Genomic DNA, 57,671 nt, shown 5'->3' with positions numbered 1-57,671 from the left:
GACAGAACCGGTCATTACACAGATCACAACGGAAAGAAGCAGGAGAAAGGACAGGGCCAAAATCCATGTGATGCCTTTGGGGAAAGTTCTGGAATTCATCTCATGTTGTCCTCCTTAAATTCAAGTCAATAAGTCTCTCCCCATACTGAATAAAATATGCCGCTTAAAATAAAAGGCTGCGGGTTAGAAAAGATCCGGGTAAAGGGCTTTGGCGATTGTCTCCAGGCCGTCGATGATCCGGGGACCGGAGCGGGTAACCATATCACTGTCCAGATCGTAAATACGGTCATGGACAATAGCATCAATGCCTTGCCAAGCTGGACGGGCTAAGATAGTGGCCTTTACATTATCCATATAGTAAGAGTAGGTGCTCAGGATAACCTGAGGGTTCTTATCAATCACCTGCTCTTCGCTGTATTGTGCCCAGTTTTGGACATCACTGGCGATATTGATTCCCCCCGCTTTGGTGATGAGCTCATTAAGAAAAGTTCCTTCACCGGCGGTAAAAAGGCCCGGATCCACTTCAATCCATACCTTGACCCGGTCGGATTCCTTGATAGTCTCCACTTTATCCGCAATGGCCTGTTCCTTTTCTTTCATTCCCTGGATCACTGTCTGTGCCTGTTTCTGGGTATTGGTGATGTATCCCAGTTTCTCGATGGCTTGATACGTGCTTTCCAGACTTTGCGGGTTTAAATGAACCACAGGGATACCTAAATTGCGCAGGGAGTTGATAAAGTCTTGGTTATGCATCCCTGTAACAACCAAATCCGGTTTGAGCTGGATGAGCTGTTCCATATTAGGGTTTAAACTATCTGCAAAGACGTATTCCGCTTTCTCCTGGATACCCACCGGGTAATTATCATAGACGGTTAAGCCGATAAGCCTGTCATCCAGGCCCAGAGCACTTAAGATCTCCGTGGAGGGCGGGGCCAGGCAAATAATGCGCAGGGGTTCCTTTTCCAGGGTGGTTGCCACTCCTGTATCGTCTGTGTAAGTTAAAGGGTAACTTGTGGACTGGTTGGTATCTTGTCCAGCCGGTGTTTCGGGAGAAGCCGCACCTTGCTGTGAGGTTGGATTGCAGCCGCTGATCAAAAATAAGGTCACCCCTAGGGTTATGAGCAGGGTGAGCAGTGTCCGTTTTTTTCTATTCATTTGGGTTCTCCTTTCATGTTAGGGTGGCAAGACAAAATAAAAACCTTTTACCGCCAGGATAAAAGGTTTTTGCTGCACTATGTGGACTCTTGCAGCGCCTATTTCCTGTCCTCGAGGAGGGTCGCTGATGATTAGGCAGGTTCCTGACTTGGGAGTGATGACTCACTCGTTTCACAGTGGCGGGACCGTGCCGGAATTGAACCGGCTTCCCTTTTAACTCTATCCAAAAATGGATTGAGAACCTAATCGTACAGTATTGAATTAAGATCATTATAAGGCATTCACCTGACAATGCCAAGATGCACTTAGAGTATGCCTTCATGGCAAATAAAGAATCGTTTTCAGAAATCCCGTGAATACTAATGCCAGGACTCGCATAGAAATCATGACAGGGGGATGTATATTATGCAAGATATAGTAAAGAAAGGTTTATCCTTGGGATTAGGCTTGGCGGTCGTGAGCAAAGAGCAAATCGAGAAGGTCGTGGACGAATTGGTAAAGAAGGGGGAGCTGTCTGCCGGCGAATCCAAGGAATGGATGAATGAGCTGATCCAAAAGGGAGAGGATCAGCAGGATGAAATCTATACCAAGATTAAGGAACAAGTGCAAAAAATCCTGGCAGAACTTAATCTTCCCAGTAAAGCGGACATGGAAAGGCTGGAGAATCGAATCGCTCAATTGGAAAACCAGAAGCCTGGGGAATGAACTTGGGGATAGATTAGGGGTATTAGCATGATTGGCAGAAAAATTCGTCATGTTCATCGGTATAAGGAAGTTGCCACGGTATTGGCCCGTAATGGATTCAGCCTCATCCTGGAAGAGATGGGGCTTATTAATTTTATCTCTTATTCCAGGCGGATGTTGAGGAGAGAAGAAGAGGCGGACTCCCAAACTCTCGGTCAGCGTTTGCGTAAGGCCCTGGAGGAATTAGGGCCTACTTATGTTAAGATTGGGCAGATTGCCAGCACTCGGCCGGATATTATTCCGGATTACCTGATCACTGAACTGGAAAAACTGCAGGATCAGGTTCCCCCCTTTTCCTTTGCCGACGTTCGCCAAATTATTGAAACGGAACTGGGGGCCCTGCCGGAAGATATTTTTCAGCATTTTGAGGAAAAACCGGTGGCGGCTGCCTCTATCGGGCAAGTCCACTATGCTGTTCTCAAAACAGGGGAGAATGTAGCGGTGAAAATCCAGCGCCCTCATATTGCCCGGACCATTGAGACGGATCTGGAAATACTTCTGGACTTGGCTGCTTTGGCGGAAAAGCGCGTGGATTGGGCAGCTCTGTATCATGTAAAGGATATGGTGGAGGAATTCGCTAATTCCTTGCGCAATGAATTGGACTATGAGATTGAAGGAAGCAATGCCGAACGGATGGGGAAGCAATTTCAAGGAGATCCCACGATTCGCATTCCTAAAGTCTATAAAGAGTACTCTAATAAAAAGGTCTTGACTCTGGAATATATTCAAGGGGTAAAACTCAGCCAATTCGAGACTCTTGAAGCGCTGGGTTATGATCGTAAGGTACTAGCGGAAAACCTGATCAAAGCTATGTTTAAACAAATCTTAATCGAGGGTTTTTTTCATGGGGACCCTCATCCGGGAAATATTTTCGTTTTGCCCCAGCAGGTTATTTCCTTGATCGATTTCGGCATGATCGGCAGACTTTCCCCGGATATGAAGGATCATTTCGCTTCCCTGGTCATTGGGATGATGCGGCGGAAGACGGAGGACATGGTGGAGGCCGTGTTTGCTATGGGGATCGTTCCAGAGGATATGGACCCCAAGGCATTGTATCGGGATGTGGATTTATTAAGAGAGAAGTACTTGGATGTTCCTATGAGTGAAGTTGATCTGGGCAATGCCGTCAACGATCTGTTTAAGGTGACCTATAAACACCGGATTATTATTCCCGCCGATCTGGTACTGCTGGGCAAATCCCTTCTAAGCCTGGAAGGCATCGTGGAGCAGCTGGATCCCGAGATCAGTATTATCGATATTGCCGAGCCCTTCGGAGAGCAGCTCCTTAAAGAACGGCTCAATCCAGTCTTTTTCGCCGAGAAAACCTGGAAACATTTTCGGGAATACTCGGATCTTTTATTCAATCTCCCGAAACAAATGAAGGAGATTTTCAGCAGCATTCAGCGGGGCAAAGTACGGGTGGAGATTTATTTACCCGAATTAGCCACTTTCATACGGAAGCTGGATCGGATAAGCAATCAGCTTTCTTTTAGCATTTTATTACTGTCTTTCAGCATTATCATGTGCGGTTTAGTCATTGCTTCCGCCTTAGGCAAGGAACCCCTGGTCTTTTGGCGAATACCGGCTATTGAGGCCGGTTTTGTTATGGCAGCTATGATGTTCATTCTTCTCTTGGTATCGATCTTGCGCTCAGGCAGGTTCTAGCAGGAATGTGGGTTTGACTTTGTTTGATATAATTAGTTAGGATATAATTAGGATAAATCAAATACATAGGAGATTGAAACGTTATGATCAGAGCAATGGCAGAAGCGGACAGAGAAAGGTTCCTGGAGCTGGCATTTGAATTCTACCATTCGGAAGCTGTTCTCCAGCCTGTACCCAAGGAATTTCACACAAGAACTTTTGATGAGATGATGAGTTCGGATCGTTATCTGAATGGATATATACTGGAGTGGGAAAACCAGGTTGCCGGATATGCAATTACAGCGAAGACTTTTTCTCAGGAAGCTGGAGGAATCGTAGTCTGGATAGATGAGATTTATATTTTGCCTCCTTATCGTTCGCAGGGGCTTGCCCGGGAGTTTTTTCAATACTTAGAGGAGCACCGGCACGACCAGATCAAGCGGATCCGGCTTGAGGTGGAAGAAGAGAATGTTAAAGCTATATCTCTGTATAAACGATTGGGATTTAATGATCTTGAGTATATTCAGATGATCAAGGATTTTGACTAATGGTTACGAACTCATTGGTGAACCGATCGTGTCCACCAGGCTTAAGAGATACACTTAATATAATATTTGGAAGGCACGAGAGGAAGGAATATCACATGAACGTCGTTGAAGTAAAAGGTACGGAATTAGAAGATGCTTTTCAAATTCGCAGGGAAGTTTTTGTTGAAGAGCAGGGGGTTCCTCTGCAGGATGAATTCGATGGATATGATGAGTCAGGTGCAGCCGCCCGTCATATTCTGGTGTATTATGAAGACCAGCCGGCAGCCACGGGAAGGCTGCGTTGGCTGGGGGATACGGCCAAATTGGAGCGGATCTGTGTGCGTGCCGCCATGCGAAAATTCGGCTTAGGCAGCGTCGTCGTCAAAAGCCTGGAAAAGATTGCCCAAGAGGAGGGCTTTTGTAAAGCGAAGATTCATGCCCAAACCCAGGCTCAGAACTTTTACGAAAGACTAGGGTATAGACAAACTTCTGAGGAATTCATGGAAGATGGAATTTCCCATATTGTTATGGAGAGGACAATCTAAATGATTTTTCCATACGGGTCAAAAGAAATCGAGTATTTAAAAACCCGGGATGAAGTCCTGGGGCAAGCTATAGAGCGCATGGGGATGATCGAGAGAGAGGTTACCCCGAACCTTTTTAAAGCTCTGATCTCCAGTGTGGTCAGCCAGCAGATTTCCAAAAAAGCAGCTGAGACCGTATGGAACCGGCTGCAAACTCTCCTGGGAAATATCAGTGCCGAGGAAATCGTTTTAGCCGATCTGAAGGCTATTCAAGGCTGTGGAATGTCCACACGCAAGGCGGGGTATATCAAAGGGATTGCTGCGGCCGCCCAAAGAGGTGAGGTGGATTTCCATAAGCTTCATACCCTGAGTGATGAGGAAATCATCCACTCCTTGTCAGCCTTACCCGGTGTGGGAGTGTGGACGGCAGAGATGCTGCTCATCTTTTCTCTTTGCCGGCCCGACGTGGTCAGTTATCGGGATTTAGCTATCCGCAGGGGAATGATGAACTGTTATGGGCTGGAGGAGTTATCTAAGGGGACCTTTGAGCATTACCGTAAGAAGTATTCACCCTACGGGTCTGTGGCTTCTCTGTATCTTTGGGCCATGTCTTAGGGTGCTAAGCCTGTATCCCTGTCTTCTCTGGAAGGATGAGAATAGACTAAGTGAATAGATGGCCATACATTTAGAGGCTAAAGTCTGAAAGTCAAGATTTATGAATCGGTGTAAAAAGGTGGTTCCCCACAGCGGAACCACCTTTGCTAATGGCATATGATAAAAGTATGATCCTCTTATCCTCTGAAACGAGGTGAGGGTAGATTACCATTAGGAATTTTTTGGCTGGCTGTTTATCCTACGATTGGGAAATTGTATCTTGTTGGCCGGCAGGCGCTGTATTATAATGATGAATAGTGTTATTTAACAGAGATCTTGATGCTAATGAGGTGTTGTATGTTAACGGTAGAAAAAATCGGGGGCACTTCTATGTCCCAATTTGAAGATGTCTTGAAAAATATTATTGGGGAACAGGATTCACGGCGTTTTAGCTTCGGGAGAGTGTTTGTTGTTTCTGCCTACGCAGGGGTGACCAATAAGCTTTTGGAGGATAAAAAGACAAAAGCCCCGGGGATCTATCGTCATTTTATCAATGGTGAAGATTGTGAAGAAGCTTTGACTCTCTTATTGCAGGATCTGCTTAAGATTAACGAGGGGTTTGTGAAAATTGGCTTAGATGCTGAAGCGGCTAAGGAGTTCCTGGCTTCAAGGATCAATCAGACCAAATCCTATTTGCATAGTATGCATGAAATCATTGCCTCCGGTTATGTGGATCGTGAGAATATTTTCTCTGCTGCAAGAGAGCTTCTGGCTTCTTTAGGAGAAGCTCATTCAGCCTTCAATTCCGTGAACATCCTGCAAAATCGCGGCATACCCGCCCGCCTTGTGGATTTAACAGGCCTTCGGGACTCCCGTCAGCTGACTATTGATGAGCGGATAGCCAAAGCTTTTCGGGGCGTGGATCCCTTCAAGGAGATTGTCGTCGTGACCGGGTATACGAAAGGCAAAGAAGGGATAATGCGTCAATTTGAACGGGGCTATTCGGAGATCACTTTCTCCCGGATTGCCACTCATCTTCATGCGGATGAAGCCATTATTCACAAAGAGTTCCATCTCTCTTCTGCCGATCCAAAGATTGTGGGGGTAGAAAAGGCCATCCCCGTAGGACGGACCAATTATGATGTTGCTGATCAGCTTGCAGATATAGGCATGGAAGCCATCCATCCCAATGCATCCAAACCTCTGGAAATGGGCGGGATCAATCTGCGTCTGAAGAACACCTTCGAGCCGGATCATCCGGGAACACTCATCTCCAAGGATTATATTGGTCCCGAAGCCAAAATCGAGATTATTGCCGGTTCGGATAAGGTGGTCGTAGTGGAAATCCATGATTCTTTAATGGTCGGTGAGGCAGGATACGATAAGCAGATTATGGAGATGTTCATGAAATATTCCGTAAGTTATATCATGAAAGCCACCAATGCCAATAGTATCTCTCTCGTGATCTGGGAGCATGATTTGGACGAAGACCTGGTAGCGGAATTGAAAGGGGCTTATCAGACCGTGACTATTTTGCCGGCGGCCATAGTCTGTGTGATTGGGTCGAATATTGCTGTTCCGAATATTTTAGCCCGTGCTACCAGCAGTTTAGCGAAAAACCATATTAATGTGAACTGTGTGTCCCAATCCCTTCGTCAAGTCAATATGCAATTTGTGATTGACCGGGATAAGTACACTCGTGCCATTTACCATCTTAATGAAGATTTGTGTTTGGGATAATTTTGAGAGTAAAAAAGATAGGTCCCCTAAGGGGGAACCTATCTTTTTTAAATCTTTGCTTATGCCTGTGCTTGAGCCTTTGGGAAAATTAAGGTGTGCCCTCTGCCCCTTCCTGATCCCGTGGGCGTCTTGGGGGCTTGGGGCCGAAGAATTGATAATAATGGCATTCTAAGCGGCCATTGTAAAGCTTTCTGCTCTTATCCCAGCGGCGTCCAATCAGAAGCTCAGGGTGTTTATCCGTCGTGATCACATGCAGGGACCAGGTTTCCAGATTCTTGAATGTCTCTCCCAGATCTTTATAAAGCTGTTTGACTTCCTCTTCCTCACCCAAACGCTCTCCATAAGGAGGGTTGGTGATTAGATGGCCGTATTGGAACCGGGAGCGCACTTCGGCTGCAGGCAAACGTTGGAAAAATATCTTATCCGTCAGTCCTGCATCTTCACAGTGAGCCCGGGCAAGCTGCAGGGCCTTGGGGTCGATATCCGAACCATAAATATGCAGTTCCTGATCCCGAACATAAAGATCCTGGGCTTCTTCACGAGCTTGCTGCCAGTATTTCTCCTTAATGTTGGGCCAGGTTTCAGCGACGAAATCCCTCTTCAAGCCCGGCGCTCGGTTAAGAGCGATCATGGCTGCCTCAATAGGTATGGTTCCCGTGCCACAGAAAGGATCAATAAGGGCGCGGTCCGCTTTCCAGTAACTCAGATTGATCATGGCGGCGGCTAAGGTTTCTTTTAAAGGAGCTTGCCCCGCCAGTCTGCGATAGCCTCGTTTGTGCAGTCCGGCACCGGAAGTGTCAATCGTAAGAGTGACGATGTCCTTTAAAAGAGCGACTTCGATTTTGTACTTAGGGCCGGTTTCCTTAAACCAACTGATACCGTAAGCCTCTTTGAGCCGTTCTACGATAGCTTTTTTGACAATAGCCTGGCAATCGGAGACACTAAAAAGCTTGGATTTTATGGATTTGCCTTCCACAGGGAATTCCGCATCGATGGGGAGCCATTCTTCCCAGGGCAGGGCTTTGGTTTGCTGAAAAAGCTCTTCAAAGGTCGTGGCTTTGAATTCACCCATTTTCAGAAGGACGCGTTCAGCTGAACGCAGCCACAGATTAGCCCGGCAAACCCCCAGCTCATTGGCGGTAAAAGAAATTTTACCGTTTTCCACCCGGGTTTCTGTATAGCCTAGATTATGGAGTTCACGGTTTACTATGGATTCAATGCCAAAAGCACTGGTGGCGATCAGTTCTATTTTAGCCAATACGGTATCCCCCTTCATCATAAAGGAAACTTGTTTCCTATGTCCACGAAGTGGACAAATTCTTCTTCTATAATAATGATTGGTCCGGGGAAAGGCAAGTGAGGAAAGAGGATATTCTTTGATTTCTATGACTTGCAAACTCGTCCTGTTCACTATAGGATAAGATGAGGCCGGTTGTGGAGGAGGATAGTTTGGTGGAAACTATGGATAATCATGAAGAACAACTCCGTGCAGCGCTTATCCCATCATTTTGGCTGACCCAGCTTCTCTTATTGATTCCGGGAGCATTCCTCCTTTGGCTTTTCTATCTGCGCAAAGGGTATCCTTGGCAAACCTTTTTTGCCTGGGATAATACCGGAGGGATATGGCTCTTAGGTTCGGCAGCAGCCCTTTTGGGGATGGGTTTACAATTTCTGGCCTGGAAGATCTTCTCTATAGAAGCTTTTGATGATGGCGGCGTTAACCGTCTCTTATTAGAGTTGCCGGCTAAGTTCCTTTTTCCCATGTTTTTAATCGGGGCATTTTCTGAGGAACTCCTGGTAAGAGGGGTCGTCCAGACGGGCCTAGGTAAATTTTTTGGTCCTCTTTATGGTATCTTATTCACGAGCATTCTCTTTACCGGGATGCATCTTCGTTATCTCAAGAAACCTGTCTTGATGTGCGGAGTCTTTGTCGTCAGCTTGCTTCTCTGCTCCCTCTATGGATTTACAGGAACTCTTTGGGCCACGGTATACGCTCATTTTCTCTATAATTTCGGAGCCGCTCTTTTAGCCAAGAAGTACTATCTTCCCTTGATTCCCAATGCCCCAAAAGACGAATAGTTAAGGAAGCAGAAAGAGTAAGGAACATGTATCCTTACTCTTTTCTGCTCAAGAAGGTTTTTGAACCTCAGGATGGAATATTAATTCTTACCTACCTAGCTCATGCTTCCATTGGGAACGAAGGTAGCACAGTCCGTCATTTCAGTCGTTTTAGCATTAGGGGCTTGAATTTCGATGGTTTGGGCATGACAGTGATCATTTCCCCAATAGTGACAGGTATTGACCACACATTTAACTCCTTGAAGATGGGAATCGATTTTGTCTACACGTCCAGGCATTATTATGTCCTCCTTTATAATTGAGATGGGTTCAGAGATGGTTACCCTGTATCAGTATATAATTTCCCGCGATAAGTTTTTTTTATACTGTCAGAAAGTATAACGTCGTTGTATACTTTTCTCCAGCATAAGTGCAACCAACGACTTCGCCTTTCTGGATGCATGTTAAAAAAGCACGGCGAAGCCGGGTTTTCTTTATACTTTTTTACTCAATTTTAGCAAAAACAAAAGAGCCCTTACTTTGTCATATTATGCTATTTGCGTTTACGGGACAGGTTCAGGATACTCAAACCATAAAACAGCCCTGCGGTAACAAGCAGCACTAAAATACTTCCCTGGGGAGTTAAGAGAGTATCTCCGAAACGGAAAGTCACGCCCATCATTGAATTAAATTCCTCCAGGCTCTCTGCCGGGGCATGGGCAAAAGCCTTTTGAAGGGGTGCTTCCATAAGGATCTGACGAAATAGAACGGCAGCATGGGAAATTGGGAAAATCTTTATCGCATATTGTATTGCTTCAGGCAAAACCCCAATGGGCAAATAGATACCGGTTAAAAAACCGATAAGGGTTCCGATAATGGTGCTGGCTGTTGAAAAAGCATGGAGACTCTTGAAGAGAGAAGCCAGAAAAAATAGGATCGCTGTGCTTGCCAGAGAAGAGAGCAGAATAAGCGCCAGTACCTGCAGTGTCTTTGTCCCTGTCAGCAGCTCCCCGCCATTGGCGAGAATGTAAATTTCGGCTAAGATCAGGGCCACAATGCTCATGATGACCCCAATGACAAAAGCACTTAAACTATAGCCTCCGGCAAGGGCGCTTCTCGAAACAGGGGATGATTGAAAATCCTTGATAATATTCCTGGCTTTATCCGCCACCATAATTCCCAGGGCCCCCATGGTCGTCGTCACGGAAGTAACAGCCAGCAATCCTGCCATGATCCAACTATCCATAAGATAACGGGCATTCTCTATATCCGAATAATCCTCAGCCCAAACATCTCCTAAAAAAAGGGCATAGAGGCCGATAATGATAAAAACCGCCAGCAGAGAAAAGAAAACCGCACTTTTATCTCTAAAGAAGATTTTCAGATTGCGCAGCATAAAGTTGATCATTCTCTTATCTCCTTTCCGGTGATCTTAATAAAGGCATCGTCCATAGTACCATGGCTGACTTCTAAGCCTGTGAGATAAGCTTGACATCCGGCAAGAATCGGCAAAGCCTCCAGGGTTGATGAGAGTTCGATAATGATTTGATCGGCAACTTGATGGTAAGGGATGCGCATTTCCTGAAGAGCTATGCTTAGTTTTTCTTTGTCATGATAAGAAAGCTTAAGCCGGTCACTGGCATATTCCTGTTTGAGTTCGGTGGGCGTTCCTTTAGCAGCGATTTCGCCATTGTCGATCACAATAACATAATCTGCTTCGGCAGCTTCCTCCATATAGTGGGTTGTCAGAAAGATCGTCATGTCCTTTTCTTTCTGCATTTTCTGGATGGTCTCCCAGACATTTTTACGGGTCTGAGGATCCAACCCTGTGGTGGGCTCATCTAAAAACAAAATTTTCGGTGCGTTAACCAAGGCTCGGGCGATATCCGCCCGGCGGCGCTGGCCCCCGGAAAGATTGCCATAGGGCCGCTTCAAAAATTCAGCCACTCCGGTAAGAGCTGCAATGGATTTTATGGAATCAGCCAAAGCCGTCTTTTTCAGGCCGTAGAAGCCGCCCCTTATCTTCAAATTCTCTTCTACCGTGAGCAGCGGATCCAGGAGGCCATCCTGAAATACCGCACCAATCACGGAGCGGATTTTATTATCTTCTTTGCCTAATTCATAGCCGTCCACAACGACCCGTCCCCGGTCCGGCTTTAAAAAAGTACAGATGATATCGATTGTCGTTGATTTTCCGGCGCCATTGGGTCCCAGAAAGGCAAATAATTTGCCTTTTTCCACATAAAAATTAAGCCCCTTAACCGCCTGAACATGACCATAGCTCTTATGCAAATCTACAACCTCAATTATTTTATCCATCCTGCCAACTCCTTGTTTGTGAACTCTACAGTTCAAACGCTTAACTTCTTTTTATATTTTCTACATTTAATGTAAAAACCTTCTCGTACTAATTAAAATTTAGGTTAATATTGAATTAATGGTGTAAAAGAGGTGTATCATTGGGTAAAACGTTAATCATAGCTGAGAAACCCTCCCAGGCCAGGGAATATGCCAAAACTCTTGGTGTAAAGGGCAAAGGAGAAGGGTATTTTGAGAACGATGACTATATTATTTCCTGGTGTATCGGGCATTTGTTTGAGCTCAAGCCTCCTGAAACCTATATGGATCTCCTCAAAGTAGGAAAACGCTGGGGAATCCACCGCCTGCCTGTACTTCCTCAACTGGGGGAATTTCAGTATGAGCTGAAACCCAGTACCTTAAAACAATACAATGTACTGCAGCGCCTGCTCAAGTCTCAAGAAGTTCGACAGGTCATTTGTGGAACGGATGCCGACCGGGAAGGACAATTGCTTTTTCAGGAAGTATGGGACACCCTAGGGAGCAAGAAGCCTCTTTTCCGGCTTTGGATTTCATCCTTGACCCAGGAGGCCATTCATGAGGGAATGAGCAAATTGCGGCCCTTTCACGAGGTGGAAGGGTTAGCTCAGGCAGGATATGGACGCTCCTATGGGGATTGGGATTTCGGAATGAATCTGACGGAGGGGTTTACCGCTCTTTTTGGCAGTTTCGATCCGGTGAGAAAAAAGCCCAATGTTATCTCCATTGGCCGGGTTCAAACTCCCACCTTAGCCTTGGTAGTGGAGCGTGAATGGGCTATACAAAACTTTGTTCCTGTTTCTTATGTGGAACTTGAAGCCGAATTTGAGAGTGCTAAAGGATGCTATAAAGGAAAATGGTTTGACAAAGACCGGCTGGCAAGCCATGGACAGACTAAGGAAGCGGAAAAAGATCAGGAGACAGATAGAGATAAGCATATCTTAGATCTGGAGCGCGGTAAGGCGATTCTAGCCAAAGTCCAGGGGAGGCCGGGCAAAGTCTGTTCAGTGAAGGATAAGGAGAGTACGGAGCCTCATCCCTTGCTTTTTGATTTAACTTCTTTAACTGTAACCGCCTCCAAACGCTATGGCTTTGGGGCGGAAAAAGTGCTGAAGATTGCTCAGTCACTTTATGAAAAGAAAGCCATAACCTACCCGAGAACGGATTGTAATTATTTACCCCCCGATATGCTCCCCAAGCTGAAGTCTCACCTGAAAGCCTTGGAACAAGGTCCCTTTGAGCAATGGGTTAAGGAAGCTCTTGACAGGCCCTTACCTAAGGGTAAGAGGGTCATCAATGAGATTACCGCTCACCATGCGATTATCCCTACCACTGAGAGAATTGCTCAGAACCTGAGCTCCGATGAACAGAAAATCTGGGAGATGATTGTCCTCCGCTTCCTCAGCACTTGGTTTCCCCCTGCCCGGTATGCGGAAAGGGAAATCATTACTGTTGTGGAAGATGAGTTTTTCCTTACTAAGGAAAAAACCCTGCTTGAACCGGGATGGAAGAGAGTAGAGAAAACCGGAAAGCACTCAGAGGATTCTGCACCCAAACTCCCTTTCCTTTCTCAGGAAGAGAGGGTTGAGACCCGATCCTGTCAAGTCCTTCAAAAGGAGACGAAGCCACCGAAGCGCTATACCCAAGGGGATCTGATTAAAGCCATGGAAGGAGCCGGCAAGGAGGTCGAGGATGAGACCCTGCGCCGGCAGTTAAAAGGAAAAGGACTGGGAACCGTGGCGACACGAGGGGCAATTATTGAAAACCTCTTGACCCGGGGGTATATTCTGCAGCAACAGAAAGTGCTTGTGCCGACGGAAAAAGGTATGGAGCTCATTCGCTTGATTAAGGAACGTTTACCCCGGGCTCAATTGCTGATCAGTGCGGAAATGACCGGGCAGATGGAATATGAGTTAGCCCAAGTTGAACGAGGTGAGATCCCTTTAAGCCGGTACATGGAGAAAGTTGAGCAGGCTGTTCGCGGTATTATTGAAGAGTTGCGTCACTATGAAGCTACCCATGGGAAAAAGCCCCTGGCCTTTGCCCCCCAAAAGCAAGGTACTCAGGGACGGAAGAGCAAAAGCAACCAGGAGAGCAGGTCCCAGGAGCCGCACGCTCCTAAAACTGATAAGGCAAAGGATGGGAAAGAGAGTTCAGCCTCGGCTTCCGGGGATAGTTTAGGAACCTGCCCCAGCTGCGGAGGTGGGGTAGAGGAACGGGAAAAGGGCTACGGCTGTCAAAACTGGAAAAACGGATGTCCGTTTATTCTTTGGAAGAATCCTATCTGTGGCAAGGTGCTGACACCAGCCCAAGTCAAGAGTCTATTAAAAAAAGGAAGAACAAATCTAATCAAGGGCTTTCGCTCTAAGAATGGGAAGAACTTTGCAGCCTATCTTGTTTGGGAAAATCCTTCTTCGGGGAAGCTAAAGTTCGAGTTCGAGAGAAACAATCCGGCAAAGCCTGGCTAAGTATCAAAATGCAAGGTAGCCGGCCTTGCCGGGCACCTTTTGGAGCGGAGGGCTTGAGCGTTAGTTTTGTCCGCGCAGCTTATGGAGCGACCGGTGTAAAGCAAAATCCTGGAGAGTCAGCTTTCGAGGCTTTTTCGTAGTAGACTCCATGCCGCCTGCGGCACTATTAGGATGACAAGCTTATCGATATTTGCTAAGATATACTGGAGAATGACAAGAAACATAGAAAATAAGATGAATATGTCGTAAAGTGGAATTACAACAACTGCATAAAATTAATGAAGATGGAACTGATCAGGAAGAAAATTGTGTCCATCCGAATATGATGAAACAGATGGCCTGAGAACATAATGAACAGGGGGGGGAAGTATGAGAAGTAGCTGGGAAAGTATCGTGGTTGCCATCGGGATTATCCTATTATTTTACTTCGCGAGACGTTATACCCCTGGACAGAAAAGTCCCAAAACTATGAAAAAAGGGTCGCGGCCTAAAGAAGAGACCAAACCCTTGGAAATGATACTTACAAAAAAAGAAATGAAGCATGTGCCGGTGAAACCATCTCCTTCTTCTCAAGGGGTCGCCAGCCTTGTAATGCACCCCCACAGCTTTGAACGGGCCAAGAGGGAATATATGCGCTATGCGCAGCAATTCAGCGGATTATATGAGGTGCTTTTTTTATCCTGTTCAGGAAAATTAAGCGGCCCGCGACAGGAACAATTGCTTAAGGATTGGGAAGAGGGGATCCTGGGTACAGATGCCCCGAATTTTATACTGGCTTGGAACACCATTATTCAAAAGTATTGTGGCAGAAACTTCTACTTCAAAGGAAACATAAAAGGGAAGGGCGAACAGGGTGAGGAAGAGCGGATTCTCCAGAGTTGGTTGAAGATACTGTTCAGATGGGGTCTTCACCGGGAACTCAAGGGTCAAATCCAGCTTGAACCTCACGGCGGGGAACCGATTGGCGCCCAGGAGCAGAATTATTTTTGGGTCCTCAATGGAGAAGTTCTCGAAGAAGGTCGAGGAGAGAGCCCTTGAGTCAATAAATTTGAGAAGATGCAGTTTGCTGCATCTTTTTTTATTTTAGTGGTCTTGACAGAAAAGGAGTTGCATAGGAAACTAGAGATACTAAATTAGTTTCCATAGGGAGGACTGGCATTGCGTGAGCGCATCTTAGAGAAAGCCTATGAATTGATTCAACGCTATGGGCTGCGGGGATTTACCATGGACGATGTGGCCGGGGAATTAGGGATTAGCAAAAAAACAATCTATAAATTTTTTGACTCGAAACATCAATTGATCAGCCAGTTGGTGGACAGCATCATCGAAGTTGAGAAAAGAACCTTTAAAGAAGCGATGAGCCGGCATTCCACCTGGCAGGAGAAATTTGAAGCCATGCTTACGGTGTATACCCCAGAGGATATTCCTTTTCGGCTGGTGGATGAGCTCTATCGTTATTATCCCAAAGAAAAAGTCAAGATTGAAAAAATGGCTGAGTTTCGGCGGGAGATTTTCTATCCGCTGATCCAGGAAGGGCAGGCTATGGGGAAAATCCGTCTGGATTTTAATCCAGATATCATCGTGTCCATGATTCATAACCTGTTCATGACGCCGGCTGATTCCAAATTGCTGGAGTCCCAGGATATCACCGTCAAACAACTCTTTGAGCAAATGAAAAATCTATTCTTTTATGGGATTCTTAATCATGGGGAGGATAAGGATAATGAATAAGCGTATTGGAGTGCTCATGCCGTCGGTCATGCTTTTAACCCTGACCCTGATCTTGGGAGGATGTACAAAGGAAGTGAATGTAACATCTCTAGAAAAAGAACAACTGGTTCAAGTACAAGAAGCGAAAGAGGAAGCTTTTCCGGTGGATCTGCGCTATACAGGACTTACCTCCTCCGGGGAGGTAAAAAAATATAGTTTTAAGATTCCAGGTAAACTCACGGACATCGCTGTGGAAAAGGGTGCCTTTGTGAAGTCGGGTCAAAAACTGGCTTCCTTGGACACGACGGAGTATGGGTTAGCTGTTCAAGCCTCCCAACTCAATGTCACCAAGGCGGAGAAAGCCTATACAGAAGCGCGCGATAATTATCAGAAGTTGGAACAGCTCTATGAAGCAGGTGCGCTGCCGGAAGCGGATCTTATAAAAGTTAAGCTGGATTGTGATGTAAAAGAAGCAACCTTTAATCAGGCTAAGATTGAACTGGAATCCAAACAAATTCAGCTCAATGACGCTCAGCTTTATGCGCAGGGTGAAGGCTATGTGGTGGATATTCTTTTCCGGGAAAGTGAAAACATCGCCGCCGGATATCCTGCGGTGGTGATTCGTTCCCCTGAACAGAAAGTAACGGTTGGCCTATCTCAAAATGATGTTCACAAGGTAAAAGTGGGGGATACGGTGGAAATCACTGTGGATGGCCAAAAGACTAAGGGGAAAGTCGAACGTCTGGAAGCCGTTCCTGACTCCCAAACACGGACTTATACTGCTGAAATCCTCATTACTGAGCCCTTCCCCAGTGACTCCTATTATCTGGGAGCCACAGCTGAGGTAAAATTCGCTCAGGGAGAAGCGCCCGGGATTTGGGTTCCTTTGGCTTGCATCCTCAATGATGGGCAGGATTATGTTTTTATTGTTGAAGAAGATCGGGCGGTCAAGAGGAATATTAAGTTAATGGATGTACAAGGGTTCAACGTCCGGGTCGAGGGATTGAGTTCAGGGGAGCGTTATGTGTTTAGTGGGATGAAAAGTTTAAAGGAAGGTCATAAAGTCAGGATTCAAAGTGAGGGTAACCCCCATGAACAATAAGAAAGGAATAATTTATCACATTATCCATAATTGGCGCTTTACTATTTTTTTCACTATCTTAGCCATTGTTTGGGGGATCTACAGCTATTATATTGTCCCCAAGCAAGAGAGCCCGGATATATCCGCTCCTTTTGCGGTCATTACCACCATTTATCCCGGAGCATCCCCTGAGGACGTGGAAAAATTAGTGAGCAGGGTGATTGAAGATGAAATCCGGGAAGTTCCAGGTTATAAGAGTTCTCATTCCATAACCAAAAACAGTCTCTCAGTCGTCGTGCTGGAACTCTATAATGATGTGGATGTGAAGGATGCCTGGAACGAGCTGGGGCGGATTCTCGATGGAGCCCAGGGAAAAATTCCTTCAGAGTGCTTTGACATCGAGATGGATACCAAACTCTCCGAAACAGCAGGGATGATTATCAGCCTTTCCGGGGAGGGGTATACTTATGAACAGCTTGCCGATTACGCCGATCAAATTAAAAGCAGATTGGCCAAGATTGACGGAATCTCCCGCTTTACCGTAGCCGGTGTTCAAAATAAAGTGGCCCAAATTGAAGTGAAGACGACTGAGTTGAATAAGTACAATCTCTCTCTTACCGAGCTGGTGTCATTAATTCAAGCCCAAAACCTGCAAATTCCCTCAGGATCTTTAAGTAATAATCGGGTGAAGATCAATGTCAGCTCCCCCGGACTTTTTACATCACTCAGTGATTTAGAGAATATGATCATTGATGTATCCGCTGAAACCGGGGCCCCTATTCGCCTGAAGGACCTGGCAGAAGTTCGCTGGGATATTGAGGATTCCAGCTATCAGCTCAAGCATAACGGGCAGAATACCATTATGTTGAGCGGTTTTTTCGAAGAAAATCGCAATATCCTCCTTATTGGTGAGGATGTCCGCGCTGAGCTGGATCGACTGAAATCCGAACTGCCCGCGGAATTAATCCTTGATGAGGTGGTTTATCAGCCGACGGATGTAGAAAAGAGTGTGGCTGAATTCTTTAAAAATCTATTGGAAGGCATGGCTTTGGTACTGATCGTGGTATTTTTGGGAATGGGCTTTAAGAATGCTTTAGTAGCTTCCACAGCAGTTCCTCTCTCGATTATCATCACTTTCATAGCTATGTATCTTTTGGGAATACAGCTTCAGGAAATATCCATTGCCGCCCTCATTTTAGCCCTGGGAATTCTGGTGGATGATGCTATCGTCATTATCGATGCCATTCAAGTCCACATTGATCAGGGCTTCGAAAAGATGGAGGCCTGTATCCGGGGGATGAAGCAGTCCGTGATCCCTGTCTTTTCAGCCACCTTGACCATTGTCGCCGCCTTTTCACCGATGCTCTTTGTTCCCGGTCCGGCTGGAGAATTTCTGAGATCTTTGCCTCAGACGGTTATAATTGCCGTGACCGCGTCCTTTTTAGTAGCCATTACCGTGACCCCTGTCCTGGCTTACTTATTTTTTGACAAGCTGAAAGGTGAGGATGACAAGCGGACTCTCCTGCGCCGTGTTTATGGGTACGCCTTGCGGGTGGGTATGAAATACAAAAAGTCCACCGTGTGTGCCTTGGTCTTACTCATCGCCATAGCTTCTTACGGTGCGTTCCAGCTTCATATCGAATTCTTCCCCAAAGCAGATAAGAATGTTTTTTATATTAACCTCTATTCGGAAAGTGCCTCAGATATTTCGGCTACAGCTCAGCTAGCAGACCAGGTGGAAGGAATTCTTAAGGAAAATGAGGAGATCATGAGCTATTCCACAGCCCTGGGAGGTGGTCTGCCGAAATTCTATATCGCACTGCCCAAAGCCATGCCCTCTAAGGATTTTGCTCAAATCATGCTCAAAGTTGACTTGGCAAAAGGGAAATTCAACAACAATGAAGACCTTGCCCTTCACCTTCAAGAGCAACTGGATCAGCGCTTAATCGGCGGATCTGCCGATGTATTGCTTCTGGAAAAGGCTCTCCCGGGAGATCCTCTAGAGGTTCGGGTCAGTGGGGAAGATCCTCTGCACGTAAGGGATGCCGTGGCCTTAATTCGCCAGGAGCTTGAGGGGATTCCCGGGGCGATGAAGGTGGCGGACGACTATGTTGCCGGTGAGTATGAATTTGTGGTGGATGTGGATACAGAGCGGGCCACGACTATGGGCATTACCAACTACGACATCCAAAGACAGATCAATATTGCTTTGAGCGGTACTGAAGCTTCCTTATTCCGCATCGCCGGCAATGAGTATCCGATCATGGTCCAAAGCGATGTGAGCACCAAAGAGGATCTGGAGAACTTGGGAATTAAATCCTCCCTAACCGGGACTAAGGTTCTCCTTAAGCAGTTAGGGGAAATCCATCTTCAATCCACAGTGCCTACGATTAATAAGTACGATGGAGTCCGGGCTGTCACCATTTCCGGGAAAGTGCAACCTGGGTTCAGTGCCGTAACCATTGAAAACACCCTGAAACAACGATTGGCCCAATCCGGCTTTGACTTCTCCGGGCTGACGGTGAGTTATGAAGGAGAAGCTAAAGATATCAAGGATAATTTCGGGAATCTGGGAACCACAGCGATTTTTGCCTTGTTCCTTATCTACGTGATTCTCATGATTCAGTTCCGTTCCTTTTTGCAGCCGGCTATTATCTTCATTACCATTCCCTTATCCATCATCGGAGTAGTAGCGGGGCTGATGATATTTGCCCAGCCCTTATCCTTTACTGCGTTAGTAGGGGTGGTAAGCTTGATGGGCCTGGTCATCCGCAATGCGATTTTACTGATTGAGTTTATCAACCTGGCCCGGGAAGAGGGAATGTCCATCGATGAGGCCTGCACTTTTGCGGTCAACCGCCGCTATCGTCCCATCATTCTGGCAGCTGTGACCACAGTTATCGGCCTGGTTCCTCTGGCCTTTTCAGGAAGTGATCTGTTCACACCTATGTCCGTAGCCCTCATGAGTGGGTTATTGATTTCCACACTCTTTACCTTGATCGTGGTTCCCATAATGTACAGCATTCTCGTCCGGGAAGAGAAAGGAATAGCCCCTGGTGCTCCTTCTGCCGGGAAAATAGAGAAGGGTCAAAGTATCTAAAATCTTGGATGATAGGGGTCAAGAAGCCGCTGCCGGAGGACAGTGTTATTCCTCAGGCAGCGGCTCTCTACTCCTCTTCCCCGGCAGCCAGCAATGCTGCGCTTTCCTCAACGGGTAGGGTCTGAACATCTTTTAGTTTTCTGCCGATGGACCGCGACTTACGAGTCGCGGTCTCTATAGTATTGCTGGCTTCCTGGAGTTTCTTTTGGGTCTTCTCCAGGATCTCCGTGAATTTGCCAAACTCAGTCTTTACCGCACTCAGGAGATTCCAGACCTCACTGGAGCGTTTTTCAATAGCCAGAGTCCTGAAGCCCATCTGGAGACTGTTGAGCAGAGCGGCCAGAGTTGTAGGGCCTGCTATAACCACCTTATAATCTCTTTGCAGCAATTCACAGAGTCCGGGACGGCGGAGAATTTCGGCATAAAGACCTTCAATAGGGAGAAAGAGGATGCCGAAATCCGTAGTATTTGGAGGATCCACATATTTTTCATGAATGGATTTGGCTTCCGTTTTGATACGGTATTCCAGAGCCTTCTCCGCTTCAGAGATACGGGGGAGATCCCCCTGCTCCTGAGCATCCAGCAAGCGGTTATAATCCTCCACTGGAAATTTGGCATCAATGGGGAGATAAACGATACGATCATTTCTGTCTTTAGCTGGAATATTGATGGCAAATTCCACCCGATCCTTGCTGCCTGCTTTGGTAGCAACATTAATAGAATATTGCTCAGGTGTCAGGATCTGTTCCAGCAGATTCCCCAGCTGAATCTCTCCCCAGGTTCCCCGGGTTTTTACATTGGTGAGGACTTTTTTTAAGTCCCCCACACCGGAAGCTAAGGTTTGCATTTCTCCTAAACCCTTATGGACTTGTTCAAGCCGGTCGCTCACCATTTTAAAGGACTCACCAAGACGTTGCTCTAAGGTATTTGTCAGCTTCTCATCTACAGTGACCCGCATTAACTCCAGCTTTTGGGCATTATCCTGCTGAATAAGCTGAAGTCGTTCCTCAACGGTTTTGCGCATATGCTCAAGCTTTTGCTCATTGGTCTGGGAGAGGTTGTTGAGCTGCTTGGAGAAGATATCCAGTTGACTCCGCTGGAGAGTGGCGATCTCCGACATTTGGGTAAGCTGTGAGTCGCTGAAACGTTTTAAGGCATGACTCATTTCTTCACGCCCTTGACGGAAGTTGGTATTATTCTCTTCCCGGTTGCGGGCAAACTCCTCTTGAAAAAGACGTTCCTGCCGTTCTACGTTCTTTTCCAAATGTGCCATTTGGTTTTCCAGGTTTTGCAATTGAGAGTGAAAAGGGTGGGTAGAGTTCTCCCGTTGGAATTTGGAAAACTGTATAAGTACCAGGATAAGGATGAGGATGGTCAAGGCAGCGAGAGCGCTGTTCAATAGAGGCAAAAAGGTCATTGATGATTCCTCCCGATTGTGTGAAATGGTCATGTCGTGAAACTTCCTTTATTTTAACATAGTAAAGGAGATATTTCTGATGATAAGATAGTTTTTCAAAGCTTGACCTCTGACCAAATTTGATTAAAATATTTAATATACACTATTGGATTAATATGGAGGGTTTAAACAATGAGTCAGATTGAAACCAAGGAGTTCCAGACAGAGATCAGGCAGCTGCTCGATATTGTCATTAACTCCCTTTATACGGATCGGGAGATTTTTTTGCGCGAATTGATTTCCAATGCTGCTGATGCTTCGGAAAAAGTAAGGTATATGCAACTATCCGGGCAAGAAATCAAGGATAAAGAACTTTCCTTGGAGATTCGCATTACTCCTGATGAAGAGGCCAAGACCTTAACCATTGCGGATGCAGGTATTGGCATGACCAAGGAGGGCTTAATCGAAAACATAGGGACCATCGCCCATTCCGGCTCTAAGGCTTTCGTTCAGCGCTTAGCTGAAGCGGGGGATAAAAAGGATGTGAACCTGATCGGTCAGTTTGGTGTAGGCTTCTACTCCGCTTTCATGGTGGCCGATAAAGTATCCCTCACCACCCGGTCCTATGAACCTGATGCTCAGGGCTACCGTTGGGAATCCGATGGAAGAGGGAGTTACAGCATTTCTGAAGAAGTGGATCTCCCACGGGGAACCAGCATTACCCTTCATCTTAAAGAAGATGCTCATTCCTTTGCCCAGACCGATACCGTGAAGCGCATTATTAAGCAGTACTCCAGTTTTGTGCCTTATCCCGTCTATGTCAATGAGGAAAAGATCAACACGGTCCAGGCCTTATGGACGAAAAATAAGAATGAGATTTCAGAGGAAGAGTACACGGAGTTTTACAAGTATATCGCCAATGCCTACGATGAGCCCTTAATGAAAATGCACTTTTCCTCGGATGCTCCCATTAATATTAATACCTTGATGTTCGTCCCCAAATCAAACCTGGAGAAATTCGGCTTTGGACGGATGGAGGCCGGTGTAAACCTCTATTGCAAAAAAGTCCTCATTCAGGAAAAAGCGAAGGACATCCTGCCGGAGTGGCTGCGTTTTGTACGAGGAGTGGTAGACAGCGAGGAACTTCCCTTAAACATTTCTCGTGAGACCATGCAGGATAGTGCCTTAATTGCCAAACTGAATAAGGTTGTGACCAGCCGCTTCTTAAAATACCTGGATGACCAGGCTAAAAATGAACCTGAGATCTTCAAGGAATTTTGGAATGAGTTCAGTATTTTTCTTAAAGAAGGAGCAGCCAACGACTTTACCCATCGTCAGGAGATCCTGAAACTTCTGCGCTTTGAGTCCTCGAAGACGGGAGAAGGGGAATTGATTTCTTTAGGGGATTATGTGGGCCGGATGAAGGAAGGACAAGAAGCCATCTATTTTATCAATGGTCCGACCCGGCAAATTATCGAAGAAGGCCCTTATTTGGAGGTCTTTAAGAATAAAGACTATGAAGTGATCTATACCTATGATGGAATCGATGACTATGTCTTTGATATGATCAGGGAATATGATGGCAAACGTTTGCTCTCTGCCGATCATGGAGACCTTAATCTGACCGATGAGGATTCTGCCTCGGAAGAGGAAAAGCTTCTATCTGAGGAGGAACTCAAGGAGTTTAACGGCTGGCTTAAGGAAGTGCTGGGGATGAAAGTGACGGAAGTCCGTGAATCGAAGCGCTTGGTAGACAGTCCCGCCATTATCCTTAGTCATTACGGCACTCATAGCATGCAGCGGATGATGCAGATGATGAATAGGGATATTCAGGATGTTCCCGCCGGAATTCTGGAGATTAATCCTAAACATGCCCTGATCCAACGTCTCAACGATTTAAGAAAGAACGAAGATTCCTTTGCTCCCCTGGCTGCTGAACAACTTTTTGCTAATGCACAAATTGCAGCGGGAATTATCGTGGATCCCCGGAGTATGGTCCATCGGTTAAATGAAATACTTGAGAAAGCCTTAAGATAACCAACAAAGTGCACAAGGAAGCGCAGCAGTGACGAGACTGCTGCGCTTTTTCATTTCTTTGGGGCTTTCTCAGGCAAAACTAATGAGAAGGGATGAACATTGATTCCACTGACTGCAAAGGAAAACTAATCTGAAATAGAGTGCCCTCAGAACTGGAAGTAACATCGATCTTGGCGTTATGGGATTTCGCTATTTTATAACATATGGACAGTCCTAATCCTGTTCCATTTTCCTTTGTGGTAAAGAATGGGGTGCCAAGTTTCTCCAATAACTCTTTGGGTATGCCATGGCCCTCATCTTTAATGGATAGGATTACACTATGGTCTTTTTTATAAGTTTGGATCGTTAGGCATCCCCCTTCAGACATAGCATCAAGGCCATTTATGCATAAATTTAAGACCAGCTGGGTAATGTCCTTGGGGCTGAGTTCGATATCAGGGATATCCCCGGGGGTAAAGCGGATTTGTTTATTTTGCGTGAAAGAATCGGCCTCAATGAGTGGATGTAAGTTTTGTAGTAATTTATTGAGGTTGAGAATTTGATAGTTGGGTTTATTGTTCTTAGCAAGGGTTAGAAATTCTTTGAGTATGGAATTAGCCCGGTCCAATTCCTCAATCATGAAATGAAGGGTCGATTTTTGCCCAATATCTTGGGATTTTTCATCCATGAGTTGAAGATATCCACGGACAGTGGTCATGGGATTTCTTATTTCGTGGGCGATACCGGCAGCCATTTGACCAACCAAGTTAAGGCGGTCCAGTCGGATCATCTCCGTATGCAAGCTTTTTAACTCCTTAATATCCGTGACTGACATTAAGATGCATTCCTCATGGCCCAGCTGGATGGTTTCAGCTGAAATTGCCGCAATGCTGACTTTGCTTCCCTCCCTTTCCAGGGAGATTTCCAAGTTGGCAAGGGTGGTCTCAGCGAAGTAATAGTTATTGTTCTCAGCATAGGCGAGGACTTTTGTCCAATCTGCTTCCGAGAATCCCACTTCCATAGGGGTTTTGCCGATAACATCTTTGTCGGGCAGCCCCAGAAAATTCATAAAGAAGTGATTGATTTCTAAAAATTGATGATCTGATTTTCTAATTATGGAGAGGCCAACCGGTGCAAATTGAAAAATTGTATTAAAATCTTTATAAGCTGATTGGATTTCTTTAAAAGGTTCATGTAAGTTTTTTATCAGTATGTTTTTGAGGATATAGGTATAACCCAGGAATTTAAAAATATGTCCGACCAGATTATCGCTGTCGTAGGGAGTATGGTATATTGTAAAGAATAATTCACAAATCAGGAGCAAAAGCAAAGCATTGGAGAGATTGGGGCAGTTTTCTGCCCTTTCAAGGCGAGATTTATAAATCAATACAAAAAATGCTATAAGATTCAAACTGCCTGCCAGAGACTCAACAAAGATCTTAAGTGAAGTGACACCATCGGGGAGCAGCATGGGGGGCAAATAGGGTCCCCACTTCATAATAACAATCAAAGCGGTCACTAAAAAGGCAGATCCGAAAACCATAGAAACTCTTTTTTTAGGAGCCCGATTTAAGATGTAGATCAAAAGGCCACTTGACTCAGTCAGGCGGGCGGTTAAGGAAAAATAGATTGACCTTGCTCCTGTCGTGTTGAGAAACATGCCATTATAAGTTAATGTATGCAGTAAATCGAATAGGCCGACCGTAATAAAAAAGATTCCAAGAAGATACTTTCGATCCGACTTAGTGTAGGGGTAAGAGGCTAAGCATTGTAAGCCGATAGTAAAGGATACGATAATGCTGAAGAACTCAAGAAGAGTATGAAGGAAAAGGAAATATTCGGATGGGATAACCCAATGAGCGCCGGAATAAAATAATCTACTGATGAAATAAAGCAGTCCGATTACTGCAATGCTGTAATGCTTCAGGGTTTTCCGCAAAAACAAAATACAAACCTCCTATTCTTAATATTTAGTGAATAAATTTGCAAGATAAGGCCATTGATTTTATAAAATTATAAATATTCTTGATATATTTCTATAAAAATACTAATTATCCTGTCATTTAGCTGTTTTATTAAGGAAAATCTAAAAAAATAATTTTCTTAAAAGGAGAATGATTAAATCTAACGAAATCTAATAAATTAAGCAAAACTGGAATCTCTGGCAAAGATTCTGTAAACACTAATACAACAGCAAGAAAGGACGTGAGGTTATGACCCATTGGAAAAGCGGGACACGCCCCTTAAACTACTATGTAAACCCTAGTGATCCCCGCAATCTGAAACAGAAGGAAGAGGATCTGAAAGAGCTTCCTCAAGAATATCAAGATTTTTACCGGGAGGTATCTCAATTCGTACCTTATCAACGGATTTTTATTGATCCTCTCTATACTTTGGGTTATGGAATTGATGCGAGTTTTTATCGCCTCATTCCCAAAATAGTGATTCGGGTCCTTGACGATGCAGAGATGGGTGAGATTCTACGTTTATCTCAACGTATGAAAATAGCTGTCACCTTCCGTACGGCAGGTACTAGCCTTTCCGGACAAGCGCTTACCGACTCTGTTCTTTTGGTTCTGCAAGGTTCCTGGCGACACTATAAAATTCATGACCACGGAAAAAAGATCAGCTTAGAACCCGGTATTCTCGGCGTGGAAGCCAATCGCTATCTCCGGTCTTATAAACGTAAAATCGGCCCGGATCCTGCTTCCATTGATCACTGTATGATCGGTGGAATTGCTGCCAATAATGCCAGCGGTATGTGCTGTGGCACATCAGATAACAGCTACAAAACCGTGGACGAAATGCGGATCATCTTCGATGATGGAACCGTGTTGGATACAGGGGATTCCTCATCACGACACTACTTTATGGAACGCAAAGGGGATCTTATTCGGCAGATCGAAGAGATACGTGATGAGATCAATGCTGATCCTGATCTTGTGGCCATGATCAAGAAGAAATATAAGATAAAAAATACCACAGGGTATAGTATCAATGCTTTCGTCGATTTCCAAGATCCTATTGAAATCATTAAGCATGTTCTCATCGGTTCGGAAGGGACCTTAGGTTTTATCTCTGAAATTACATATAAAACGGTCATAGACTATGACCATAAAGCTTCTGCATTGATTATCTATCCGGATATGGATCATGCTTGTCGTGCAGTCATGAAGCTCAACCGGGATTTGGTGGCCGCTGCTGAGATGATGGATAGAGCTTCCTTGCGCTCCGTGGAAGATGCTCCCGGAATGCCGGATTATCTGAAGACCCTCTCCGATACGGCGACAGCCCTCTTAGTGGAGGTCCGGGGAGCAAACCCTGAGGAGCTGGAAGAGCGGATTAAAAAAGCTACCGCTGTATTGGAAGATATACCCACCATATTCCCGGTCAGCTTTACGGCAGTAAAATCAGAATATGAAACCTACTGGAAAATTCGTAAAGACATTTTCCCCGCTGTAGGGGGTGTGCGTGCCCAGGGAACAACGGTTCTTATTGAAGATGTGGCCTTTCCTTTGGAGCGCTTAGCTGAAGCTACTGCTGATCTGCGGAACAGTCTTAACAAATTTGGTTATACCGACGCCATTATCTATGGACACGCCTTAGACGGCAACTGGCATTTTATATTCACCCCTAAGTTTGACAGCGATGAAGAGATCGCTCGTTATGAGGGATTGATGAATGAGGTCAATGAATTTGTCGTTAAGAAATACAATGGTTCTCTGAAAGCTGAGCATGGAACAGGCCGCAACATGGCCCCCTTTGTGGAGTTGGAGTGGGGAAGCAAGGCTTATGAGCTCATGAAACGCATCAAATCAGCCTTTGACCCCAATAATCTCTTAAATCCTGGTGTAATTATTAATGACAATAAACATGTCCACCTTGAGAATTTAAAGGCCATGCCTGCCTCTCATGAAACGATCAATCGCTGCACCAATTGCGGATTCTGTCAGGATATCTGTCCTTCCAAGCATCTTACCACCACGCCCCGGATGCGTATTATCCTGCAGCGGGAGATCTCTCATTTGAAACGTACCGGAATAGAGCCCGAACGCTTAAATCGCTTTCTTAGAGATTATGATTATGCCGGCAATGCCACCTGTGCTACGGATGGATTATGTGCTACATCATGTCCGCTGAACATCAATACCGGGGATAACACCAAATACTTACGCTCTCAGGCTATTACCCCGGCGACCCGCAAGATAGCCAAGGCACTGGCCAAGAATATGAACGGAGTAACCGGTATAATGCGCTTTGGCTTAGGTGCTGTGGATGGAGTTCATGGCTTTTTAGGTACACGGATTTTTGGAGGTATGGCGAGAACGGCTCGCGATGTGTCCCAAAGCAAGATTCCCTTATGGAATGAATGGATGCCCAGCAAAGGAACGGGCAAGGTTAAGCCTCGGCCGCCTCTTCCCTCGGCGCAGCAGGGTGAAGCGCTGAAAGTCGTGTATTTCCCCAGCTGCATCAGCCGCTCCATGGGGCCGGCTCGTAAGGATAGGGATCAAAGACCTCTTAACGAAGTGATGTGCTCTCTTCTCGCTAAAGCGGGCTATGAAGTGATTATTCCACCGGGATTGGATAAGCTTTGCTGTGGAATGCCCTGGGAGAGCAAAGGATTTTTCGATATTGCCGATGAAAAAAGTGCGGAATTGGAAGAAGTTCTTCTCCAAGCCAGCAAGAATGGTCAATATCCTATCGTTTGTGATACCAGCCCCTGTCTTTACCGTATGAAGCGAGCCTTTAAATCAGGTATAGAGCTTCATGAATCCGTGGAATTTGCCCATGACTTTTTATTCCATCGCTTAAAGATCAAGAAAGTACCGGAAACTGTTGCAGTTCATGTTACCTGCAGCTCAGTAAAAATGCGTTTGAGTGAAAAGTTCAAAGCGGTTGCCGAGGCTTGTGCTGAAAAAGTAATCTTCCCTGATGATGTCCATTGCTGCGGTTTTGCCGGAGATAAAGGGTTTACCTACCCGGAGTTAAACGATTCCGCTTTAGCAGGGCTAAATAGAGCCATACCGGACAACTGTACCGGAGGATACTCCAACAGCCGGACTTGCGAGATTGGCTTATCCGCTCACAGCGGCATAAGCTACCAATCCTTGATCTATCTGGTGGACCGCTGTTCCAGTTCTCTAAAGTAAAAAGTCTGGACCAGAGACTATAGACTCAGATGAATTGAAAAACCCCGCATAGTCACATGTGTTGACTGGGCGGGGTTTTCTTACTTGCCGGACTCTAAGGCTTTTACAAACTGATCCGCACAGGATGTGGTTTTATGACCACAGCGGATACCTTTTAGACGCTTTACTACGTCGTCTACAGACATTCCCTCAACAAGGGCTGCTAAAGCCTGCAGATTGCCGGGACAGCCATTGACGAATTTTACATTGTATACTTTATTTTCCTTTATTTCAAAATGAATATGACTTGCGCAAACACCTTGGGTTCTATAAGTATTCATAATAATGTCCTTTCCTTGAAATTTTTGTGATTTTTCTTCTTAGAGGATGATTTAAACACCAACATCTATTATAATAATTCAATGGCTATTTGAACAGAAATAAAATGGAATAGAGTTATGATCTCGGCAGTGAACCAGCAGTATGATGGGAGTGTACCTCATGCAAAAGCAGTATATTCGACCGATGGTTATTTTAGTTATCATCCAGTTCTTGGTTATGGTGGGCTTTGGGGTAGTTATTCCCATCCTTCCTTTTTTGATTGGAGAACTAGGGGGCGGGGCCTTCTCCCTTGGGTTATTTATGTCTGCTTATTCCATTATGCAGTTCTTCTTTGCTCCTTTTTGGGGAAGGTTGTCGGATCGAATCGGTAGGCGGCCTGTTCTATTAATTGGACTTAGTGGTTACGGAATTACCTTTTTTCTCTATGGAATGGCCGGAAATCTCCCTCTTCTCATCGCTTTCCGGGCCCTATCGGGAATGGTCTCTTCAGCTACTTTACCCACCGCTATGGCTTATATGGCGGATATCACGGAAGGGGCGGAGCGTTCCAAGAGTATGGGGATGCTCGGAGCCGCTATGGGATTGGGGATGGTTTTCGGGCCGGCCTTAGGCGGTTCGCTGGGTCATTATAGTTTTACCTTACCCTTTTACTTTGCGGGGACTTTGGCTTTACTTATTCTGCCCTTTGCCTGGAAGCTGCTCCCTGAAACTCTCAAAGAACCCAACCGGGAACCCAGGAAAAAAGTGCGTCTTAATTTTGGGGTGATTCGGGATCCTTTATTTCCATTGTTCGTATTCAGTTTTGTCCTTAGCTTTACTATGGCTATGTTTGAAACGACCTTTACCTTGTTTGCTGCAGAGCGGGTGGGCTTTGGCCCGAAAGAAATGGGCTTTGTCTTTATGATTATTGGAATCGTTGGTGTCATCGTCCAGGGAATGCTAATTGGGAAAGTGGTCAAGCGCTTTGGTGATGCCAAACCTGCCAAGTTTGGAGCAGTTCTTTGTGCTCTGGCCTTTCTCTGGATGCTCTGGGCTCCGAATGCTATCCTTCTGGTCTTGGGAACTGTGGTATTCATGACCGGAAATTCCTTTATGACACCTACCAGCTCCAGTTTAGTGAGCAAAAACAGCCATAATAGGCAGGGGGCTTCTCTCGGGGTATTTCAATCCTTTGGCAGCCTTGGCAGAATCCTTGGCCCTCTGGTGGGGGGAGGAATCTATGGATTATCCATGAATACACCCTATATCATTGGCATGGTAACCCTGGTCTTATGTCTAATCCTCTTTGGTTCGAAAATTCAGGATCGAAAAGCAGATGAGGCCGAATCTTCATCATAAGAATAGCACATTGAAATCGTTAATTAGGGGCTGTCTTACTGCAACAGCCCCTTCCGTCTAAAGAATTTTTAGAGCTTGTGGAAAAAGAGAAAAGGGAAGAAATTACCGATCAAGACATTTTTAGGCCGCACAACCGAGTGATGAAAAATAGCATCCAATAGTGATGTTTTCGATCAATATGTGGTATACTAAAATCAAATAGGAGTCATGCGCTAACATAACTCCTAGTAACAGCCGCTTGAAGTGCGGTCGGCTTTAGAAATCGGGAAATAGACCGTCATCCTTGAGCAGAGGCGGTCTATTTCCGTTTATCGGAGGTAAGCAAAAAAGCAACTAATGCTCCAAAAGAGATCATTAGTGTTAAAGCCTCATATACTTCCATGGCATCACCTCCCTTCGGAGGAATGCCGACCGCTCTGCAAGCCTTTTCTGTTACAAAATCAATTATAGCATACAAGCACTCTCAATGGGGGTGCTTTTTCTTATGTCCGAAAGGTGATGCCATGGCAACTTTAATATACTTCTTAATCACTGGTGCTAAAAGGGGAGAGTCAGTCATATGGATTTAGGGAAACAAGCTGGCAACAGGAATTGCCCATAGAAAAGAGGTGGAACCGTGGGGAGTATGTAAGGGAAGAGGTATACCCTATCATGCAGGGCTTGGACTTATATCTGACCAAAGGGAAAGCCATAACCTGTAATTCAAAATCCTTCAATCAACTTAAATTGAATTTATGTGAGTATGAGCTGCACTTCAATGAAAGGCGCTGTGAGAATTTTGATATGGTGGGGACCTACCGGCCTTATCATTTTAATTCGGAAGACTTTGGTCTGTATCTCTATGCAGAAATGTTCGGAATGTATCTTTTAAGTATTCTCAGACAGACCTCTATGACATTGAGAGAGGCTCATACCCTGGCTCTGGATTCCGTTTTGACCCATGTGTCCTTTCATTATCTCATTGAGCGCTACTGTATTCTCCTGGATGATGTGGGAAAGGATAGCGATGGTCTTTACCCGGCTTATAAAAAGAAGATCTATAGTCAAACCTGGGGCACCCAAGAATGTCTGGAAGAAACTTTGGCCAATGCCTTTGTCTTAACGGCTCATCCGCACTGGACTGTCAGGCAGAAGGACTATATTCAATCCTTGTATGCACGGCAAAGAGAAGGATATATTCAGGCTCATAATCTAAATACCAAGCACTATCGTGAACTCTACTCTATCCTGGAGGAACAGCTTAAGGCCCAGAGGAGAGAGAACAGAAAAGAGGCTTCAGCGGGTATGCCCTCTAAAAACACCCCCTCTCTTTATGAATTTATCCATAAAAATCTACCCTTTCGCTTTATAGGGCTTCCGGTATATTTAGTTAATGATTGCAGTAAATTGGAAGAATTTATTCATATTGTCGAGCTCCTATTTCCGCAAATATAAGCAGTGTTTTTAAACAGTTTTAGGATTTTAATACCACTGAGATAAAAGAGAAACCGCGTGAGATCAAAAAGATTGCACGCGGTTTTTTCAACTATGAACGATCTTCAGCATAGAGCTCAATAATTTTGAGGATGACCTCCACAGATTTTTCCATGGCGAAGGTGGGAATGAATTCATAGCGGCCATGGTAATTATGTCCGCCGGTGAATAGATTGGGGGTGGGCAAACCCATAAAGGATAAGCGTGCTCCGTCGGTCCCCCCGCGTATGGGATTGATGAGAGGCTTAACTCCCACGGCTTCCATGGCAGCCTGAGCTTTCTCTACAATATGTATCACCGGCTGAATTTTTTCTTTCATATTCTGATATTGGTCTGTAATCTCGACGGTGAACAGCCCGAGTCCGTTTTTTTGGTTAAGCTCCTCGGCTACATTCAGCATGGTTTCCTTACGTTTGGCAAAAGAGTCTTCATAAAAATCCCGGATAATATAGTAAAGGGTGGTTTCTTCCACATCCCCTTGGATATCATGGAGATGATAAAAGCCTTCATAACCTTCTGTGGTTGCCGGTGTTTCTTGGGGTGGGAGCTTGGCGATATAGTCGTTGGCTAAAAGGATGGCGTTGATCATTTTATTCTTCGCAGTGCCGGGATGAACATTTCTTCCTTTTACTTTGACGATAGCCTTGGCAGCATTAAAGTTTTCGTACTCCAGTTCTCCAAGGGCCCCGCCGTCCACGGTATAAGCAAAATCCGCTCCAAAGCCGGCCACATCAAATTGATCGGCGCCCCGGCCTACCTCCTCGTCGGGAGTAAAGGCCACACAGACTTTCCCATGCTCGATTTCCGGGTGCTTGGTCAGGTATTCAAGTGCAGCCATGATCTCGGCGATTCCTGCTTTATCATCCGCTCCTAAGAGGGTGGTTCCATCGGTAGTGATCAGGGTTTTGCCTATGTAATCCAGCAATTCCGGGAAGTCTGCAGGGGAGAGGACCAGATTTTGCTCCGGGTTAAGAAGAATGTCCTTGCCATCATAATTTTCAATACGCTGGGGCTTGACATGCTCTCCAGAAAAATCAGGACTGGTATCCATATGGGCGATAAAGCCAATGGCGGGGATAGTCTTTGCTGAATTAGCAGGTAAAGTTCCGTAAACATTGCCCTCTTGGATGCGGACATTCTGCAAACCAAGTTCTTTAAGTTCTTGTTCAAGAAGCCAAGCCAGGTTCAGCTGTTTATCGGTGCTGGGGGTGGTTTGCGATTCTTCATTGGATTGGGTGTCGATTACGACATACCTTAGAAAGCGGTCGATGACACTGGACATAATTAAGCCTCCTCATTCGTTGATAGGAACATCAAATATAAGAGTGGTTAGCCTTTGAGTTAATGGTTCTATCTTTAACTATAAATTATTTTAGGACGGCAAGCAAACTGTGAATTCCAGCTTTTTGATTTGCAGTTCACTGAAGCTCATAGAAATGATATACTTAAGGTTAGTGTGCATAAAACATGGACTTTACCTGTTGCTTTATTTATATTAATGGAGATATAAGGGGAATCAAAATGAATCTGTTAACTGCTGAATCTCTAACGAAAAGTTATGGAATTAAGCCTTTATTCAAGGATATTTCCTTAGGAATAGAGGAAGGTCAGAAAATTGGCATTATCGGAGTCAATGGAACAGGGAAGTCCACCTTGTTAAAGATTCTGGCCGGCTTGGAGCAACCAGATCAAGGACAGATCATAACCAATAATGAGTTGCAGCTGGAATATCTTCCTCAGGAGCCTGATTTTGATCAAGAGGCTACGGTATTGCAGCAGGTCTTTAAAGGGAATTCCCCCCTGATGAAGCTGCTTAGGGATTATGAAATGGCCTTGGAGCGGCTGAATCAAGAGCCCAGCAAGGAAAGTTATCAAAATGCCCTCCTCCAATTGGGGCAGAAGATGGACAGCCACAATGCCTGGCAGATTGAGAGCGAGGCTAAAGCAGTTCTCACCAAGCTGGGGATAAATCAGTTTGATATTCCCGTAGGGACCCTGTCCGGGGGACAGCGTAAACGGGTGGCTTTGGCCGGCGCCCTGATTCAACCTTCGAATGTATTGATCCTTGATGAACCTACCAATCATATCGACAATGAAATGGTGGATTGGTTGGAAAACTATTTGAATAAACTTAAGGGTGCTCTTTTGATGGTCACTCATGATCGCTATTTCCTCGATCGGGTGGCGAATCGGATTTTTGAACTGGATCGGGGAAAACTATATTCCTATCCGGGTAATTACAGCCGTTTCTTAGAATTGAAAGCGGAGCGGGATGAGCAGGAAGAGGCTTCAGAAAGAAAGCGGCAAAATATTCTGCGCAATGAATTGGCCTGGATTCGACGGGGTGCTCAAGCCCGCACCACAAAGCAAAAAGCACGAATTGATCGATTCGAGCAGCTTCAAGCCGATAAGCCTGAGGAAAAGACCGGGAAGGTTGAAGTCTCGGCAGGGGCAGCCCGGTTAGGGAAAAAGGTCATCCAGTGTTCTCATCTGTGTAAATCATACCCTGGTCGGGGGATGGTCATCGATGATTTCAGCATCATCCTGGCTAAGTTTGACCGAATCGGAATCATTGGCCCCAACGGCAGCGGCAAATCCACTCTATTAAATATTTTGGCCGGGCTGATTCAAGCCGATGAAGGGGAGATTGAATGGGGACCCACAGTCAAGCTAGGGTACTTTGCTCAAGAATACCGGGAGTTCGAACCTCAGACCAAGGTTATCGATGTCATCAAATCCGTGGCGGAAGTGATTCCAACTTCTGATGGAGGGGTCCTGACAGCATCCCAAATGCTGGAACGCTTTCTTTTCACTCCTGCACAGCAATGGACTCCTGTTGAAAAACTCTCCGGAGGAGAGAAACGACGGCTTTATCTGCTTCAGGTTCTGATGGACTCCCCTAATGTCCTTTTGCTGGATGAGCCGACCAATGACCTGGATATTCATACCCTTAGTATTCTTGAAGACTATCTGGAAAATTTCCCCGGAGTCGTGATCACAGTATCCCATGATCGCTTTTTCCTGGATAGGGTGGTGGATCAGATCCTGGCCTTTGAGGGTCAAGGGAGAATACATTCCACCATAGGGAATTATACGGATTACCGGGAACAATTGGATCGACGGATTCTGGAGGATCAGTTCGTAAAAGATACTCTCGCCAAAGGGCAGAAGACCCATAGCCAAGCCTCGAAGCCGGAGGAGACTGGGGATACCGGGGATCAGGCAAAGCCAAAAGAACGTCCGCTGAAAATGAGTTATAAAGAGCAAAGGGAGTATGAACAGATAGAAGACAGGATTGCCGACCTTGAGGGGCAATTGGAACGAGTGAATCAGGACATGGTAGAAGCAGGAAGCAATTACGGGAAATTGAACGAGCTGATGAAAACAAAAGAAGACTTGGAGAGGGCGCTGGAAGAATCTTTGGAGCGCTGGACCTACCTCAGTGAGCTGGCTGAAGAGATCGCAGGTCGTAAATCCCGCTAAGAGTAATAAGTAAAAAAACGGAGGTATATCTTAATGGATAAGAATATAGAGTTAATGAAAAAATTAATTGAAGAGAAGAAGAAAAAAAGTGCTCAACAAGGTGGGCCGAATAAGGCAGCAGCTAAGCTGGGCCAAGCTCGTGGCGGTATTAAAAGTTATAAAAAAGGAGGGCTTTTTGATAAATAGCCCTTCATATTGCTCATGGATTGACAGAGGGTTTATAATAATTTGATAGGAAACGGGGGAGTGGGAATCATGCTCATTGTATTAGCCTATTTGGCAGCCAATGTCGCAGCTAATTTATCGGTAACTTATTTTGGACCTATTTCAACACCGATTAATGCATTTTTACTCATTGCTTTTGACTTGGTGGCCCGGGATAAACTTCATGAGCAATGGAGCCGCAAACATTTATGGCCGAAGATGTTCTTGCTTGTAGGAACGGGCGCTTTATTGTCCTGGTTTATCAATCGCAATGCCGGGCCAATCGCTATAGCTTCTTTTATCGCCTTTTTGCTTACCGGAATTACGGATACTGCCGTTTATCAGGCTTTAAGGAAACATCCCCGTTTTGTCAAGGTCAACAGTTCTAATATTGCCTCGGCTGCGGTGGATTCTATCGCTTTTCCGACTTTGGCCTTTGGGGCTTTTATTCCCTACGCTGTCTTTGGACAATTCTTTGCCAAGGTTTTCGGTGGTTATCTCTGGTCCCTGATTCTTTTCCGAAAGGACAGATCAAAACTGAATGATAGTTTAAAGCCCACTTGATTTTGAAAAGAAGATAAGGAGCTAGTCTATGAAAAAAGCTGTAGTATTGCTCTCAGGGGGCCTGGACAGCACGACCTGCATGAGTGTTGCCCATAAGGCCGGATATGAGTTGTATCCATTATCCTTTGATTATGGACAAAGGCATCAACGTGAACTGGATGCGGCAAAAGCTGTAGCCCAATACTATAAGGTCAAAGAGCATCGAATCATTAAGATTGATAGTGTGGGAGGAAGTGCTTTAACAGATTCCGCCATTCAAGTTCCGGATTACGCAGAAGATGGAGAAATACCCGTGACCTACGTTCCAGCCCGCAATATTCTTTTCTTAAGCTATGCCTTAGGTTATGGAGAGGTTATAGGAGCAGAGGCCATCTTTATCGGTATCAGCTCCGTGGATTACAGCGGCTATCCGGATTGCCGTCCGGAGTTTTTGCAGGCTTTCCAGAAGGTTGTGGATGTTGGAACGAAAGCGGGAGTGAGCGGTCAAACCATTGCAATCAAAGCGCCGCTGATGTATCTTTCCAAAGCTGAAACCATCCAATTAGCCGTAGAGAATGATGCTCCCTTGCATAGTACCACAAGTTGTTACCGCGGTGGAGAAAAGGCCTGTGGAACCTGTGACAGCTGCGCCCTGAGACTCAAGGGATTTGCCGAAGCCGGTATCAAGGATCCCATAAGCTATAAGGAGATGGATTGAATTGATCAGTGAAAGAATGGAAAAACAGATTGATTTCATAGTAGCCATCGATGCGTTAAAGGATATCACCCGTCAAAGCATTACGATCAGCAGCAGGCGCTATGAGAATGACGCAGAACATTCCTGGCATTTAGCGGTGATGGCTATGATTCTTTCCGAATACGCCGAGGATCAAACCATAGATATAGCCAAAGTGATCAGCATGGTATTGATCCATGACTTGGTAGAGATTTATGCCGGAGATACTTATTGTTATGATGAGAAAGGGTATGAAGATAAGGCGGAGCGGGAACAGGAAGCTGCAGACCGCCTGTTTAATATGCTGCCCGAGGATCAAGCCCAAAAGATGATGAGCCTCTGGGAGGAATTTGAAGAGATGGAGACCAAGGAAGCGGCTTTTGCAGCGACTTTGGACCGTTTTCAGCCCTTACTGCTCAATTACAATACAGAGGGCCAAACTTGGCAAAGACCTGGAGTCACCAGTGAAAAGGTATTAAAGCGCACTGAGATAGCCAAGGAAAAAGTTCCTCAGCTCTATGAATATATCGAAAGATTAATTCAGAGATCCATTGAAAGAGGAATGCTCAAACCATGAAGATTCTTATTGATGGTGATGCCTGCCCCAAAGCTGTTCTTCAGATCTGTCTTGAAATTGGCCGTCAATACGGTATCCCCGTGTGGACAGTGGCCAGCTTTAACCATGAGATTGCCTCGGATCATCATATTATCGTCGGGAACTCTCCCCAGGAAACGGATATTAAAGTGATGAACCTGTGTGAAGCAGGGGATATTATCGTGACTCAGGATATTGGCCTGGCAGCCATGGTATTGGGCAAAGGGGGGAGAGCCCTTAGTCCAGCCGGTAAGGAATATCGTCCTGAATTAATAGCTAATTTATTGGAGGAAAGGGAGCTGAAGGCTAAATACCGCCGATCGGGAGGAAGAACCAAAGGTCCCGCCAAACGAAGCCCGGTTGAAGACCAAGTTTTTGAAGAGACGCTGCTTAGATTCTTACGGAAATAATTATATTTCTTGAAAAGAATACTTGTTTTTATCCGGGTGATAATGATAAGATAAAAGATAAAAGTTTTTAAATCAGGAGTGATAGAAATGGCATTATTTTTTGACGAACCTTCACGGACTTTTGGAGAATACCTCTTGGTCCCAGGATATTCCTCTACCGATTGTATACCTACTAATGTAAGTTTGAAAACACCGGTGGTTAAGTTCAAAAAAGGGGAACAATCCTCTATTATGATGAATATTCCCCTTGTCTCAGCCATCATGCAATCCGTCTCCGATGATAAAATGGCTATCGCCTTGGCCAAAGAGGGAGGAATCTCCTTTATTTATGGCTCCCAGACTATAGAAAACCAAGCCCAAATGGTAGCCAAAGTAAAAAACCATAAGGCAGGCTTTGTCATTAGCGATTCCAATGTGAAGCCGGAGGATACTTTGGCAGATATTTTGGCTTTAAAAGAGAAAACAGGCCATTCAACGGTTGCTGTCACCGATGACGGCACAGCGAATGGAAAATTAGCCGGTCTTGTAACCAGCCGTGATTATCGGGTGAGCCGGATGTCCACCGATACCAAAGTCGCGGAATTTATGACTAAATTCGAGGACCTTATTTGCGCTGACGAAAAGACCACACTTAAGGAAGCCAATGATATTATCTGGGAGCATAAATTAAACTCTTTGCCTCTCATCGATAAAGACCAGCGTTTGAAAACCATGGTTTTCCGCAAGGACTATGACTCCAACAAAGAAAATGAGAATGAGCTTCTGGATACTTCCAAACGTTATGTGGTAGGAGCCGGTATCAATACTCGGGATTATGCAGAGCGCATCCCCGCTTTGGTCAATGCGGGAGCAGATGTTTTGTGCATTGATTCCTCGGAAGGTTTTACAGAATGGCAGAAGATAACCATAGACTGGATCCGTGAGCATTACGGTGATAAGGTTAAAGTGGGTGCCGGTAATGTGGTGGATCGGGAGGGCTTCCTATTCCTGGCTAAAGCTGGGGCTGATTTTGTTAAAGTAGGAATTGGCGGCGGTTCTATTTGTATTACTCGGGAGCAAAAGGGAATTGGTCGCGGACAGGCCACAGCCGTAATTGAAGTGGCCAAAGCTCGGGATGAGTATTTTGAAGAGACAGGGATCTATGTCCCGATCTGCTCCGACGGCGGGATTGTCCATGACTATCATATGACTTTGGCTTTGGCCATGGGTTCAGACTTCATTATGTTGGGACGATATTTTGCTCGCTTTGATGAAAGTCCTACCAATAAGGTCAATGTCAATGGTAACTATATGAAAGAATACTGGGGTGAAGGCTCTAACCGGGCAAGAAACTGGGAGCGTTATGACATGGGCGGAGACAAAAAGCTTTCCTTTGAGGAAGGTGTCGATTCTTATGTGCCTTATGCCGGAAGTTTAAAGGACAACGTGACCCTCTCCTTAAATAAAGTTCGCTCTACCATGTGCAACTGCGGTGTTCTGTCCATTCCTGATTTACAAGAGAAAGCGAGAATTACTCTGGTTTCGGCAACCAGCATTGTAGAAGGCGGTTCACACGATGTGGTTCTCAAGGATAATAATATGGTGGATTATATGAAATAAGGTAATCGCTCCGGCAACGATACTTCAGATGGATCTCATCTGAAGTTCGTTTTTCTTGCACATTCGAAAAGTAACCTTTCCCTTACTGCTTAGAAATGTTATAATTATCCTGAAACATAAGAGATGACATTAACTGATTTAAGGAGTTTGTTGGAAAGGATAACTAATCAGGACCTACGAGTACACAGCTTGCAGTGTTAAAATAACAATAATCGCTAGGTCAAAATAAGGAGTTGGAAAAATGGTTAAAATTTCAGAACTTGCAGCCCAGAAAGTTAAGGAAGTGCAAAAAGCACAGAATAAGGAGAATTGCTATCTTCGTCTCTATCTGGCGGGATTTGGTTGTGGTGGCCCAAGTTTTGGGATGGCCTTGGAAGATGCTAAGACAGAAATGGATGTTCTGGACGAAGAGCATGGAGTATCCGTTATTACAGCCAGCTCCCTTTCCGAATATCTTGAAGATGCCTTTATCGATTTTATAGAAACTGAAGAAAGCAGTGGTTTTGAGATCCGTTTGGCGAAGGATTTTGGCGGACAAGGTTGCGGCAGCAGTTGTGGCGGCTGCGGCGGAAGTTGCTAAGGAATTGAACCACATGAATAAGAGAGCTCTCTATGGGCTCTCTTTGTGTTTAATCGCCTTGAAAAAGGAGGAAAGAAAATGAAAAAGGTAGTATTATGCATCATTTTATTCTTTGTTTTTCTCCTTATTCCCAGTTGCCAATCGAATAAATCTGTGGGTGAAAAGACGATTGAAGGATTCCTTCTGGAGCTTTATCAGGTTGACAATACGGAAGATTATCAGGAACTTAATGAAAAGCATAGCCAATATTTGCAAGAAATAAGCAACTCAATGCCAAGGCAAGCAGGAATGCAGACCATGGACCCAGAGGACTTTGCGGAACTATTCAAACCCTATAGCGCAAAGTTTAAAAAGTATTGCTCAGAGGCTGCTTTGCAGGAATTGTTTAGTAACAGGTATATCATGAAATATGATCAATTGGCATGGGAAGAAGAATGTCAATTCTATGTAAGAGACGTTAAGATTAGTCAAGACCAGGATAGGCAATATTCTTACACTATAGAAGTCGAGAAAAGATTAAAGGATGGAAGCACTCAAGCCAAGAATGGGGAAGGAATTGTCCAATTAGATGAGGAAGGCTATGTTAATCGTTTTATAATCACAAAGAGAGTGGATTTTTAACTCTCATGAGGTTTAGGCACTTGGAGAGGATTGTGTTACAATAAATGCTGTTGTTTTCATAAATGAAGTTTAACTATAGGTGATACAATGTCCGTTCTACAATATAAATCCGTAAAGAGAAACCTCCGCATAATATTTGATCTTATACCGGATCCTTTTTGGTGGGGATCCTTTATTATTGGCTATATTAAAGTGATCGCCTTTATGGGATTGACCACATCCTGGAACAACTCATGGGAATTTTACTTTATCAATAATTATGCCTTGTCCAGCACTCTTGCTTTCTGTTTTACTCTCTTATTCTTTTCCATTCCTTTGCTTTTTAAAGGAAGAAGCCGTCTCTGGGTAACCTGGGCCTTTGGTGCACTCCTGGCCTTTTTATTACTGGCTGATTTGGTATACTATCGGGGATATGGTGATTTTCTTACCTTTCACCTTGTCGCTCAATTAACCAATCTTGAAGACCTAGGCAGTTCGATCCTATCTCTGCTTTATTTGCCCGATGCTCTTTTTGCCATCGACTGTATATTGGCTCTTTTATTGCTTGTCTTGAGAAGAGAATCAGGAAAGGACATTAGACGGCAAATCCCTTGGTTCCTTCTTATTTGGGTATTGGCTACGGGATTTATTTATTCAGCCCATTATCGTTATGACCAAGTGGAGAATGGGCAAAATCATATTGTTTTTCGGATATGCTGGGCTCCTACAGACAGTATGAGAAATTTATCTCCTATCGGCTATCATTTCTATGACGGTTATGTTTATTTTAAGGAAAATCAGATCATTGAGCTGACTCCTGAACAGGAGGAAGAGATCCAAAACTGGTATGTGCAAAATCAGGAAGATTTACCTTCCGATGAGTATAAAGGACTGTTTGCGGGACAAAATCTTATTCTGTTACAGGTAGAGTCCCTGGAGAATTTCGTCATCAATCAAAGCTACAATAATCAAGAAATAACTCCGACTCTGAATCGGCTTTTGCAGGATAGCATCTATTTTCCTAATTTCTATGAACAAGTATGGAATGGAACTACTTCTGATGCTGAGCTCCTGGCCAATGCCTCCGTCTATCCGGTAAGAAGGGGGAGTACCTTCTTCAGATATCCCCTCAACGAATATAATTCTCTGCCTAAGCTTCTTGCTGAAAAAGGATACGCTACCCAGGCCAGCCATCCCGATAATGCCGGCTACTGGAACTGGGTTCAGGCCTTAATAGGTATGGGTTTCTCCAATACACTGGATATTAAAGACTTTGTTATGGATGAGAAAATTGGTCTGGGATTAAGCGATAGCAGCTATCTCCGACAAATGCTTCCTATTCTTGAGCGGTCTTCTCAGCCCTTCTATGATTTCATCATCACCATGACCAGTCATGGCCCCTATGATCTGCCAAAGGAGTATCGTGAACTGGAAATCGATCCTCGGATTGACCGGACAAAACTGGGAGGGTATTTCCAAAGCATTCATTACACAGATAAGCAGATTGGTATGTTCATAGAATCTCTTGATCAGAAAGGGCTTTTAGAGAATACAGTGATTGTCATTTATGGTGATCATGGCGGGATTCATAAATATTACAACGATGAGCTCCCCGGCATCCAGCCTCAGGAAGATTGGTGGATGGAGAACGACCCTAAGGTTCCTTTCCTTATCTACAAAAAGGGCTTGGGTCCTAAGGTTATTGAAACCACAGGAGGGCAGATTGATATTTTGCCAACGGTTGCTTATTTGATGGGGATAGAAGAAGAGAAGTATGTCAAGACTACCCAAGGTCGAAATCTTATGACGACCCAAAGGGATTATGCTGTTTTGGCTGACGGAACCTTTGTCGGCACCAGCAAGGAGCTTGAAGACCATGCAGTGAAGGGGTTAACCCTTTCTGATTTAATCATCCAAAGTAATTATTTTGACAAAAATGCAAAATAGGGCATTCGGAATTTTATAGCAAGTAATTTTAGCAAAGCAGGAAGGGTCTGTCGTAAGGCAGACCCTTCCTGCTTTTGTATGGGAGGTATCGGGAAGATGTACTTGGGGAGGAGAGGACGGCTAAGAGCTTAAGCTTAGCGATTGTTCGGAAATCAGCCCAAATTATGCATCGATGCACAATTTGGGAGACGAATTTATCGGTGAAGGTGCTAACTCCTTAGCCCTAGGGGTTGTCTAAAATTTGGATAATTTGGAGGAATATTTAAAGAAGGGTTGAATTGTAATATTAGTGGTTGCTTTTTGTATAAACTATAAGTTCTAGATTAAACATGTCAAAGCGTTAGGAAATAAGTTTTTTCTTCGTATTTGGCAAGGCAAACAAATAAAGAGCGCGGGGGTGTATTTAGATGAATGAAGTAGACGCATATATTAAAGGCTTCCCTGTCGAAGTACAGGAGCGATTGATAGCAATCAGAAATATTGTCCTTGATTTAGCCCCACAGGCTACCGAACGAATTTGTATGAGCATACCTACATATGATTTGAACGGAAAATGGTTGGTTCATTTTGCCGGATTTAAAAAGCATATTGGCTTTTATCCACAACCTGAAGGTATAGCAGCATTCAAAGAAAAACTATCTGAGTATAAAACCTCAAAAGGGACAGTGCAATTCCCCTTGGGTGAACCATTGCCCTTAGATTTGATTCGTGAAATAGTTAGGTTCAGGGTAGAAGAACAATTAAAATAACCGGGAAGCTCAAGGGGACGCCGTCCTGGCGTTACTGAATCCTTGAGCGTACAAAGCATAACATTATATATTGGCAATGATACAAAATGGAGGAGAAAGATTTGAGAAGAACACTCTTTTGGGTAATCCTTATTTGTATCCTCTTTTTCACAGCAGGGTGTGCTAAGTCAACGGACTTAAATGACTTAATTAACATGAGCAGAGACATCCAAGAGTTTTACTACGAAGAACGCAATTCTAAAGGAATAGTCTTTGATGGTAAGGTTTGGGCTAAGGATAATCAATTTAAGCGTGAAGTAACTATATACAGCGATAATGTGGCGGTAGACACAATCGGATATATAAGAGATGGCTCAGGTAAGATGACAAAGTATAAGGTTCAAAGCAAGAATACATCAGCCGCTGTAGCAACAGGAATGATAGGAAAATTTGAGGGAATAAGAGGGAACTCTTTTTTGAGATACATTGATATGATAGACCCGAAAAGTGCGGAAATAGTGGGGACAGAAAAAGTGGAAGGAAGGCAGAGTGTAATTGTCAAGACAAACATAGCTAATAGGGTAGATCCATCTAAAATATGGATAGATAAGAAAACAGGAGTTCCAACAAAAATCGAATTTGCTGAGAATGAGAAGATTTTGACCTCATTAACTTATAAGAATGTAAAAATAGGTCCCGGCTCGGTCTCTGATAAAAAATTCTCTGTTCCTAAGTCAGCAATAATCCTAGAGGAATAGTAGAAGATTAGATAAACGGAGGGGAGATTGAGATGAACCCGATACACTTCGATTTTACATTATTGGCACAAACGATTTCTTTCCTGGTACTTGTTTTAATCCTTTGTATATTGATTAGCGTGCCATTCATTTTAAGGAAAAGAAAAAGGAATCAGGAAATACTTGAGAAGCTGGATAGGGTTATAGACTTAATGGAAAATAGAGAAAAGCGATCGTAAGTACCGTTAAAGATTTAGGGGGTAAATAGTGAAAAGAATTAAATGCTTAATTCTTCTTTTAAGTGCGTTAGCAATTTTTATTCTAGGTTTAACGCTATATAAGAATTACCCTATCTTAGAGGCTTATTATTATAATAGAAGCATTTCTGTTGCAACAATTAAACTCTTTATGCCAGAAGGGGAATTGATAAGTACCATGGATGAAGAAGCGGAGTTTGTCTATGGAATGGGTGGAAATGGATGGAGATTCAGCAATAATAAGATTTTTGTGATGACATCATCGCTTGGATTATTCCAGAACAAAGTGTCATCGATTGATACTGAGAATCCATCATATAGCATCCTCGGAATTAAAGTGGGTGACACTTATGATTCAGCTGTAACTACCTTGAAAAAGCGCGGATTCAAGGAATCCAGTCACGACATTTATACGAGGGGTGATGTCACGATTCAACTTTCCGGTGGGAGTAAAATCAGTCAATTAAAGATTAGAATCGAAGACCCTGCCTATAAAGGTGTACAGTTTTAGCACAGGATAGTTTAAAGGTGCGACAATGTCGACCATGGCGGCAAGAATGAGTTGAAAAAGAGAGAGAAATATAGTGAAGTCTCTACTGTAGATAGTTGGGATTTGCGCAATACTATGCGCAAATCCCTCTTGAGAACACGAAAAGGCGCATGGATGTTGCGGTAAAAAGACGTTAGGCGACAGAAATTGATTTGGGGTCTGTTGAAGGAATGATCTGGGGGGATGGACCATTAGAACACCGATCAGAATTCACAAATCTATATATCGGAGTATTGTTTATATCATGTTTAGCGGATTAGTTGCCTTAACAGCTTGCTCTACTTTGGATACGGCATCAATAGATTCGGCACATCAGTTTGTTGTAGATACTGATACTGGTGACCAGGGACCAGTGCTTCGACTTTTAACCCAGGATAGAAAGGCGAAAATTGAAATCTTTGATGGAGAGTTTGCTGACGGAACGAAGATTTTGGAATCGGTTGTTTACGAACTGCGATTTGATAAATGGAACCAGATAACCATAGGGCAATCACCTTACAAGTCTAACGACCCAGTGAGGATATCTGGTGGAGGCCAATTCGGAATAATCGAAGTCATTGATCCAAACATCATTTACGTGGACTATGAAACGCAAAAGGATAAGATACAATTGACTATCATTCAGGTGAAATCTCGTAGATTCGTTGTCTATCAAAAGGTACAAGGAAACAAGGAGTATTATCAAATTCGCGGCGTTAGTAAAGATGGCGAAACTATATGGCAACTCTTCCCTGAGGGGTATTGGTAACAGTAAGTATTTGGAGAAAAGTAGCAAGTGATTTCCGTCGCCTAACACGTCCATTCCCGCAACTTAGAAAATATGAATGTAATATGACGCTGCGGGAATGGCGAAAACGTTATATGACATTTCCAGCAGGAACGCCCGCCGTCCATGGCGGGATTTAGACAAGAGATTATTTCGTACTTGTAGGTTTTTACGAAATAATGAATGGGGGTACCCTTTTAATGCAAGTTCAGATCAGCCACGATCTAAAAGAACGATGGGATAATGTATGTTTAGGCGTATTGATATATTCTGCCAACGTCGAGGGAAGTTCTCCTCAATTGGTCGAGTTCTTTCAGAGAACGATTGATCAATTGAATAATCAGTATTCGATGCCTGAAATTGCCGATATACCACATGTTCGGTCAACACGAAATGCCTATAAAGCGTTGGGCAAATCTCCTTCAGACTACAGAAATGCTGCCGAGGCAATGCTTCGTCGAATCGTAAAGAGTAATGGTCTTTATCATATCAATAATGTTATTGATATTAACAATTTGATGTCTGTCACAACAGGTTATTCCATTGGTTCGTATGATACTGAGCAGCTTTCGGAACTAGTGGAGTTAAGAAGGGCGCCCGACGGAGAAAACTACCAGGGAATCGGGAAGGAGGCAGTCAATATTGAGCATTTGCCAACGCTTTACGATAGGCTGAGTGCTTTTGGCAATCCTACAAGCGATAGTAGGAGAGCAATGATTCAGACGGGAAATCGAACGATTATGACCGTGATTTATTCATTCGATGGTAAAAGTGATTTGCAAGAGGTGATCGATAGGTATTGTGAATTACTAAGACAATACTGTTGCGTTGAGGAAATTAAAACTATATTGGTCCTTTAGAGAGCAAATCCAAATTGGCATGTATCGCATTATTCTTAAATTGTGAACTAGTTATAGGAGTTGTCTGGGGGCGCGCCGTCCATGGCGCTCTGGCTTCGCGGGGCAGGGAAACGTCATATAACACAGAATTCCCCGCAACTAGAGGATGATGCATGTGGTTAGGACGCTGCGGGAATTCCTAAATGTTATCTGTCATTCGCATATCGGGGTTCAATCTGGGGTCTATATATATTTGCATATCATTTACGCTGTTGTTTTCATTACTTCTATCTTATTCAACTCTGACTTAATGGCATAGAATAATCTAGCAATTATTAAGGGGGGTAGAGTAATGAGGGATTATACCGTTAATGGTAATTTTGCGAAGCGGTATCTTGAGATAAAGGGTTATAAGATTATATCGTATGAAGGTTGTACTGAGATATACACATTAGAAAAATGGTTGCTCATCAAACTACCATATTCGCATTATTGGGAAGTACAAGATGAAGATCCTAATAAGTTTATTGGAAAGGTTGTCTCTGTTGAGCAATTTATTGTTTGTAATCATCTATTAGATCATTATGTAAAAGAAAAAGGGAAAACGAAGGTTTGGGTTTTTGTTATAGAAGGAGAATGTGTTGGTGGATGCTCTCTACCGGTAACGGACGAGCCTTTAATAGGAGGCGTTTATTCAATTGATGGAAGGTCGTGGGACGAGATTCACTCAATCCATGCACTTAGTTACTTAGAATGGAAGGAACAGTGGAATAAAAAATTCTCGCAAGAAGAAATTGTTCCTGTGCAGGTTCGGTTTATAAGTGCCAACGACAGATAACAGAGGAGTCCCGCAACTAGAGGATGATGAATGTGGTTGGGACGCTGCGGGACTCCTCGAAACGTTATCTGAAACGCTAGGTCTTGTTTTTTATTATCCTAAAAAAATCTATTCAATTAATTGAGTATCTTTTTAAGACCATTAGTATAGTTGATTCTTCGCGTAAGAGAGGGGTTAAGAGAACATGGGTTTAAAGTTTGATGCGTTTGGTATTTTCGTAAATGATCCGAAAGTTATGACCGAATTCTACAGAGATATCCTTGGAGTAGAAATTCAATGGGATGGAAATGGACCTCATGCTGAGTTTCTGCATGAAGGGATACGTTTCATGATGTATGAGAGAAAAGAGTTGCCAGGATATCTAGGGACAGAAGTGTCTTATCCAAATGGCATTAATGGCACATTTGAATTGGCAATTGATTTGCCTGAGTTTTCGGATGTAGATATAGAATTCAAGAGAGTTGTCGATTCTGGTGCTACGCCAGTTCTTTATCCAAGAACAGAACCATGGGGGATGCGGTCTTCATTTATACTTGATCCAGAAGGAAATCTGATTGAAATTGGTTCATGGGGGAAAGGCAAAAATAAATAGGTCCATTGTAAACAAAGTTTGCATGATTAATTAGCCGCGATTCAGATAACACAGAGTTCCCGTAACTTAGAGGATGATGAATGTGCTTGGGACGCTACGGGACTCCTAAACGTTATATGAAACGGCGCGGATTTAAGATTTATCACTTATTCTTATATGACTAAAAATTGGGGTGGGGGAACTGGGCTCATGAATAATGTATTAATCACAAATAGGTCTGAAGAATCTTATCTACTTTCTAAGGAATTCAGTTTAGGAATAGAAGTGCATGACTTCTTTTTTCCAGATGTCATGGATAACCCCCAACCTCATAATGACCGTATAAAACAAATGTTGGGCGGAATAAAACTACGTTCGGTACATGGTCCATTTTCCGACCTTGTTCCAGCTAGTTGCGATACTAAAATCGTTGAAGTTTGTAAGAGTAGATTCAAAAACGCCTTTGAAACGGCCAAGGAGCTAAGTGCGGAACATCTTATCTTTCATAGCGGGTTTATACCTAAAACATATTTCCCCAAAGATTGGTTAGACAATTCCACAAAGTTTTGGACAGACTTTTTATCTGATAAACCCAACTCAATGGAAATCCATATAGAGAATGTATATGAAGATGACTTTAACCTTCTTAAAGAATTAGTTGATGCAATAGGTGATCCTAGATTTTCAATTTGTTTAGATTTAGGTCATGTTAATGCAAACTCCACGAAAGAGCTTAACAATTGGATACAAGGTCTAAATGACAGGATTAGGTACGTTCACCTGCATAATAACAATGGAAAATTTGACGATCACTTTGGCCTTTGGAAGGGTGAAATCGATATGTTAAATACGTTAGAGTTGTTAAAAGTACATTCACCAAAAGCACTCTGGACAATAGAGACCCTTTCTGTGGATATTAAACCGTCAATTGACTGGCTGGTGGATAACGGATTTATAAAGGGTTAGTTTGTTTAAGTATTGCTTTGGGGGCGCCGCATCATATAACGGCGTATTGCCGACACTTAGAAAAGATGGATGTGGTTAGGACGCGTCGGCAATACGCGGAAGGTTATATCATAGAGCGTGCTATCCTAGCGTGAGTTTTGGGTACTATTTGTCAGTGGAAGGTTTTCGGTAGGATGCGTCCTATGGTACTGCAGGCAAAGAGATTCGCTTTTTTTAATATGAAAGGAGTAAAAATATGAAGGATAATGAAAAATATAACTTTTTAAGATTGGACATTACACTAAATAGAGGTGGATACGATTACGAGGACATACAAGAGCTCTTTGAGGAGCCATTTAGTACTCTTTATCTTACAAGAATTGGATTTGAGTGGCAACCGGCTGCGGTAGGTAGCAATTTTATCGAATTAAAATTGATATTTGACTTTGCCTTGATGGGTGTGGCAACGGTTGTTGTAGGGAAAGTAGCAAGTGACTTCGGCCAAATCGGAATCTTGAGAGAGGGATTAATAATGGATTTAGTAAATGACTTTGATAAAATCATCCGTGATGTATCCAGTGTATTGGGAAAGTCTATCGATAAATCCAAATATGAAATTATCGATAGAGGAATACCGCATCAACCAAGAAGTTTGCCGACCCGAATGATGGGGGTCTACACCTTTTGGTATGAAGGCGAATTTTTAAAAATAGGAAAAGCGGGACCTAGTAGTAATGCCAGGTTTTTGAGTCAGCATTATAATCCCAAATCAGCCCAAAGCACCCTAGCTGCATCGGTTTTGTCAGATAAGAGGATGCAAGATAAAGGTATAACTGAAAATAATGTTGGTGATTGGATAAAAAACAATTGTCGTAGGGTAGATATATTACTAGATTCGGATTTAGGAATATTCACATTGGAACTAATTGAAGCGGCACTTCATTATAAATATGAACCCATCTATGAAGGATTTGCCACACAAAGATAAATTGGAATTTGTTGTTTTGAGGTTAAGCGTATGGAAAAAATCATCATTTAGCGGCCTAGTGGTATGAAACTGCCAACTCACCAAACATGAGCTTTGGAAGCAAGGAATTTCTTATAGCAGCGAGTTTTGATTCTCAACTTGATTTGTAATACTGCAAGCTGCCATAGGTCGGTCCAATTACTTTAATAAAATTGTGCAGAACATCATAGTCTGGCAAAAGTACTTGCATCGACTTGACTCTATCTCGCGGCAGTTCGGTTTGACCTGTACTCCCAGTGTGCAGGGACTCAATCTCTTTTTCGTGGGACATACCCCACAGACTCATATAGTAGATCAATTCCTTCGTTGCGGGGCGTCATTATTGTTATATGAGAATCCACCGTAATATTGGTTTGTGTGCTACTGGCCTAATGTGTCATGTCCGGTGGAGTTGACTAAGAGATCTACAAACTCTAGCCTTTTTTCATTAATGCTCGGCAAATGAGTACGCGAAATTGATAAATCAATGGTATGATTGCGAATACATTTTTGATTCACAACTATCTGATCTGATTCATCAACATATTTGTGTAATACCACGAATGATAAGAGTTGTTAGGCTATTTAAAGCAACTTCCTGCCAGGCTTCAGGTTGTTCTCCACCGTACGGCTCATACTCCACAAATCACGACTTAAAAATGGCTTGTGCCATCTTCTCTAAATGATGATTTACCAAAGGAGGCAAGCTGATGGGTAATTACAATTTCTACTATGACGAGTCAGAGCATAGTAGGAAGATAAACCAAAAAACAATAACAGCGGATAACTACTACGACAGTTTTATTGCTGTGGTCGTTGGCTGGAACTCCGAAAATGAGGTTGACCTGCTTAGAAGGTATGTTGCATTTGAAGAGAAGTACCAGCACAGGCAGTCAAAAGGTGAATTAAAAAGCACCACTATCAAACAAAGTCAACTGAAAAGCGGCTTTGCATCCTTGAACCATGACAATATTTGTTTGTTGGAAGATTTTTTGGCTTTGTTTGATGATAAAACCCTCATATACTACGCAGTCATAAGCAAAATAGAATATATCATCAGGCAACTTTTTGAAGACTATAAAAACAGCCTTTTTGTAGACATGGACGCAATGAAATACTCCATCACAAAGGCATTAGTCTTGTATCAGCCAACGGAGATAATAGAGGGCCTCTATGAGAATACTGACGAACTTGTTACTCTACTGAAAATTTTCTTTAAGGCTCAAATTGAAAAGGACAAGGCAAACGAATCATTGAAGCAAAAGGAAATTGAGCAATTCAGCCAAATACTAATCCTTTTAGATAAAGTATCTACAATTAGAACAATAGACTGGAATTACGACATTTCTTTCGTAGGTTTCAAGAAATACCTTGCCGAAAAAGCAATAGGTAACTATTCATTAACTATAGATAAAGAGGGCGAGAATGGCAACACGGCAAAAGCGGCGGAGCGGGTAGGCCTACGCACTATTGCAGAAGCAGATTCATTTAACTCCTTCGGAATCCGTATGGCAGATATGTTGGCGGGTGTGATTTCAAAATTGCTTAAAGCACTGCATAATGCCCTACAATACACTTTGCCCGAAGAACAAGTTCACAAAAAAATTCTCGATAAAAGCTGGTTTATGATTAACGAGCGGCAGCTTGCGCTTTACAAGAAAATGCACAATGTAGTGGTCGAGGTAAACAAGGCTTGCTATAAAGCGTTCGCAGGAACATACTCAGATGACTTGATTGTGCTTATTGCTTTCTTGCAATTTATGAACCATTTTGAAATGGCGGAAGCAATAAAAAGTGACATTGATATGCAAGGTGAGTATTTTAACGCTTATTCTTGCAAAAGTTTGGCTGACTACTACGAACGAATGAGAAACAAGCTGTCTATCGACCCCATAGTCGATACTTCAAATGATTACTTCCTGAATCAAAGGGGCGCAAAAGTTTATTATGATAGCAATAAGCAACCGTTGCTTGAATTCAAAAACGGTCGGATTGTCTGTGACGTTTTGGCGGTCGGTTTTAGCAGAGAGATGATTCCATTAATAACGATAGCGGAAGCAAGCGAAGCCAAGTGCTATAGGCTTCCAACAGAGTTAGCAGACTGGGCTATGACTTTAGTCGGATTTGCCAATATGGGAGAGAACTTGTTTCCCTCAAAAGTTATGTTTTCTCATACCAAAGACGGATGTTACGCTGATATTTTGTAACGGATAAGATCCTATAGCATACACCGAAGCCAACTATGAAAACGCGGTGATTGTGTTCACGAAAACACAAATGAAGATGAGCTCTTAAAGTCAATAAAAAAATACTATTAAAAATTTGAGACTTATCAGTCAGATAATACATCATATAATATTTCTGACTGACTAATCCTGAGGCGTTGTGAACTTCCATTATTCTTATTTGATGTAAATAGGGCTTATCGAATTGTTAAAGGGGCCGCCGTCCGTGGCGTCCTCTGAATATGGGGACGTACGGCATCGTATAACACGGCATTTACGTAACTTTGTCAATATGAGAGTAATATGACGCTGCGTAAATGCCGGAGACGTTATATGACATTTCCTGCAGGACCGCCCGCCGTCCATGGCGGGATTTAGACAAGAGCGTTATTTCATACTTGTAGGATTTTATGTTACAAAAAATCAAGGTTTGATATGTTTCCACTAACCTCGAACATAAGGAGATAAAATGTCAAATATCATTGAGATAAGCGATTTTTCATCGCCCAATTTGGATGTCTTTGCTCGCCTGACGGAAACGCAGCTGCGCAACCGGTTGGAGCCGGAGATGGGCATCTTTATTGCTGAGAGTACCAAGGTAATTGGACTTGCCCTCGACGCTGGATGCGAGCCTATTTCACTTTTGATGGAGCGCAAATACATTAAAGGGCAGGCACACGATATAATCACCCGCTGCGGAGATATCCCCGTCTATACTGCCGATAGCAACCTGCTAGCAGGGTTGACTGGCTTTCAGCTGACCCGCGGTGTGTTGTGTGCCATGCGGCGTCCTCATCTACCCAGCGTTGAGGAGGCGTGTGCCGGTGCAAGTCGAGTGGCTGTGCTTGAAGGTATTGCGGACTCTACCAACGTCGGTGCCATTTTTCGCTCGGCCCCAATAGACCATTTGAGCCCGTATGTCAGTCAGAATATCTTGTTGGGATATGAGGAGCTCAATGTACATCCTTAAAACCCGTATATTTAACTGTTGGGCCCGGTTAAAAGGCAAACTTTCCTTGGCAGCCAAAATAAGTTTATCTGTTTTAAGTTTGCTCCAGTCCCTTGATTTCTTTGCAGGCTTAAGGCACTCAATGATCTGCTCACGGTTGGCAGATAAAATAGCCTTTGGCGAAGAAAAAGTAGAAAGGACCTTTAAAGCAGTAGGACTACATAAGTGAGCAAACACTGATTCAAACTTAGGAAATATAAGATCTAAAACAGAGCGAAACCTAAGTTGAGTTTCAGTATAAAGCGTATTAAAGCTATCATATTGCCGACAGAGGTTTTGCAATTCCAAGATGTGATCCTCAACAGGTTTGGCTTCAATAAATTCATTCAAATAGCAAACCTAAGCAATCCGATTCGCATCAATGGGGTCAGTCTTAACCTTGCGGACGGATTTCTTTTCAGCATGAGTTTGGAGAGGATTAAGAACAATTACTTTATAACCTGCATCTTGAAAGTAAGTTGTAATGGGCTTGGAGTAATTACCCGTCGCTTCCATAACTACATGAGGGCGTTTGCCAGTTTCACTTTCAAGTTTAAGAAGTATATCAGTTAATCTGGACATATCACTCGGAGAATGCAAGAAGGGAAAGGGTTTGGAAACAGACTCTTGATATCCTTTAAACAAAGCAGCTACACTCTTAGACTTAGAAATATCAATACTTAACACAGGAACATCGATCATGAAAAACCTCCTCTTTCACCGGGTTCCATCTTTAACAACCACCTTTAGGTTCGCATTGTGATACGGGCTCAAGGCCCAACCAGCTCAATCAAAGTATTGGTGCCAAAGAGGGTATAAACAGTTTATGTGACGGGATCCAGGTCCCAACAGAGTATACGTTCTTACCCAGTTTTCTTTCAGTATAAGGGAATATAAAAGAAAAAGGTCCATACCCAGATTGAACTGGTTATGAACCTATAATACGAACAGCGTATTACCGACACTTAGAAAAGATGGATGTGGTTAGGACGCGTCGGCAATACGCGGAACGTTAGGTGAAATAGGCTGATTATACTGCAAAAGGACGAAGATTTAGCATGAAATTATTTAAGTTGCTAATAGCCATAATTTCAGTGTCATTGCTCGTAAATGGATGTGCGAAAGATACAGACCATATATTAAATTTGGAGTTTAAGCCAATCGATATGAAATCTGAAATTACCATAATATCTGAACAAGCTATTGGCGAAATATCAAGTGAGCTGTTAGCAGATGATGCTTTAGCATTCCTTTATAAACCAAAAACAAATCAAGAAGAGTTTAATGGGGGCATTAAAATAAAGGATAGATATTATGATGTGGGTCAGATCTCTGTTTATCAAATAGGAAATGAAATTGAAGTAAAGGATCTGTTTGGGAAGAAGGTAATTAAGTTTAATGGTTCCCTTGGAGTAAATTACCGTCAAGCTATTTATATTTTGATTGAAGATCTTAAGCCAAGTGTATTACTTCAAGTCGATGGACATGTATTAGAAAAGGATATTGATATGGATAACGAACAAGAAGTAGTCTCAACGTGGGGGACTTTAGCAAACACGAAGATATATAAAAATATAGGAAATATTATTATGGTCTCAGATGTAAACGAATCTGTTAATGCACAAGTCGTAGTATACAGAAACGACTCTAACGTATTTGAAATTTATCAAAGGCCGAATGAGCCAAGGTATTATACACTTTCAAATCAAATTCTTACGGAAGTACAAAAGCCTTGAGATGCCTACTTCACCTAACAGAGGAGTCCCGCAACTAGAGGATGATGAATGTGGTTGGGAGGCTGCGGGACTCCTCGGGACGTTATGTGAAAGACCATGAGCGGATTGGGAAAAAGCGAATTATTATTTAGGTTATTATACGTTTGTAGGAGTCTGCGAGATAGACTTGAAAGGGAGAGTGATCTCAATGAGAATAGTAATCCAATTTTGCGTAAATGCAGATATATTTGATTGTCCGGTGGATATCTCTGACAACTTAATAGAATATCGAAATAAATTTATAGATTGGCTATATGATAATCAAAACAACCATTCATATTGGATTTATAAAAATGGAGAAAAGTATGGTTGTAGTTATCGTTCGGAAGCATTTGTCGAATGGTTAAACAAATTTGTTTTGTCTAATTCAATAATCAAAGCAAAGGTATTAGAAAGCAATGTTGAGAATTGGGATAATAGTCTTCTATCTACTGGATTTTAAATATCACACAAGAAGTTTATATTGTTGCGCAAACGTTATATTTAATCATTAATTTTGTTCTAGGGGGACGATTTAAGGGATTCCCTTTCGTAGTCGTCTCTGAATCTGGGCGCATGGTCCATCACATAACACGGCATTCCCGCCACTAGAGGATGATGGATGTGGTTGGGACGCTTCGGCAATTCGCGGGACGTTATATGCAATACCACAATTGCCACGCATCCATGCGTGGGTTATGGAGATTATTTTAGCAGTTTATGTAATTGTATATATTTATAACATAAGGATAGGCAAAAATTTGTAAAGCGATATTTATCGTAAATATTAATATTTCGGGGTGATGCTAGATGAAGCGAATCCTAATTTTTCTCCTTGTACTCTCCATACTTTTTGCTAGCGGATGCCAACACGATTCTACATTGAATCCGGGAAAGACACCCAGTGACAGTACAGTTGCGGAGAATACCGCCAAAGTAAATGCCAGCTTGTCAAAAGGCAGTGCGTCTGAATCCAAGGATAGTGGAGATAAGGACGACGTTATGCCCAATATGTCTGAAGAGCGCATAAATGCGCCGGACGCCAATGCCGGTTTGTCCGGAGATGACAGGGCCGCGCTCAAAGACGGCGCAGTTTGGGTGAAATACTTCAATACTTTTCTCCCGGTTTCGCGTATAGTGGATGGCCAGCAACAGCTGTTGAACAAAGAACCGGAGTGGTACTTTGAAATTCAAAAACGTCTTGGCGCGAATTATGAGCCAAACAAAGCAGTTATCTTCGATGCTCGCAAAATATATATCGGCTCAAAGGATAATATCTATGACAATCCTCTTTCTGAGGGCGCGTGGCTTTACAACCCATTAGGAGCATCAGGAGATGTGATAGCCATGTCGGGAGATTGGGAACCATTTGTCATAAAAGTGAGGTATGAGTGCTATTCGCTCGAATCACAGCCTGGTAATCAGTCTTGGGAGAACTATTTCAACGCCAAAATTAAAGAAGTATCCACTACCACTCCACTTATCATCAAGAATGCGTGGTTATTTGATATAGACGGCGACGGCAGGGAGGAAAGTATCGTCAACGCTAGCAACACAGTCTTTTCGAGCGGGCTTGAGCAGTCCCCCCCAGCCAGGAAGGATACCGCCATTTATACCCTGACGGCGTACTTTAATAGTGACGGAACCGCTATTGACATGGGCGGGCATGTCTCGGCAAGTGTTTCCAGTGAGCCTGTCAACTCGCAAAACAATATCCATGAAAGCTATACGTTTGATGAAAACAACCCGAAATATATAGAACAGTTTATCGCCGCTTATCAATATGACCGGAATGGCAACGTTGCAGTCTGCCCAATTTTCAATTACGGAGAATATAGCCGTTTGCCGGAAAAAAACATCCTCATCGCAGATATCGATGGCGACGGCAGGGTGGAGCTTCTGGCAATGTTTCCTCTCATCTATGCACCTATTACTGTGTACCAATTTAATGAGAACTGGCAGCCGTGCGTGCAATTTGCAATCTACACTCCCGCATAACCAAATTTCAATTTGCCGGAGGTTGTGAGCACATAATTTAATCATGGGTTGCATTGAATACGGAGAGTTCAAGGGGCGTCGTCCATGGCGGGATTAAACGGGAGTAATAATATACATCTTATTTGTATCATCAGCAGAACGTTTTGCATCATGCTCTTAATTGCTAAATACCGCGACCTGTTACTTAGATGTTTACTTTTTAATAGCATATATCTGGGAATTGTTGGAGAATAGTTTGCAGCTTGAAAATTAGTGATTGGAAAGGTTAGGGGGTGAATTTTTTGGAAGTCATACTAATTTACTTCCCATTAATTATCCTGTTCATAATCTATTATAAGGTGTTTAGAATTGCTTCGGACATAAAAGCAATTAAAGAAATACTCAAGGGCAATATTAAGAATGACCTATAGGCTTAGGAGAAAAGAACTTAGAATCTGATTGATTATGAGGAATTAAATCAGTTTTTTCCTTTGACAAAATAATAACCCCTACGATCATTAAAAATTTTGTTTTGGATTAGACTTGGAAGTTCAAAAATAGTTGGGTTTACTTTTATTCTATCTAGTAGTGCCACAGCTAGATATAGTGGAGATCGGGAGGAATTCTTGTTAGGCTACCGACACTTTTTATTCGTTCATTTATAGTACGACTTCAGTGTGAGCTTGTTATAATAATGCTCAAAATAAATGAAACATTAGTTTTAATTCAAGCTGAAGAGAAGAGAAATTTAAATATCAACAAGGGTGATGAAATCGAGGCCGAATTATCTGGAGGCACGCCGTCCATGGCGGGCTTTAGACGAGAGCTTTATTTCGTAATTGTAGGAAAATGTGAACTAAAATATGGGGGGATGGCTTTGAGGAAGTACATAGAATATATAGGTGTCTTGGTTATTTTCATAGTTTTACTTATAGCATCTAACGGGTTAAATCAATATATGAGAGCTTTAACAGATTCAACTTTTAATTATGCTTTGAATATTCCAGTCCAAATCATAGCGTCTTTTATTTTTGGTGTATTTATTGGAAGTTTACACTTTATAAATGAATATAAAAAAGTTGGTTCTTGGAAAGTAAATAAGGAAAGGTTATTGGTTCTGGGCTTACCGTTATTTATAACTTTAGTTATTGTCAATAGTCATTATCTGGGTATAACTTGGCCCCAACTAATCGTTAGCTTTAGCTTTTTTCTCTTAGTTGGTAATGGGATAAAATATGTTGCAGTTTTTCTAGGATACGTAGTAATTTCTTCATTTACAAAAAAGTATAGTAAAAGTATAGCAATAGTAGAGGAAGAAATAGAAGCAAAAGAGAATCAAACCACTCCCTATAATATCTTTTGATTTTCTTTGAATATCTCGCTTTTTCATAGAATTCCTTACCAAACAAACTAGCTC

52 protein-coding genes, 1 pseudogene and 1 riboswitch (1 of these 54 only partly in view) are annotated in these 57,671 nt (G+C 43.5%); of the genes and pseudogenes, 41 read left to right on the top strand and 12 right to left on the bottom strand.

Annotation, left to right across the window (positions count from 1 at the left end; translation table 11 throughout):
* A protein-coding gene (locus tag DESPCE1_RS0113605; RefSeq protein WP_019850814.1) for an iron ABC transporter permease crosses the window boundary here: on the bottom strand, positions 1–99 show its 5' portion. 939 nt of this gene lie to the left of the window's left edge; the window shows 99 of its 1,038 coding nt (coding positions 1–99); it begins with the start codon at positions 97–99; the stop codon falls past the left edge of the window.
* 84 nt (positions 100–183) lie between these two features.
* Positions 184–1,155 carry an ABC transporter substrate-binding protein gene (locus DESPCE1_RS0113600; RefSeq protein ID WP_019850813.1) on the bottom strand — a complete coding sequence of 324 codons (972 nt, stop codon included), beginning with the start codon at positions 1,153–1,155 and terminating at the stop codon, positions 184–186.
* 116 nt (positions 1,156–1,271) lie between these two features.
* Positions 1,272–1,416: riboswitch (cobalamin riboswitch) on the bottom strand.
* Between the two features lie 144 nt (positions 1,417–1,560).
* On the opposite strand from DESPCE1_RS0113600, the gene DESPCE1_RS0113590 reads away from it, so the two are divergent.
* The 6 genes from DESPCE1_RS0113590 (at position 1,561) to DESPCE1_RS0113565 (ending at position 6,928) form a co-directional block, all read left to right on the top strand.
* Complete coding sequence (locus DESPCE1_RS0113590) at positions 1,561–1,860, top strand: phasin family protein (RefSeq protein ID WP_014794509.1); 300 nt, start codon at positions 1,561–1,563, stop codon at positions 1,858–1,860.
* A gap of 27 nt (positions 1,861–1,887) precedes the next feature.
* Positions 1,888–3,564: an AarF/ABC1/UbiB kinase family protein gene (locus tag DESPCE1_RS0113585; protein WP_014794508.1), complete on the top strand. Its 1,677-nt coding sequence runs from the start codon at positions 1,888–1,890 to the stop codon at positions 3,562–3,564.
* A gap of 83 nt (positions 3,565–3,647) precedes the next feature.
* Positions 3,648–4,091, top strand: coding sequence for a GNAT family N-acetyltransferase (locus DESPCE1_RS0113580; RefSeq protein WP_014794507.1), 444 nt, complete (start codon positions 3,648–3,650; stop codon positions 4,089–4,091).
* Positions 4,092–4,186: 95 nt separating this feature from the next.
* Positions 4,187–4,615, top strand: a complete 429-nt coding sequence (locus DESPCE1_RS0113575) for a GNAT family N-acetyltransferase (RefSeq protein WP_014794506.1) — start codon at positions 4,187–4,189, stop codon at positions 4,613–4,615.
* Entirely contained in the window at positions 4,616–5,209 is a 594-nt protein-coding gene (locus DESPCE1_RS0113570; protein ID WP_019850811.1) for a DNA-3-methyladenine glycosylase, read from the top strand.
* Positions 5,210–5,545: 336 nt separating this feature from the next.
* On the top strand, positions 5,546–6,928 hold the full coding sequence (locus DESPCE1_RS0113565; protein WP_014794504.1) for an aspartate kinase: 1,383 nt from the start codon (positions 5,546–5,548) through the stop codon (positions 6,926–6,928).
* An 88-nt stretch (positions 6,929–7,016) separates the two neighbouring features.
* On the opposite strand, the gene DESPCE1_RS0113560 is transcribed toward DESPCE1_RS0113565, so the two are convergent.
* The gene (locus DESPCE1_RS0113560; protein ID WP_019850810.1) at positions 7,017–8,186 is read right to left on the bottom strand and encodes a class I SAM-dependent RNA methyltransferase; all 1,170 of its coding nucleotides are present in this window, start codon (positions 8,184–8,186) and stop codon (positions 7,017–7,019) included.
* A gap of 203 nt (positions 8,187–8,389) precedes the next feature.
* Here DESPCE1_RS0113560 and DESPCE1_RS0113555 point away from each other — a divergent pair, with 203 nt between their 5' ends.
* Positions 8,390–9,007 (top strand): CPBP family intramembrane glutamic endopeptidase, encoded by a 618-nt coding sequence (locus DESPCE1_RS0113555; RefSeq protein ID WP_242835438.1) that lies wholly within the window; start codon positions 8,390–8,392, stop codon positions 9,005–9,007.
* Between the two features lie 95 nt (positions 9,008–9,102).
* On the opposite strand, the gene DESPCE1_RS0113550 is transcribed toward DESPCE1_RS0113555, so the two are convergent.
* From DESPCE1_RS0113550 to DESPCE1_RS0113540, 3 genes are all read right to left on the bottom strand, one after another.
* The gene (locus DESPCE1_RS0113550) at positions 9,103–9,285 is read right to left on the bottom strand and encodes a DUF1540 domain-containing protein (RefSeq protein ID WP_014794501.1); all 183 of its coding nucleotides are present in this window, start codon (positions 9,283–9,285) and stop codon (positions 9,103–9,105) included.
* Positions 9,286–9,539: 254 nt separating this feature from the next.
* Positions 9,540–10,394 carry an ABC transporter permease gene (locus DESPCE1_RS0113545; protein ID WP_019850808.1) on the bottom strand — a complete coding sequence of 285 codons (855 nt, stop codon included), beginning with the start codon at positions 10,392–10,394 and terminating at the stop codon, positions 9,540–9,542.
* On the bottom strand, positions 10,391–11,305 hold the full coding sequence (locus tag DESPCE1_RS0113540; RefSeq protein ID WP_019850807.1) for an ABC transporter ATP-binding protein: 915 nt from the start codon (positions 11,303–11,305) through the stop codon (positions 10,391–10,393). The genes DESPCE1_RS0113545 and DESPCE1_RS0113540 overlap by 4 nt, the downstream gene beginning before the upstream one ends.
* A gap of 140 nt (positions 11,306–11,445) precedes the next feature.
* Between DESPCE1_RS0113540 and DESPCE1_RS0113535 the strand changes: the two genes are divergently transcribed.
* The 5 genes from DESPCE1_RS0113535 (at position 11,446) to DESPCE1_RS0113515 (ending at position 19,682) form a co-directional block, all read left to right on the top strand.
* Positions 11,446–13,791: a type IA DNA topoisomerase gene (locus DESPCE1_RS0113535; RefSeq protein ID WP_019850806.1), complete on the top strand. Its 2,346-nt coding sequence runs from the start codon at positions 11,446–11,448 to the stop codon at positions 13,789–13,791.
* A 369-nt stretch (positions 13,792–14,160) separates the two neighbouring features.
* Positions 14,161–14,829: a hypothetical protein gene (locus DESPCE1_RS0113530; RefSeq protein WP_019850805.1), complete on the top strand. Its 669-nt coding sequence runs from the start codon at positions 14,161–14,163 to the stop codon at positions 14,827–14,829.
* 120 nt (positions 14,830–14,949) lie between these two features.
* The gene (locus DESPCE1_RS0113525; RefSeq protein WP_014794496.1) at positions 14,950–15,522 is read left to right on the top strand and encodes a TetR/AcrR family transcriptional regulator; all 573 of its coding nucleotides are present in this window, start codon (positions 14,950–14,952) and stop codon (positions 15,520–15,522) included.
* Positions 15,515–16,603: an efflux RND transporter periplasmic adaptor subunit gene (locus DESPCE1_RS0113520; RefSeq protein WP_019850804.1), complete on the top strand. Its 1,089-nt coding sequence runs from the start codon at positions 15,515–15,517 to the stop codon at positions 16,601–16,603. The genes DESPCE1_RS0113525 and DESPCE1_RS0113520 overlap by 8 nt, the downstream gene beginning before the upstream one ends.
* Positions 16,593–19,682: an efflux RND transporter permease subunit gene (locus DESPCE1_RS0113515; RefSeq protein WP_019850803.1), complete on the top strand. Its 3,090-nt coding sequence runs from the start codon at positions 16,593–16,595 to the stop codon at positions 19,680–19,682. The genes DESPCE1_RS0113520 and DESPCE1_RS0113515 overlap by 11 nt, the downstream gene beginning before the upstream one ends.
* A 67-nt stretch (positions 19,683–19,749) precedes the next feature.
* On the opposite strand, the gene DESPCE1_RS0113510 is transcribed toward DESPCE1_RS0113515, so the two are convergent.
* Positions 19,750–21,099, bottom strand: coding sequence for a DNA recombination protein RmuC (locus tag DESPCE1_RS0113510; RefSeq protein WP_019850802.1), 1,350 nt, complete (start codon positions 21,097–21,099; stop codon positions 19,750–19,752).
* A gap of 171 nt (positions 21,100–21,270) precedes the next feature.
* On the opposite strand from DESPCE1_RS0113510, the gene htpG reads away from it, so the two are divergent.
* Positions 21,271–23,115, top strand: a complete 1,845-nt coding sequence (htpG, locus tag DESPCE1_RS0113505) for a molecular chaperone HtpG (protein WP_019850801.1) — start codon at positions 21,271–21,273, stop codon at positions 23,113–23,115.
* 79 nt (positions 23,116–23,194) lie between these two features.
* Here htpG and DESPCE1_RS0113500 read toward each other — a convergent pair whose 3' ends face one another.
* Positions 23,195–25,039: an MASE3 domain-containing protein gene (locus tag DESPCE1_RS0113500; protein WP_019850800.1), complete on the bottom strand. Its 1,845-nt coding sequence runs from the start codon at positions 25,037–25,039 to the stop codon at positions 23,195–23,197.
* Positions 25,040–25,307: 268 nt separating this feature from the next.
* On the opposite strand from DESPCE1_RS0113500, the gene DESPCE1_RS0113495 reads away from it, so the two are divergent.
* Complete coding sequence (locus DESPCE1_RS0113495; protein ID WP_019850799.1) at positions 25,308–28,244, top strand: FAD-binding and (Fe-S)-binding domain-containing protein; 2,937 nt, start codon at positions 25,308–25,310, stop codon at positions 28,242–28,244.
* A gap of 80 nt (positions 28,245–28,324) precedes the next feature.
* On the opposite strand, the gene DESPCE1_RS0113490 is transcribed toward DESPCE1_RS0113495, so the two are convergent.
* Entirely contained in the window at positions 28,325–28,564 is a 240-nt protein-coding gene (locus tag DESPCE1_RS0113490) for a TIGR03905 family TSCPD domain-containing protein (protein ID WP_014794489.1), read from the bottom strand.
* A gap of 160 nt (positions 28,565–28,724) precedes the next feature.
* Here DESPCE1_RS0113490 and DESPCE1_RS0113485 point away from each other — a divergent pair, with 160 nt between their 5' ends.
* Entirely contained in the window at positions 28,725–29,903 is a 1,179-nt protein-coding gene (locus tag DESPCE1_RS0113485) for a tetracycline resistance MFS efflux pump (protein ID WP_014794488.1), read from the top strand.
* Positions 29,904–30,201: 298 nt separating this feature from the next.
* Here the strand turns inward: DESPCE1_RS0113485 and DESPCE1_RS24200 are convergent, their stop codons facing one another.
* Positions 30,202–30,285, bottom strand: a complete 84-nt coding sequence (locus DESPCE1_RS24200) for a putative holin-like toxin (protein ID WP_371200623.1) — start codon at positions 30,283–30,285, stop codon at positions 30,202–30,204.
* Positions 30,286–30,554: 269 nt separating this feature from the next.
* Here DESPCE1_RS24200 and DESPCE1_RS0113475 point away from each other — a divergent pair, with 269 nt between their 5' ends.
* On the top strand, positions 30,555–31,337 hold the full coding sequence (locus DESPCE1_RS0113475; RefSeq protein ID WP_019850797.1) for a hypothetical protein: 783 nt from the start codon (positions 30,555–30,557) through the stop codon (positions 31,335–31,337).
* A 91-nt stretch (positions 31,338–31,428) separates the two neighbouring features.
* On the opposite strand, the gene pepT is transcribed toward DESPCE1_RS0113475, so the two are convergent.
* Positions 31,429–32,658, bottom strand: a complete 1,230-nt coding sequence (gene pepT / locus DESPCE1_RS0113470; protein WP_019850796.1) for a peptidase T — start codon at positions 32,656–32,658, stop codon at positions 31,429–31,431.
* Positions 32,659–32,897: 239 nt separating this feature from the next.
* Between pepT and DESPCE1_RS0113465 the strand changes: the two genes are divergently transcribed.
* The 21 genes and pseudogenes from DESPCE1_RS0113465 to DESPCE1_RS21455 form a co-directional block, all read left to right on the top strand.
* Positions 32,898–34,859, top strand: coding sequence for an ABC-F family ATP-binding cassette domain-containing protein (locus tag DESPCE1_RS0113465; RefSeq protein ID WP_019850795.1), 1,962 nt, complete (start codon positions 32,898–32,900; stop codon positions 34,857–34,859).
* Positions 34,860–34,892: 33 nt separating this feature from the next.
* Positions 34,893–35,045: a hypothetical protein gene (locus DESPCE1_RS23365; RefSeq protein WP_014794484.1), complete on the top strand. Its 153-nt coding sequence runs from the start codon at positions 34,893–34,895 to the stop codon at positions 35,043–35,045.
* Positions 35,046–35,114: 69 nt separating this feature from the next.
* Positions 35,115–35,627 carry a VUT family protein gene (locus DESPCE1_RS0113455; protein WP_014794483.1) on the top strand — a complete coding sequence of 171 codons (513 nt, stop codon included), beginning with the start codon at positions 35,115–35,117 and terminating at the stop codon, positions 35,625–35,627.
* A gap of 28 nt (positions 35,628–35,655) precedes the next feature.
* Complete coding sequence (queC, locus tag DESPCE1_RS0113450; protein ID WP_019850794.1) at positions 35,656–36,324, top strand: 7-cyano-7-deazaguanine synthase QueC; 669 nt, start codon at positions 35,656–35,658, stop codon at positions 36,322–36,324.
* 1 nt (position 36,325) lies between these two features.
* Positions 36,326–36,919: an HD domain-containing protein gene (locus tag DESPCE1_RS0113445; protein ID WP_014794481.1), complete on the top strand. Its 594-nt coding sequence runs from the start codon at positions 36,326–36,328 to the stop codon at positions 36,917–36,919.
* Positions 36,916–37,347: a DUF188 domain-containing protein gene (locus DESPCE1_RS0113440; protein WP_014794480.1), complete on the top strand. Its 432-nt coding sequence runs from the start codon at positions 36,916–36,918 to the stop codon at positions 37,345–37,347. The genes DESPCE1_RS0113445 and DESPCE1_RS0113440 overlap by 4 nt, the downstream gene beginning before the upstream one ends.
* A gap of 87 nt (positions 37,348–37,434) precedes the next feature.
* Positions 37,435–38,946: an IMP dehydrogenase gene (locus DESPCE1_RS0113435; protein ID WP_014794479.1), complete on the top strand. Its 1,512-nt coding sequence runs from the start codon at positions 37,435–37,437 to the stop codon at positions 38,944–38,946.
* A 241-nt stretch (positions 38,947–39,187) separates the two neighbouring features.
* A complete protein-coding gene (locus DESPCE1_RS0113430) occupies positions 39,188–39,526 on the top strand; it encodes an iron-sulfur cluster assembly accessory protein (RefSeq protein ID WP_014794478.1) in 339 nt (112 codons plus the stop codon).
* A gap of 78 nt (positions 39,527–39,604) precedes the next feature.
* Positions 39,605–40,147, top strand: coding sequence for a hypothetical protein (locus tag DESPCE1_RS0113425; RefSeq protein WP_019850793.1), 543 nt, complete (start codon positions 39,605–39,607; stop codon positions 40,145–40,147).
* A gap of 87 nt (positions 40,148–40,234) precedes the next feature.
* Entirely contained in the window at positions 40,235–42,073 is a 1,839-nt protein-coding gene (locus tag DESPCE1_RS0113420) for an LTA synthase family protein (protein WP_014794476.1), read from the top strand.
* Between the two features lie 407 nt (positions 42,074–42,480).
* Positions 42,481–42,822, top strand: a complete 342-nt coding sequence (locus DESPCE1_RS0113415) for an iron chaperone (protein WP_019850792.1) — start codon at positions 42,481–42,483, stop codon at positions 42,820–42,822.
* A 101-nt stretch (positions 42,823–42,923) separates the two neighbouring features.
* Positions 42,924–43,559 (top strand): hypothetical protein, encoded by a 636-nt coding sequence (locus tag DESPCE1_RS0113410; protein ID WP_019850791.1) that lies wholly within the window; start codon positions 42,924–42,926, stop codon positions 43,557–43,559.
* 246 nt (positions 43,560–43,805) lie between these two features.
* Positions 43,806–44,306, top strand: a complete 501-nt coding sequence (locus tag DESPCE1_RS0113400) for a hypothetical protein (protein ID WP_019850789.1) — start codon at positions 43,806–43,808, stop codon at positions 44,304–44,306.
* A gap of 283 nt (positions 44,307–44,589) precedes the next feature.
* The gene (locus DESPCE1_RS0113395; protein ID WP_019850788.1) at positions 44,590–45,093 is read left to right on the top strand and encodes a hypothetical protein; all 504 of its coding nucleotides are present in this window, start codon (positions 44,590–44,592) and stop codon (positions 45,091–45,093) included.
* A 218-nt stretch (positions 45,094–45,311) separates the two neighbouring features.
* A complete protein-coding gene (locus DESPCE1_RS0113390) occupies positions 45,312–45,971 on the top strand; it encodes a B3/4 domain-containing protein (RefSeq protein ID WP_019850787.1) in 660 nt (219 codons plus the stop codon).
* A 331-nt stretch (positions 45,972–46,302) separates the two neighbouring features.
* Positions 46,303–46,788, top strand: coding sequence for a hypothetical protein (locus DESPCE1_RS21920; protein WP_019850786.1), 486 nt, complete (start codon positions 46,303–46,305; stop codon positions 46,786–46,788).
* A 184-nt stretch (positions 46,789–46,972) separates the two neighbouring features.
* Positions 46,973–47,380 carry a VOC family protein gene (locus DESPCE1_RS0113380; protein WP_019850785.1) on the top strand — a complete coding sequence of 136 codons (408 nt, stop codon included), beginning with the start codon at positions 46,973–46,975 and terminating at the stop codon, positions 47,378–47,380.
* Between the two features lie 189 nt (positions 47,381–47,569).
* On the top strand, positions 47,570–48,325 hold the full coding sequence (locus tag DESPCE1_RS0113375; protein WP_019850784.1) for a sugar phosphate isomerase/epimerase: 756 nt from the start codon (positions 47,570–47,572) through the stop codon (positions 48,323–48,325).
* 235 nt (positions 48,326–48,560) lie between these two features.
* Positions 48,561–49,292: a hypothetical protein gene (locus tag DESPCE1_RS21460; RefSeq protein ID WP_019850783.1), complete on the top strand. Its 732-nt coding sequence runs from the start codon at positions 48,561–48,563 to the stop codon at positions 49,290–49,292.
* Between the two features lie 728 nt (positions 49,293–50,020).
* Positions 50,021–51,517: a DUF3800 domain-containing protein gene (locus tag DESPCE1_RS0113365; protein WP_019850782.1), complete on the top strand. Its 1,497-nt coding sequence runs from the start codon at positions 50,021–50,023 to the stop codon at positions 51,515–51,517.
* 487 nt (positions 51,518–52,004) lie between these two features.
* A pseudogene (locus DESPCE1_RS21455) lies at positions 52,005–52,430 on the top strand (RNA methyltransferase); the annotation flags it as partial.
* Positions 52,431–52,883: 453 nt separating this feature from the next.
* On the opposite strand, the gene DESPCE1_RS23805 reads toward DESPCE1_RS21455, so the two are convergent.
* Positions 52,884–53,225, bottom strand: a complete 342-nt coding sequence (locus DESPCE1_RS23805; protein WP_019850779.1) for an IS110 family transposase — start codon at positions 53,223–53,225, stop codon at positions 52,884–52,886.
* 356 nt (positions 53,226–53,581) lie between these two features.
* Between DESPCE1_RS23805 and DESPCE1_RS0113350 the strand changes: the two genes are divergently transcribed.
* From DESPCE1_RS0113350 to DESPCE1_RS21445, 4 genes are all read left to right on the top strand, one after another.
* On the top strand, positions 53,582–54,259 hold the full coding sequence (locus DESPCE1_RS0113350; protein ID WP_014794469.1) for a hypothetical protein: 678 nt from the start codon (positions 53,582–53,584) through the stop codon (positions 54,257–54,259).
* A gap of 187 nt (positions 54,260–54,446) precedes the next feature.
* Complete coding sequence (locus DESPCE1_RS0113345) at positions 54,447–54,740, top strand: hypothetical protein (RefSeq protein WP_014794467.1); 294 nt, start codon at positions 54,447–54,449, stop codon at positions 54,738–54,740.
* Between the two features lie 347 nt (positions 54,741–55,087).
* On the top strand, positions 55,088–56,275 hold the full coding sequence (locus DESPCE1_RS0113340; RefSeq protein WP_019850778.1) for a hypothetical protein: 1,188 nt from the start codon (positions 55,088–55,090) through the stop codon (positions 56,273–56,275).
* Positions 56,276–56,948: 673 nt separating this feature from the next.
* Complete coding sequence (locus DESPCE1_RS21445; RefSeq protein WP_019850776.1) at positions 56,949–57,617, top strand: hypothetical protein; 669 nt, start codon at positions 56,949–56,951, stop codon at positions 57,615–57,617.
* The last annotated feature ends 54 nt before the right edge of the window (positions 57,618–57,671 follow it).

The organism is Desulfitobacterium sp. PCE1, assembly GCF_000384015.1.
Classification (GTDB): Bacteria; Bacillota; Desulfitobacteriia; order Desulfitobacteriales; family Desulfitobacteriaceae; genus Desulfitobacterium; species Desulfitobacterium dehalogenans.
This window is presented reverse-complemented; position numbering and strand designations above follow the sequence as displayed.

Excerpts from the sequence above, each read along its gene's own strand:
- DESPCE1_RS0113435 (WP_014794479.1), top strand. The coding sequence starts at position 37,435 with ATGGCATTATTTTTTGACGAACCTTCACGGACTTTTGGAGAATACCTC.
- DESPCE1_RS0113395 (WP_019850788.1), top strand. The coding sequence starts at position 44,590 with ATGTTTAGCGGATTAGTTGCCTTAACAGCTTGCTCTACTTTGGATACG.
- DESPCE1_RS0113495 (WP_019850799.1), top strand. The coding sequence starts at position 25,308 with ATGACCCATTGGAAAAGCGGGACACGCCCCTTAAACTACTATGTAAAC.
- DESPCE1_RS0113585 (WP_014794508.1), top strand. The coding sequence starts at position 1,888 with ATGATTGGCAGAAAAATTCGTCATGTTCATCGGTATAAGGAAGTTGCC.
- DESPCE1_RS23805 (WP_019850779.1), bottom strand. The coding sequence starts at position 53,225 with ATGATCGATGTTCCTGTGTTAAGTATTGATATTTCTAAGTCTAAGAGT.
- DESPCE1_RS0113350 (WP_014794469.1), top strand. The coding sequence starts at position 53,582 with ATGAAATTATTTAAGTTGCTAATAGCCATAATTTCAGTGTCATTGCTC.
- DESPCE1_RS0113485 (WP_014794488.1), top strand. The coding sequence starts at position 28,725 with ATGCAAAAGCAGTATATTCGACCGATGGTTATTTTAGTTATCATCCAG.
- DESPCE1_RS0113590 (WP_014794509.1), top strand. The coding sequence starts at position 1,561 with ATGCAAGATATAGTAAAGAAAGGTTTATCCTTGGGATTAGGCTTGGCG.
- DESPCE1_RS23365 (WP_014794484.1), top strand. The coding sequence starts at position 34,893 with ATGGATAAGAATATAGAGTTAATGAAAAAATTAATTGAAGAGAAGAAG.
- DESPCE1_RS0113425 (WP_019850793.1), top strand. The coding sequence starts at position 39,605 with ATGAAAAAGGTAGTATTATGCATCATTTTATTCTTTGTTTTTCTCCTT.
- DESPCE1_RS0113575 (WP_014794506.1), top strand. The coding sequence starts at position 4,187 with ATGAACGTCGTTGAAGTAAAAGGTACGGAATTAGAAGATGCTTTTCAA.
- DESPCE1_RS0113510 (WP_019850802.1), bottom strand. The coding sequence starts at position 21,099 with ATGACCTTTTTGCCTCTATTGAACAGCGCTCTCGCTGCCTTGACCATC.
- queC (WP_019850794.1), top strand. The coding sequence starts at position 35,656 with ATGAAAAAAGCTGTAGTATTGCTCTCAGGGGGCCTGGACAGCACGACC.
- DESPCE1_RS0113345 (WP_014794467.1), top strand. The coding sequence starts at position 54,447 with ATGAGAATAGTAATCCAATTTTGCGTAAATGCAGATATATTTGATTGT.
- DESPCE1_RS0113550 (WP_014794501.1), bottom strand. The coding sequence starts at position 9,285 with ATGCCTGGACGTGTAGACAAAATCGATTCCCATCTTCAAGGAGTTAAA.
- DESPCE1_RS0113340 (WP_019850778.1), top strand. The coding sequence starts at position 55,088 with ATGAAGCGAATCCTAATTTTTCTCCTTGTACTCTCCATACTTTTTGCT.
- DESPCE1_RS0113380 (WP_019850785.1), top strand. The coding sequence starts at position 46,973 with ATGGGTTTAAAGTTTGATGCGTTTGGTATTTTCGTAAATGATCCGAAA.
- DESPCE1_RS0113490 (WP_014794489.1), bottom strand. The coding sequence starts at position 28,564 with ATGAATACTTATAGAACCCAAGGTGTTTGCGCAAGTCATATTCATTTT.
- DESPCE1_RS0113430 (WP_014794478.1), top strand. The coding sequence starts at position 39,188 with ATGGTTAAAATTTCAGAACTTGCAGCCCAGAAAGTTAAGGAAGTGCAA.
- DESPCE1_RS0113555 (WP_242835438.1), top strand. The coding sequence starts at position 8,390 with ATGGATAATCATGAAGAACAACTCCGTGCAGCGCTTATCCCATCATTT.
- DESPCE1_RS24200 (WP_371200623.1), bottom strand. The coding sequence starts at position 30,285 with ATGGAAGTATATGAGGCTTTAACACTAATGATCTCTTTTGGAGCATTA.
- DESPCE1_RS0113530 (WP_019850805.1), top strand. The coding sequence starts at position 14,161 with ATGAGAAGTAGCTGGGAAAGTATCGTGGTTGCCATCGGGATTATCCTA.
- htpG (WP_019850801.1), top strand. The coding sequence starts at position 21,271 with ATGAGTCAGATTGAAACCAAGGAGTTCCAGACAGAGATCAGGCAGCTG.
- DESPCE1_RS0113475 (WP_019850797.1), top strand. The coding sequence starts at position 30,555 with ATGCAGGGCTTGGACTTATATCTGACCAAAGGGAAAGCCATAACCTGT.
- DESPCE1_RS0113415 (WP_019850792.1), top strand. The coding sequence starts at position 42,481 with ATGAATGAAGTAGACGCATATATTAAAGGCTTCCCTGTCGAAGTACAG.
- DESPCE1_RS0113565 (WP_014794504.1), top strand. The coding sequence starts at position 5,546 with ATGTTAACGGTAGAAAAAATCGGGGGCACTTCTATGTCCCAATTTGAA.
- DESPCE1_RS0113540 (WP_019850807.1), bottom strand. The coding sequence starts at position 11,305 with ATGGATAAAATAATTGAGGTTGTAGATTTGCATAAGAGCTATGGTCAT.
- DESPCE1_RS21920 (WP_019850786.1), top strand. The coding sequence starts at position 46,303 with ATGAGGGATTATACCGTTAATGGTAATTTTGCGAAGCGGTATCTTGAG.
- DESPCE1_RS0113520 (WP_019850804.1), top strand. The coding sequence starts at position 15,515 with ATGAATAAGCGTATTGGAGTGCTCATGCCGTCGGTCATGCTTTTAACC.
- DESPCE1_RS21445 (WP_019850776.1), top strand. The coding sequence starts at position 56,949 with ATGCTCAAAATAAATGAAACATTAGTTTTAATTCAAGCTGAAGAGAAG.
- DESPCE1_RS0113455 (WP_014794483.1), top strand. The coding sequence starts at position 35,115 with ATGCTCATTGTATTAGCCTATTTGGCAGCCAATGTCGCAGCTAATTTA.
- DESPCE1_RS0113375 (WP_019850784.1), top strand. The coding sequence starts at position 47,570 with ATGAATAATGTATTAATCACAAATAGGTCTGAAGAATCTTATCTACTT.
- DESPCE1_RS0113545 (WP_019850808.1), bottom strand. The coding sequence starts at position 10,394 with ATGATCAACTTTATGCTGCGCAATCTGAAAATCTTCTTTAGAGATAAA.
- DESPCE1_RS21460 (WP_019850783.1), top strand. The coding sequence starts at position 48,561 with ATGAAGGATAATGAAAAATATAACTTTTTAAGATTGGACATTACACTA.
- DESPCE1_RS0113600 (WP_019850813.1), bottom strand. The coding sequence starts at position 1,155 with ATGAATAGAAAAAAACGGACACTGCTCACCCTGCTCATAACCCTAGGG.
- DESPCE1_RS0113570 (WP_019850811.1), top strand. The coding sequence starts at position 4,616 with ATGATTTTTCCATACGGGTCAAAAGAAATCGAGTATTTAAAAACCCGG.
- DESPCE1_RS0113365 (WP_019850782.1), top strand. The coding sequence starts at position 50,021 with ATGGGTAATTACAATTTCTACTATGACGAGTCAGAGCATAGTAGGAAG.
- DESPCE1_RS0113580 (WP_014794507.1), top strand. The coding sequence starts at position 3,648 with ATGATCAGAGCAATGGCAGAAGCGGACAGAGAAAGGTTCCTGGAGCTG.
- DESPCE1_RS0113465 (WP_019850795.1), top strand. The coding sequence starts at position 32,898 with ATGAATCTGTTAACTGCTGAATCTCTAACGAAAAGTTATGGAATTAAG.
- DESPCE1_RS0113420 (WP_014794476.1), top strand. The coding sequence starts at position 40,235 with ATGTCCGTTCTACAATATAAATCCGTAAAGAGAAACCTCCGCATAATA.
- DESPCE1_RS0113440 (WP_014794480.1), top strand. The coding sequence starts at position 36,916 with ATGAAGATTCTTATTGATGGTGATGCCTGCCCCAAAGCTGTTCTTCAG.
- pepT (WP_019850796.1), bottom strand. The coding sequence starts at position 32,658 with ATGTCCAGTGTCATCGACCGCTTTCTAAGGTATGTCGTAATCGACACC.
- DESPCE1_RS0113390 (WP_019850787.1), top strand. The coding sequence starts at position 45,312 with ATGCAAGTTCAGATCAGCCACGATCTAAAAGAACGATGGGATAATGTA.
- DESPCE1_RS0113515 (WP_019850803.1), top strand. The coding sequence starts at position 16,593 with ATGAACAATAAGAAAGGAATAATTTATCACATTATCCATAATTGGCGC.